This is a genomic window from Candidatus Anoxymicrobium japonicum (assembly GCA_002843005.1).
In the GTDB taxonomy this organism is placed as follows: Bacteria; Actinomycetota; Geothermincolia; order Fen-727; family Anoxymicrobiaceae; genus Anoxymicrobium; species Anoxymicrobium japonicum.
Genome location: PHEX01000002.1, coordinates 1 through 43,945 on the forward strand (window position 1 = coordinate 1; position 43,945 = coordinate 43,945).

General features: G+C 55.5%; 39 protein-coding genes and 1 tRNA gene. 21 read left to right on the forward strand and 19 right to left on the reverse strand.

Annotation, left to right across the window (positions count from 1 at the left end):
* On the forward strand, positions 1–1,996 hold a 1,996-nt coding region (locus tag CVT63_00190; GenBank protein ID PKQ28897.1), incomplete at its 5' end, for a hypothetical protein.
* 272 nt (positions 1,997–2,268) lie between these two features.
* Here the strand turns inward: CVT63_00190 and CVT63_00195 are convergent.
* Positions 2,269–2,904, reverse strand: a complete 636-nt coding sequence (locus CVT63_00195) for a hypothetical protein (protein ID PKQ28898.1) — start codon at positions 2,902–2,904, stop codon at positions 2,269–2,271.
* Positions 2,905–3,107: 203 nt separating this feature from the next.
* Here CVT63_00195 and CVT63_00200 point away from each other — a divergent pair, with 203 nt between their 5' ends.
* From CVT63_00200 to CVT63_00295, 20 genes are all read left to right on the forward strand, one after another.
* Entirely contained in the window at positions 3,108–3,695 is a 588-nt protein-coding gene (locus CVT63_00200; protein ID PKQ28899.1) for a hypothetical protein, read from the forward strand.
* 4 nt (positions 3,696–3,699) lie between these two features.
* A complete protein-coding gene (mtnA, locus tag CVT63_00205; GenBank protein PKQ28934.1) occupies positions 3,700–4,740 on the forward strand; it encodes an S-methyl-5-thioribose-1-phosphate isomerase in 1,041 nt (346 codons plus the stop codon).
* A 148-nt stretch (positions 4,741–4,888) separates the two neighbouring features.
* Positions 4,889–5,482, forward strand: coding sequence for a ComF family protein (locus CVT63_00210; protein PKQ28900.1), 594 nt, complete (start codon positions 4,889–4,891; stop codon positions 5,480–5,482).
* Between the two features lie 122 nt (positions 5,483–5,604).
* Complete coding sequence (locus CVT63_00215) at positions 5,605–5,982, forward strand: hypothetical protein (protein ID PKQ28901.1); 378 nt, start codon at positions 5,605–5,607, stop codon at positions 5,980–5,982.
* Positions 5,982–7,340 carry a tRNA (N6-isopentenyl adenosine(37)-C2)-methylthiotransferase MiaB gene (gene miaB, locus CVT63_00220; GenBank protein PKQ28902.1) on the forward strand — a complete coding sequence of 453 codons (1,359 nt, stop codon included), beginning with the start codon at positions 5,982–5,984 and terminating at the stop codon, positions 7,338–7,340. Before CVT63_00215 ends, miaB begins: the two co-directional genes overlap by 1 nt.
* Position 7,341: 1 nt before the next feature.
* Positions 7,342–8,085 carry a hypothetical protein gene (locus tag CVT63_00225; GenBank protein ID PKQ28903.1) on the forward strand — a complete coding sequence of 248 codons (744 nt, stop codon included), beginning with the start codon at positions 7,342–7,344 and terminating at the stop codon, positions 8,083–8,085.
* A gap of 42 nt (positions 8,086–8,127) precedes the next feature.
* The gene (locus tag CVT63_00230) at positions 8,128–8,388 is read left to right on the forward strand and encodes a hypothetical protein (protein PKQ28904.1); all 261 of its coding nucleotides are present in this window, start codon (positions 8,128–8,130) and stop codon (positions 8,386–8,388) included.
* Between the two features lie 163 nt (positions 8,389–8,551).
* Entirely contained in the window at positions 8,552–9,013 is a 462-nt protein-coding gene (locus tag CVT63_00235; GenBank protein ID PKQ28905.1) for a hypothetical protein, read from the forward strand.
* Positions 9,014–9,101: 88 nt separating this feature from the next.
* Entirely contained in the window at positions 9,102–9,923 is an 822-nt protein-coding gene (locus CVT63_00240; GenBank protein PKQ28906.1) for a hypothetical protein, read from the forward strand.
* A gap of 105 nt (positions 9,924–10,028) precedes the next feature.
* Positions 10,029–10,214, forward strand: a complete 186-nt coding sequence (locus CVT63_00245; GenBank protein ID PKQ28907.1) for a hypothetical protein — start codon at positions 10,029–10,031, stop codon at positions 10,212–10,214.
* Positions 10,215–10,553: 339 nt separating this feature from the next.
* A complete protein-coding gene (locus CVT63_00250) occupies positions 10,554–12,362 on the forward strand; it encodes a hypothetical protein (protein PKQ28908.1) in 1,809 nt (602 codons plus the stop codon).
* A 14-nt stretch (positions 12,363–12,376) separates the two neighbouring features.
* On the forward strand, positions 12,377–13,645 hold the full coding sequence (locus tag CVT63_00255) for an Mn transporter (protein ID PKQ28909.1): 1,269 nt from the start codon (positions 12,377–12,379) through the stop codon (positions 13,643–13,645).
* A 107-nt stretch (positions 13,646–13,752) separates the two neighbouring features.
* On the forward strand, positions 13,753–14,343 hold the full coding sequence (locus CVT63_00260; GenBank protein PKQ28910.1) for a hypothetical protein: 591 nt from the start codon (positions 13,753–13,755) through the stop codon (positions 14,341–14,343).
* 12 nt (positions 14,344–14,355) lie between these two features.
* A complete protein-coding gene (locus CVT63_00265; GenBank protein ID PKQ28911.1) occupies positions 14,356–15,675 on the forward strand; it encodes a D-alanyl-D-alanine carboxypeptidase in 1,320 nt (439 codons plus the stop codon).
* Between the two features lie 50 nt (positions 15,676–15,725).
* Positions 15,726–16,196, forward strand: a complete 471-nt coding sequence (locus CVT63_00270; protein ID PKQ28912.1) for a hypothetical protein — start codon at positions 15,726–15,728, stop codon at positions 16,194–16,196.
* 165 nt (positions 16,197–16,361) lie between these two features.
* Positions 16,362–17,291 carry a potassium channel protein gene (locus CVT63_00275; protein ID PKQ28913.1) on the forward strand — a complete coding sequence of 310 codons (930 nt, stop codon included), beginning with the start codon at positions 16,362–16,364 and terminating at the stop codon, positions 17,289–17,291.
* A 76-nt stretch (positions 17,292–17,367) separates the two neighbouring features.
* On the forward strand, positions 17,368–18,321 hold the full coding sequence (locus tag CVT63_00280; protein PKQ28935.1) for a hypothetical protein: 954 nt from the start codon (positions 17,368–17,370) through the stop codon (positions 18,319–18,321).
* A gap of 160 nt (positions 18,322–18,481) precedes the next feature.
* Positions 18,482–19,129, forward strand: coding sequence for a hypothetical protein (locus tag CVT63_00285; GenBank protein ID PKQ28914.1), 648 nt, complete (start codon positions 18,482–18,484; stop codon positions 19,127–19,129).
* Positions 19,130–19,339: 210 nt separating this feature from the next.
* The gene (locus CVT63_00290) at positions 19,340–21,730 is read left to right on the forward strand and encodes a hypothetical protein (GenBank protein PKQ28915.1); all 2,391 of its coding nucleotides are present in this window, start codon (positions 19,340–19,342) and stop codon (positions 21,728–21,730) included.
* Positions 21,731–21,953: 223 nt separating this feature from the next.
* The gene (locus CVT63_00295) at positions 21,954–23,486 is read left to right on the forward strand and encodes a hypothetical protein (GenBank protein ID PKQ28916.1); all 1,533 of its coding nucleotides are present in this window, start codon (positions 21,954–21,956) and stop codon (positions 23,484–23,486) included.
* 18 nt (positions 23,487–23,504) lie between these two features.
* On the opposite strand, the gene CVT63_00300 is transcribed toward CVT63_00295, so the two are convergent.
* The 18 genes from CVT63_00300 to CVT63_00385 form a co-directional block, all read right to left on the reverse strand.
* Entirely contained in the window at positions 23,505–24,725 is a 1,221-nt protein-coding gene (locus CVT63_00300; protein PKQ28917.1) for a hypothetical protein, read from the reverse strand.
* Between the two features lie 243 nt (positions 24,726–24,968).
* On the reverse strand, positions 24,969–25,637 hold the full coding sequence (locus CVT63_00305; protein PKQ28918.1) for a 7-cyano-7-deazaguanine synthase: 669 nt from the start codon (positions 25,635–25,637) through the stop codon (positions 24,969–24,971).
* Entirely contained in the window at positions 25,634–26,257 is a 624-nt protein-coding gene (locus CVT63_00310; protein PKQ28919.1) for a hypothetical protein, read from the reverse strand. The genes CVT63_00305 and CVT63_00310 overlap by 4 nt, the downstream gene beginning before the upstream one ends.
* Before the next feature lie 28 nt (positions 26,258–26,285).
* Positions 26,286–26,729 carry a dUTP diphosphatase gene (locus CVT63_00315; protein ID PKQ28920.1) on the reverse strand — a complete coding sequence of 148 codons (444 nt, stop codon included), beginning with the start codon at positions 26,727–26,729 and terminating at the stop codon, positions 26,286–26,288.
* Between the two features lie 10 nt (positions 26,730–26,739).
* Complete coding sequence (locus tag CVT63_00320) at positions 26,740–26,982, reverse strand: hypothetical protein (GenBank protein PKQ28921.1); 243 nt, start codon at positions 26,980–26,982, stop codon at positions 26,740–26,742.
* The gene (locus tag CVT63_00325; protein ID PKQ28922.1) at positions 26,954–30,832 is read right to left on the reverse strand and encodes a hypothetical protein; all 3,879 of its coding nucleotides are present in this window, start codon (positions 30,830–30,832) and stop codon (positions 26,954–26,956) included. Before CVT63_00325 ends, CVT63_00320 begins: the two co-directional genes overlap by 29 nt.
* Positions 30,829–31,329, reverse strand: coding sequence for a transcriptional regulator NrdR (locus CVT63_00330; GenBank protein ID PKQ28923.1), 501 nt, complete (start codon positions 31,327–31,329; stop codon positions 30,829–30,831). Before CVT63_00330 ends, CVT63_00325 begins: the two co-directional genes overlap by 4 nt.
* A 385-nt stretch (positions 31,330–31,714) precedes the next feature.
* Positions 31,715–33,004: a GTPase HflX gene (hflX, locus tag CVT63_00335; GenBank protein PKQ28924.1), complete on the reverse strand. Its 1,290-nt coding sequence runs from the start codon at positions 33,002–33,004 to the stop codon at positions 31,715–31,717.
* Between the two features lie 9 nt (positions 33,005–33,013).
* Positions 33,014–34,171, reverse strand: a complete 1,158-nt coding sequence (locus CVT63_00340; GenBank protein PKQ28925.1) for an LL-diaminopimelate aminotransferase — start codon at positions 34,169–34,171, stop codon at positions 33,014–33,016.
* A complete protein-coding gene (locus CVT63_00345) occupies positions 34,172–35,017 on the reverse strand; it encodes a diaminopimelate epimerase (protein ID PKQ28926.1) in 846 nt (281 codons plus the stop codon).
* A 23-nt stretch (positions 35,018–35,040) separates the two neighbouring features.
* On the reverse strand, positions 35,041–35,970 hold the full coding sequence (locus CVT63_00350) for a tRNA (adenosine(37)-N6)-dimethylallyltransferase MiaA (protein PKQ28927.1): 930 nt from the start codon (positions 35,968–35,970) through the stop codon (positions 35,041–35,043).
* Between the two features lie 163 nt (positions 35,971–36,133).
* Positions 36,134–36,661, reverse strand: coding sequence for an AmmeMemoRadiSam system protein A (gene amrA / locus CVT63_00355; GenBank protein ID PKQ28928.1), 528 nt, complete (start codon positions 36,659–36,661; stop codon positions 36,134–36,136).
* Entirely contained in the window at positions 36,658–37,512 is an 855-nt protein-coding gene (locus CVT63_00360) for a hypothetical protein (protein PKQ28929.1), read from the reverse strand. The genes amrA and CVT63_00360 overlap by 4 nt, the downstream gene beginning before the upstream one ends.
* Entirely contained in the window at positions 37,509–38,936 is a 1,428-nt protein-coding gene (locus CVT63_00365) for a phosphoglucomutase (protein PKQ28930.1), read from the reverse strand. The genes CVT63_00360 and CVT63_00365 overlap by 4 nt, the downstream gene beginning before the upstream one ends.
* Before the next feature lie 120 nt (positions 38,937–39,056).
* Entirely contained in the window at positions 39,057–41,576 is a 2,520-nt protein-coding gene (locus CVT63_00370) for a mannose-1-phosphate guanyltransferase (protein PKQ28931.1), read from the reverse strand.
* Between the two features lie 25 nt (positions 41,577–41,601).
* Positions 41,602–42,198, reverse strand: coding sequence for a hypothetical protein (locus CVT63_00375; protein PKQ28932.1), 597 nt, complete (start codon positions 42,196–42,198; stop codon positions 41,602–41,604).
* A gap of 43 nt (positions 42,199–42,241) precedes the next feature.
* A tRNA-Pro gene (locus CVT63_00380) sits at positions 42,242–42,319 on the reverse strand.
* A gap of 226 nt (positions 42,320–42,545) precedes the next feature.
* Complete coding sequence (locus CVT63_00385) at positions 42,546–43,901, reverse strand: hypothetical protein (GenBank protein PKQ28933.1); 1,356 nt, start codon at positions 43,899–43,901, stop codon at positions 42,546–42,548.
* Positions 43,902–43,945: the final 44 nt, after the last annotated feature.

The following is a 43,945-nucleotide window of genomic DNA, read 5'->3' on the forward strand; positions in this document are numbered from 1 at the left end:
CACAAACGGAGTCTCGAACGCGAACGCCGCCACGCTCCTCGCATACAGGGCGGAGACAACCACCGTCGATGTGAGCGACGGGACGATTGATTCTACGGGGAACGCTTCATACGATCTGAATTTGACCGTCAACCCCGCCGCCTTAAGCGACTTTGTAGTTGACGCTCCGTCAAATGCCACCACCGGCCACGCCTTTTCCGCGACACTCACAGCCAGAGACGCATACCAGAACATAACCACACAGGTCTCCGGAAACACCGCGATCACAGTCAATCATGGAACCGTCACCCCCACGTCTCTTGCTCAAGGTGAATTCACGGATGACGGAACCTGGATCGGAAGCATCACGATTTCCGGCATCAAAGAAAAACCGGTTGTCACATTGAGCGCTGAGAATGGAGGAAAGACAGGAAGCGACGCGTCAACTGTTCTTGGAATTCCAGATGATCCTTCAAATATCAAGGTCACTCCTTCCGGCTCGGCGTCTTCTCCACGAATCACCGTTACATGGTTCGATAATTCGGCGGTGGAAAGCGGATACAGAGTGGAAAGAAGGCAGGGCGCGGGCTCCTGGACACAGGTGGGAGGCAATCTGCCCGCAAACACCACGAGTTACGTTGACAGTTCCGTGAAATCCGGTTCCGTCTACCAGTACAGGGTAGTGGCAATAAACGGCGCCGGCCAATCAAACGACGTCTCCTCCGACGCGGTAATCACGGACAGCGCCCGCGCGGCCTCCACCTGGTACCTCGCCGAAGGCACAACCGCCTGGGGGTTCTCCACATACATAACGATCGCGAACCCTAACAACTCAGAGTGCCACGCAAAGATCACCTACATGGATCCGCGCCCGGAAGCTGGAAGGGGAAGGGTGGCATACAGGACAGTGACTCTTCCCTCTGAGTCCCAGACAATCGTAGATCCTAAATGGGATCTGGGAGACGTGGACTTCTCGACAAAGGTGGAGTGCCTGGAAGGAAAGGCCATAGCGGTGGATCGCACCATGTTCTGGAACTACGGCGCGGGCGAGGAAGCTCACAACTCTATTGGGGTGACCTCACCCGCAAAGACATGGCACCTCCCCGAGGGCTCGAGCGCTCACAACTTCGAGACGTGGACGCTCGTGCAAAACCCTAACGCCATAGACGCCACAGTGACCCTCACTTACATGATAGAGGGCGCTTCCCCCAAAACCTTTGAGAAGAAGATACCCGCGTATTCACGCGCCACCTACCTCATGTCCACAGACATTGGGGAAGCGGACGCCTCAATCAAGGTCTCCTCTGAAACACCGGTCATAGCCGAGAGGGCCATGTACAGAAACAGCAGAAGAGAAGGCCACGACTCCATAGGAACGACAACTCCCGCAATCGACTACTACCTGGCGGAAGGCTCGAGCGCTTACGGCTTTTCCACTTACGTCCTCATACAGAACTCCAACGCCACTCCAACAGATGTAACAGTCACATACATGACGGATTCCGGCCCGAAGCCTCAAGCGCTGTTCTCCATGCCGGCAAATTCAAGAAAGACAATCAAGGTGAACGACGTACCCGGCATGGCAAACACAGACTTCTCAACGAAAGTGCACGGCTCCGCTCCCATAATCGCCGAGCGCGCCATGTACTGGGACTTTGGGACAGGTGAGGCGTGCCACGACTCTGTCGGGATGTCATCTCCCCACACCACCTTCTACCTGCCCGATGGAGAGACGCAAAACGGATACGAAACCTGGACGCTCGTACAGAACCCGAACGACAGCGCGGTGAGTATTGAAGTCTCCTACCTGAAGGCCGGTGGTGGCGCCGTGAGTCTTACCGAAACCATTCCCGCCAACTCTCGCAAGACGTACAACATGTCAGACAAAATACCAGGCGGCCGCGCCGCCATTAAAGTCACATCAAAGACCACAGGCAAGAAGATAATGGTAGAGCGCGCCATGTACTGGAACGCAAGAGGCGCGGGCACGGACACCATGGGCGGCTTCTCGGACTGACTTAACTTTTGAGGTCAGGTCTTTTTTTAAACCAAAGTTCCCCCCGGAATCTGAATAAGAAACTCTCGAAATAGCACTTGCCCATGCTTTCCACTTCCTACTTCGAGATATGGGCCGCTCCCGGATAAAATCGCAGACACTTTGATCCATGTTCTTTCAAGGGCGGCGTGAATGTGCTATTTTTGAGAGGTGCGCTGAGCGCGCGAGGTCAGGAGAAAGTGCGAAAGTCTACATACTCGAACGCTTTTTCAGACAGCATCTTTGCGTCCGTCTCAGCGGCTTTGGAAATCCGCTGTTTTCTTACCATGTTTCCCGCCTAATTCGACTCTCACTGCTTCTGCCAGAACCGTGGTGACAAAACTGTCTTTCCGCTTTTTCTTCCTTGCAAGTTCGCTTTCTGACATCAAGACCACGTTGAAGCTGGTGCGAAACCGTTTGTACGCTTCTGGGATATTCTCGCTCATTTGGTCAAGGACTTTTTCTTTATCGGCGCCGTCATCAACTATAAGCATCACATCGGTGTCGCTCTCGGGAGCGTCAGTTCCCCTCGCTACACTACCGAACAGGAATGCTCGAATGCTCTTCACCTCGAGTCCTTTTATCAGCATGCAAATGGCTTCCTCGGGCATCTCTGTTTCCTTCATGAACAGAGGCCGCAGTAACTCCTCGTACACCGCGGAATCCCTGGCAACCTCGTAGATGCTGGATCTGCCAGCCGTTTTACGTGTAACGATTCCGGTCCTGTGCAGGCTGGTCAGGGCGTTGTTGCAGGTCGCATGGTTCATGCCGAGTTCTCTTGCCAGACTTCTGCCGGTTGCTACTTCGGAAGAGTAGAGCACAAGGCGCCTCAGAATAGCCACCTTGTGTTTGTTGTCTATTATCTTGTCCAGGGGTTTAATTAAGCCCATCTAATTCCTTTGTCACATGACTGTTTTATTGTACATATGACTATGTTTATTGTCAATGGTCTTTTTCGTAGCTACCTACAGATTCTTGTGACGATCTAAATACGGTAACATACCATCAAGTAGTTTTATGTTTGAGCCGCGTCTCTAAAGGCGCTGATGTAGCGACGTTCGAATGTCGAGTTGTCTATGGGACGGAGCGCCAGATGGCCTCTATAAAGCCGAAAGAACTCGAGAGGCTCGTGGCCGCCGGAAGGCGAATGTACGAAGGCGGCCTGGTGACAGGCGCATTGGGCGCTATAGGCGTCAGGCTGTCCGGCGGCACAGTGGCCGTAACGGCCGCGGGGGCGAGGCTCGGTGATTTGAGCCAATCCGACATACTTGTAATGGACGGATCCGCGCCCGAGCCCGAGGCCGAAAACGCTCGGACGCCGGGCAAGGACGCCGGAATCATCCGGGCCGTGCTTGCGACGCAAACAGAGGCCGCTTCTGTGATACGCGTCCATTCCACTTACACCACAGCGCTTGCCCACAAAGGCGCCCGCGCTCTTCTGAAGTCGTCCGCACTCCTCGAGAATATCGGCGGCGTCGCTTTTGTGCCTTACTACCGTCCCGGGACGGCCGGGCTCGCCGGGTCGGTGGCCGAGGTCATGCGCGCCAACTGCGTGGTGATTATCGAGGCCCAGGGCGCGGTCGTGAGGGGCGCGGATGTGGACGACGCCATAGACCAGGCTGAGGCGATGGAGGCGGCCGCCAGGCTTATCTTTGTCCTGCGCGGTAGCAACTGGAGTTGAGATGATGTTCGTTCGCGCGCAGGAGGACTCGATTTTCTTCGAGGGCGGCAAGCTTCACATGATCGACCAGACGCTTCTTCCAGCCCGGACGGTGATGATCGAGCTCGAGACCCCCGGGCAGGTGGAGGAAGCCATCCGCCGCCTGGCTGTGCGTGGCGCGCCGGCGATAGGCATCGCGGGGGCGTACGGCGTGTTGCTCGGAGCGCTGGGCGCGAGCGCCACAGTCGAATCAATAATCAACGCCGCCCGCCATGCCGGAGAACTCATTGGCGCGTCGAGACCTACCGCGAGAAACCTTTTCTGGGCGCTCGAGCGCATGAGCGCCGTTCTCGAGAGTTTTGCCGGGGATCCTGCCGCGCTGATAGACAGGCTGCGCGAGGCCGCCGACGGCGTGGCGCTGGAAGTGATCGAGACAAACCAAAAGCTGATCGACGCGGGGCAGGAGGTTCTGGCGGATGGCGCGCGCGCGCTCACTCATTGCAACTCGGGCCCGCTCGCGGCGCTGCGCTACGGAACAGCCGTGGGCGTCTTCGCCGAAGCGCATCGCAGGGGCAAGAACATCCATGTCTATGTGGATGAGACACGGCCACTGCTGCAAGGCTCGCGGTTGACCGCATGGGAGCTGTCACGTCTGGGAGTTCCCTACACACTGATCACAGACAGCGCCGCGGCGCTTGTCATGCGACAGGGCGCGGTGGATCTTGTCATGACTGGAGCGGACAGGATCGCCGCAAACGGTGACAGCGCCAACAAGATCGGAACGTACGGACTCGCGGTGCTTGCGCGCGCGCACGGCATCTCGTTCTACATCGCGGCCCCCGCGTCGACGGTGGATCTGGCCTGCCGCTCCGGGCGAGACATAGTCATCGAAGAGCGCGAAGGAGAAGAGGTGCGGACGTGCGGCGGCCGACGCGCCGCGCCTGCCGACGCGCCTGTTTATAACCCGGCTTTCGATATTACCCCGGCGGAGTTTATCCACGGCATCGTAACGGATCGCGGCGTTTTGCGGCCACCTTACGAAGAAAGCCTCCTCGTCTTCGCCTGATTTCCGCCGTTGTGATAATATATATTTGCTTGCACTGGTAATCCTGACGCGCTTTTCTGGATCAAGAATGCAAAGACCAACGATAAGAGACGAACTTATCGACCTTTTTTATCCATCCGCCTGTCTGGTGTGCGGGAGATCCTGCGTTTTGCCGCTTTGCGGGAGTTGTTTCGGTGAAATTGCCGCCAGGCGCGCAAACGCCGATTCTGGCGCCGATGGGTTTCTGGCGGTGGGCGACTATGCGGGCGCGCTCAAGGACATGGTGCTGGGACTCAAGGGTTCTCAAAGGAGAATGGCGCAGCCGCTCTCCGCGTTGATGGCCGTTGCCGCCGGCAACGACCCGCGCTATCTGTTCCCGCGCGCTATCTGTTACGTCCCGTCATCCCGCGAGAAGGTGAAAGAGAGAGGCTTCAATCCCGCGGAAATTCTTGCGAGACGTGTCGCTTTCATCCTTGGGAGGCCGGTGGTTGATGCTTTGCGCGATCCGGGCGGAAGACAGGACCAGGACAGAACTCCCGGTTCAATGAGATGGCGTAACGTTCAGGGCGCTTTTTCCGTTAGACGTGGCATAATCCTGGAAGGCCCTGTTCTTCTGGTTGATGATGTCCTCACTACGGGTGCGACAGCGGACGCGTGCTCGCGCGCGCTACTGAGTGCCGGCGCGAGTTCCGTCTGCGTGCTGGTCGCGGCGAGGGCGGTGTTGCGAAAAACACAACTGGGATCCCCATTGACATTGACGTAGAGTAAAATTCAATGGTAGACCCCGTTGAACCGACTACGCTAAGGTGGACGGAGCTGTGGACGGTAGACCCCTGCTGGCCTGCTAAAATATACTGATTGCGACGCGAGACGAAAGGAAGAGAAATGGCGCTCAAAGTTTTACAGGTGGTTGGGGCCGCAGCCGTGGTGATTATCGTAATACTGCTGATCCCGGTGCTTCTACGCCTTCGGAGGACGCTCGATGAAGCGAGCATCATCATATCCGAGACGCGGCCACAGACACTCACTTTGCTCAAGAGAGTCCAGGCGACGCTGGATAGCGTCAACCAGGAGCTGTCAAGCATTGAATTTATAACGGAGGATACCAGTATGCTCGTGAGCAAGGTGGGCGATGCCTCGGCGGCCGTTGAAAAGGCCATAAAGTCTCCTATGACAAAAATAGGTTTTGTGACGGCGGGGGCGGTCGCGACCGGATTCGCGGTCAAGCGGCGCCTGTCGAGAGATCTATCCGACAAGAAATAATGTCCGGGCAAAATCACTGTTATTTCATACGTAATTTCGGTTGCCAGATGAACGTTCACGACTCCGAGCATATCGCTGGGGTTCTCGAGAACGCCGGCTACGAGCGCGCCGATTCGGTTGAGCAATCCGGCCTTTTGATTTTCAACACGTGCTGCGTTCGGCAGAGCGCGGAGGACAGAGTTTGGGGGAATCTGGGCGCGCTTAATCTGACAGAGGGCAATCGCGGCAGAATCGTGGCGGTTTGTGGATGCATGGCGCAGAGACATGGCGTGGAGATCCTGAGGCGTTCGCCTGTGGCAAATCTGGTGTTTGGCATGGACGCGCTGTCGCGCCTGCCGGAGCTCATTGAAGAAAGCCGGCGGTCTCCCGTTTGTGACCTTGGAGACGTAAGCCACGCAACAATAGATTGCCTTCCCGCCATCAGGGGCAGCAAGGCTCAGGCGTGGATCCCTGTAAGCCACGGCTGCGATAACAGGTGCGCGTACTGTGTCGTGCCGATGGTGCGTGGGGCGCAAAGAAGCCGGGCTATGTCAGACATCGTAGACGAGGTTGAACGTCTCGTCGGCCAGGGCGCGCGCGAAATTATTTTGCTCGGGCAGAACGTCAATTCATACGGACGGGATCTCGAGACCACAGTGTCGTTCGCGGGGTTGCTGGATGCCGTGGCTTCGGTAGAAGGAATCAGGCGTGTGAAATTTGAAACGTCCCATCCGCGGGACTTGACCCATGAAGTTCTGGAGGTGATGGCGCGTGAGCCACACATTTGCGAGTATCTTCATCTTCCCGTCCAATCCGGCTCAGACAGAGTGCTGGCCGCCATGAACCGCGGGTACGGGCGTGATTACTGCTTCGAACTTATCGCGCGGGCGAGGAAGACGGTTCCGGAGTTGACGGTGACCACCGATATTATCACGGGGTTTCCCGGCGAGACCGAGGATGATTTCGCGGATACGTTGGAACTCCTGCGCGAGGTGGAGTTCGATTCCGCGTATCTGTTTATTTATTCGGAGAGAGAAGGCACTCCCGCTTCACTGCTCGGAGGAAACGTTTCCATTGAGGAAAAACATCGCCGGTTCGACAAGCTCGCGAGATTGCAGGAGGGCATTACAGCCCGATCACTTGAAAAGATTGTGGGACATGATGTCGAGGTGTTGATAGAAGGATTTTCCAAAAGAGGTGGTTTTCTGGCCGGACGCGCGAGAGGTCATCAGGTAGTGCTGCTGTCCGGCGACAGGCCGAACGGTTGTCTGGCAAGAGCGAATATTCACGAGGCTGGAAAGCGCACGCTCCGAGGAAAGGTTGTCGAAGTCCTGGATGGTCAAACGGTAGACCGTCTTGAGCGTTTTGAGCCGTGCTGATATGGAGACATGGCGTTTCATAATTGATTCTTCCAGGGCGGGCGCGCTCAATATGGCTGTGGACAGGGCGCTTGCCGTCGGCGCCGCGGAAACCGAACTGACGACTCTCAGGGTCTACTCTTTCAGCCCGCCTGCCATAACGATAGGAAGGTTCCAGGCGATCGAAGAGTTCATAGATCTCGCCGTCTGTGAGAAGGAAGGCATTGATGTGGTTCGGCGGCCCACAGGCGGTCTTGCTATTCTCCACATGAACGATTTTACCTACAGCGTTACGAGCCCGGCCACAAGCTCTCACCCCATTGTCAGAGACAAGAGCTTCAAGATGCTTTCAGGGGGCATAGTCGAGGCGCTCAGATGCCTTGGACTTGCCACGGAGATCGTTTCACACGGCGTCCAGACCGGTTGCGATGGCTGGTGTTTCGGACGAGAGTTTGGTGTAGACATCGAGTGGCGCTCGAGAAAGATATGCGGAAGCGCGTCAAGAATAGCAGATGGCGCTTTACTGCAGCACGGCTCATTATTTTTCAATGACAACAGCGCGTTTCTCAGGAGAGTTTCGACGCGCGCTTCCACGGATCTGAGCGAGCATGTTCCTGTGTCGTTGCGGGAGGCCTGTGGCCGGGAGATAACGTGGCTCGAGGTGGCCGCAGCGTTCCAGGATGGGTTTAGCCGCGCGCTCGGAATAGAGTTCGAGACCGCGGAGGTGACCGTCGCGGAACTGGAGATGGCCGCACGGCGCATGTGAGTTTGTGATATCATAACTTCAAATGGCGCAAAGGGGAGAATCATGGGCGACAAAGACGTTGAGAGAAACGTAAGAACCACCAGTGAAGAAGGCGTTAAAACTCCTGGAGAGCGGTACACGCAGGGCGCCCGCGAGAAGCGCGTCAGAACATTTGGAGATAAAACAGAGTCCAGGAATGTAAAAGAAAAGCTCCTCGAAAAATTCAAGAGCAGGGAGCAGAAAAAGAAAGATTTTTCAAAGGAGAAGCGCGAGGGGGAAACCATTGGACGAGGAACTGGCGAAGGAGAAGGCGCTCAGGATTAAGGTTTGCGTAGAGTTGGGAGATCTTCCCTCGAAGCAGAGAAGCGCCGTATTTGGAATTATCAAGGATCTGGGTTTTCAGCCCGAGGAGATCAGTGAAGTTGCGGTAACGGTTCCTCCCTCAAGCGAGTGCGAAAACAACCGCCATCAGAAATGGAGGTGAGATATGATTTGTCCCTCTTGCGGAAAGAATAACCCCTCAACGAGCGCGTACTGTTGTCAGTGCGGGGAGCGCCTCGCCGAATCATCGAAAGACGAATCGACAACTATACTGACTCCGGTCGAAACTGATGCGGGAGAGGAGGTGCGGGTTATTGTTCCCGAAGTGGAGTTGGCTTGCGGGGAAGCCATGTTCGTAGTGAAAAGAGGTCCTAACGCGGGCGCCAGGTTCCTCCTGGATAAGGACGTAACAACGGCGGGCAGGCATCCGGAGAGCGATATCTTTTTAGATGACATAACTGTCTCGCGCAGACATGTTGAGATACGCAAAAGTAATGGATTTAAAGCGGTAGACATGGGAAGTTTAAACGGCACATACGTCAATAAATCAAGAGTTGAGGAAGTTGATCTCTCAAGCGGTGACGAGGTACAGATCGGCAAATTCAAACTTATTTTTTTGTGCAAATAACGCAACAGGTGTTGACATCAAGACCCTCTATCCAGCATATTAACTCTTAAGGCTTGACTTTACGTTCAGACTTCGAGTGAGGAATGTGATGGTAGCAGAGGAAAAAAAGTACGGGATAGGTGAGGTTCAGGAGATTCTGGTAAAGGAATTTCCTGACGTTACTATAAGCAAGATCCGTTTTCTCGAGAAAGAGGGGTTGATTGAACCCGAGCGGACAAAAAGCGGATACCGTAAGTACTCCAGGGGTAATATCAAGCAACTCAGTTATATACTTCGACTTCAACGTGAGGAATATCTACCTCTTTCGGTAATCAAGCGAAAAATACAGGATTTGAAATCAGGGAAGGCGGTGGCGGGCGACATGGTAGTCATGTCCGGACACTCCTCGGATCATGCGTTGACAGGCGCGGTGCCAATGTCGCACGACCTTGCGCCAGCTAAGTTGGGGATTACGGCGGAAACGATAAAAGAGCTTATAGAGTTCGGTATCGTGAACGTGCATGACGGTCCTGAAGGCAAGTACTTCCCTCCCTCGGAGGTGAAGGTTTTGAATCTCTCAAAAGAGTTCTTTCGCTTTGGGGTGGAGCCGAGGCACCTCCGGATGTTTGTTCAGTTTGTGGGGCGCGAAGCCTCCTTCATAGAACAGATCATCAAGCCGCAACTCCAGCACAAGGATCCGAATGCGAAGCGAAGCGCAATCAAGGATCTCGAGAACCTGATAGCGTTATCGCAGATGTTCACGTCGGTGTTGTTGCGCGAAGCTTTGTCCGGTTACCTGCCGCGTCCGGCCAGCCTCGAGTTTCTCGAGGAAGAAGCAACAGATAGCGCGAGTTTAACCACCGCTCCGCCGCGCGAGGAAGAGACCGAACAATCTTCACCGCCGCCCGACGAGCGGATGTTTCCTCTGTAGCAGCCAGGGGTCAGGCACCGTCTACCTTTCCGTCTACCTTTACTGCGTAGAGGGATCCAGTCTCACATGGCGCGCGGACGCGCCACCACCTAAAATGAAAATCTCATGGTAGCACAGACATTCCTGTCTGTGATGCGTCACACCCCCACCTTAATCCTCCCGCCTCGAAAGGGAGGAGATCAGAACCCCCTCGCCCCGGGGTCACCGCGCGCGAAGCGCGTGGGGTGGGAGAGGGTTGAGGTGATGGGTATAGGTAGCCTGAACGGAGTTTATTTTCGGAGCGTTGTCTGACCCCTGACGTCTACCGCTTTAGCGGTAGACGGAAAGGTAGACGGTGCCTGACCCCTAATTAGACCCCTAATTGTTGGGCGATGGCGATGGCGCTGATCATTTCTGAATAGTTACCTTCTTTTTGTTGTATGATTGTCACAGACTTGTGTTTTCCTGAGTAAGGTCAAGATGGTCGAAAGCGATAAATCAGACAAACAAATATGTTCCGGGGCCAGAATCTCTTTTACGTGTTTCTGCATGGGGGGGATCAGGCCTTGATCTGATATTTCGGAGTTGGGTGCGCAAGAAAAGCCCTCTTCCGAGGGTTTTTTTGATGCCGTTTGACAGGAGCGCGACGTGTTGTATTTGAGCGCTATGCTGGACAGAAAAATAGTGGATGAGCGTGAAGTTATGGTAGGGCGCCTTGTAGATATCGTTGCTGAGCCGGACAAGAAATTTCCTCTTGTAAAGGGAATAGTGGTAAAAATGTTGCCCCGCCATGGCAAAGAAAGCGTCTATGTGCCATGGAAACATGTGCATGAGATGAAGAATGAGCGGTTGATGATCCGATGCGTCGAGTGTGGCGTTGAGCCTGAGAAAAGTGACATGTTTCTCTATCGTGATCTGCTGGACAAGCAGATAGTTGACATGGACGGATACCGGATTGTGCGGGTCAGCGACATACTGATTGCCAGATCAGGCGGGGAGTTGCGTGTTATCGGGGTGGACGTGGGAGTGCTGGCCATTATGCGGCGCCTCGGGTTGCGTCCGCTTGCCGAGTTTCTCAAGAGCAAACAAGGCAGTGTACTCCGCGACCGGATAGTTCCATGGAACCTTGTTTCTCCAACCGGTCCTATGCCATCAGACGTGAAACTGAGCGTTCCGTACAGGGAGTTTCTCGAGATACATCCATCGGATCTGGCGGATATCGTAGAGCAGCTTCCCGAGGAACAGCGCGCGTTGGCGCTCGCGCTTGTCGGGGATCCAAAAGCGGCGGATGTCCTTATCAGGATGCTTCCGGGAATACGCTCGGAGGTTGCTGGAGCGATGGAGGATGAGAGGTTGTCCGACCTGTTGGAGATAATGCCTCCGGATAAAGCGGCGGATATTCTCGGTTCTCTTTCAAGAGAGAAAGCAGAGGCTCTTCTCTCTCTCATGGGCATCAAAGAAGCGTCTGTTGTGTCCGAGCTTTTGGGTTATGAACCTTCAACGGCCGGTGGGCGCATGACAACCAGGTTCGTCGCCGTGCCGGATAACATGAATTCCGAGGCGGCTATAGCGCATCTCCGCAAGGAGGGACGTGAAGCCGAGACCATCTATTACGTATACGTAGTGGACAGGAGCGGACATCTCTCGGGCGTACTTTCACTGAGGGATCTGCTTCGAGCCCCTCCCGACGTGATGGCGGGCGACATCATGATGCGAGACGTAATAACCGTTGACATATATGACGACCAGGAGAGTGTCGCTGGGAAGCTCGCGCGCTACAATCTACTTGCTGTGCCGGTAGTGGATGATGACCATGTGCTGAAAGGGATCGTGACGGTTGACGACGCGATCGACGTGATAAAGGAAGAGTTCTCTGAGGATTTCGCGCAACTTTCAGGAGTGCCGTTCGAGAAGGAAGGAACACCGGTTCGTGACACTCTCGACGCCCGCAGGTGGGGAGTAACCATGCTGACTTTTCTCGGCGGAATACTGGCGACCGTCCTGTTTAACCTGTTCAGATCCGGGTTTGAAGCTTCCCTTGCGCTTATTTATTTCGTGCCTCTCGTATTGCGCATGGCGCACGACGTCTCTGTGTGGTCAATGGCGGCCGCTGTCCACGACATTCGTGTGGAAACCGTTATCCCATCGAAAGTGGGTAAGTTGCTGGCGCGAGAGTACGCTTACACGCTGGCCGCAGCCGTTCTTGTCAGCGTTCTCGGTTTTTCGGTCGGAATGTTGTGGGTTAAGACGCGGACTCCAGCTATCGCGGGGGCGGTCGGATTGTTTGTCGCGGTCGCTACAACGGGAATGCTTGGCTTTGCGGCGCCGCTGTTGTTGCTCCGCGCGAGGCCAGGCCAGTCGGCAGTTCCCGGCAGGTTGGTCGGAGTGCTGGTGATGGCCGCATCCGTCCTGTCGTTCCTGGCGGTCAGCGGGTTTCTTGTCAGGGCGTGGCAAGCCTGAGTGGAGAGTGTTTTATGTCCGAGAAGAGCGCGCACAGGCTGACAAAACAGAAAATGCTCTTGCTGCTCTCGGTGCTCGGTCCAGGGATAATAGTGAGCATGGTGGACAACGACGCCGGTGGTATTGCGACATACTCTGTTTCCGGCGCGAGATACGGCTACTCGATAATCTGGATTATGATCCCCACGGCGTTGCTTCTGTATATGGTTCAGGAGATGAACGCCCGCATGGGAATAGTGACCGGTAAAGGGCTGGCGGCGCTGATAAGAGAGCAGTTCTCGTTCAGACTCACCGCGCTCATCATGATGGCGATGATACTGGCGAATTTCGCGAACACAGTATCGGATTTCGCCGGAATAGCCGCGGGCGCCGAGATGTTCCGGATTCCCTCATTTGTGGCGGTTCCCCTGGCGGCGTTTTTCATATGGTGGCTGGTTCTCAAGGGAAGTTATAAGTGGGTCGAGAAGATATTTCTTCTTATAGGCGTCGTCTTTGTCGCCTATATTGTTTCCGCGTTTTTGGCGAGGCCTGACTGGGGGCTCGTCGCAAGGGGCGCGATTGTTCCGGAAGGGCAATTAAACTACTCGTACATCGTGATGGCCATAACGATTGTGGGCACCACTATTGCCCCCTGGATGCAGTTCTACCAGCAGTCCTCGGTTGTTGACAAAAAACTGAAAATCAAGGATCTGTGGTTTGAGAAGCTGGATACTGGGATAGGCACAGTTTTTCTGATAATAGTTGCCGTGGCCATCATAGTCTGCTGTGCCGCGGCTATTTACTATAATCCTGGGGTCGCAAAAAGCGACATCCACTTTGCTGACCAGGCTGCCAGGGCGCTGGCGCCGGTGGCGGGGAGACACGCCTCACACCTGTTCGCGTTCGGGTTGCTGTTCGCGTCGATCTTCGCGGCGTCAATTCTGCCTTTGACTACGGCGTACACGGTTTGCGAGGCTTTCGGATGGGAGTACGGGATAGATCGATCATTTGGCGAGGCGCCGAAATTCTACACGGTGTACACCGTTTTCATAATTGGCGGGGCCGCTCTGATCATGATGCCAGGGCTGCCACTGATAACCGTGATGCTGTTTTCGCAGACAATAAACGGCTTGCTTCTGCCGGTAGTGCTTACCTGCATGCTCAAGATAATTCGCAACCGTGACGTGATGGGCGATTACGTCAACGGAGACACCTATAATACGATTGTCTGGATTGCGGTTGCCGTTCTGTACGCGCTCGACCTCGCTCTGGTGGTGGCGAGCATCTTCCCTGTAGGAAGATAGCGGCGCTGATGTCACGTCAACTGTGTTATGTCGTAGCAAATGTGGTTCATGCGAAGTTTGCGGTAGACGGAGAGGTAGACGGTACTTGACCCCTGGAGTGGTGTGGCATGTTGGATGACGGAGATTTAATCAATTTCAGCGACCTGGTCAAGACGCGGGTCGAGGACGCTGACGGAAGGCACGTTGGACACGTGCAGGACATGGCGCTGGGGCTCGACCTTTCATCGCCTTTCATCGACGCGCTTGGAATTCATATGTTATGGACCGACCGTGTTGGCGGAATAACGCTCGTGCGGCGCGTCGAAGACCTGGTGGCGCTCGTCGGGTGGACTCACGTTGCCAGCGTCGACGAGGATCTGGTAACAGTTCGCGGCCGACACCCCGATTTTCCCCTGTTGAGCGCCGAGGGAAAACTCCTGGTACGACGGGATATTCTGAACAAGCAGATGGTTGATCTGACGGGGAACCGCGTCCAACGAGTGGACGACGTCCTGCTGGTTGTGGATGGCGAGCGGCTGAAAATTGCCGGTCTCGACGTAAGCAAGAGTCTTCTTCTCGCGAGTTCAACATTGCGCCACTACCTCGCTGATGTCCGAAGGAAGTATGCCAGTGTGTATGATCCCGAGGTCATCCCGTGGGACGCGGTGCGGAGCATCGAGGAGGGCGCTGTGGTCATCAATCAACATGTCCGCCGTTAATGCGGTCGTATCATGAAACGTGTCTACGGCGAGAATTATCTTCATAGAAAATCCTCGCGCCGTCCAATCATGCGCGGGTCGGCAATCGTCGGTAACTCGAAATTGTTGTGGGCGCTCGGGCTCTCGCTGGCCCTGGTTGCTGTTGTTTTCATATCATGCTTGCTGACGGCCGCAGAGGCCAATATCGGCCCTTCTGTGCTCGAGGCGACACGAAAGGTCAAAGCTCCATCCGGTGTGATGCCGAATGAGCCTGGTGTATGGGCGAACGCCGCGATTCTCATCGACGCCGATAGCGGCAGGGTTCTCTACGAGAAGAACGCTCACGTCAAGCTGCCAATCGCAAGCACCACCAAGATGATGACCGCGCTCGTTGTCAGGGATCAATTGCGTTTGAACGACAAGGTGATTGTGAGTCCGGAGGCGGCTCAGGTTGGAGAGCAGGGGATCAATCTGACGCCCGGCGAAACTTTGACTGTGGAACAATTGTTAAACGCCATGCTCATACAGTCCGCAAACGATGCCGCATGCGCGCTGGCTCAGCAGACGACCGGATCTATCGAGTCGTTTGCGGCGCTCATGAACAAAAAGGCCGCGGAGATTGGCGCGACCGACACGCATTTCGCGAACCCGCACGGCCTCGATCAAGCCGGTCACTACTCCAGCGCCTACGATCTGGCGGTCATTGGCCGTAAGCTGATGCGGGATCCCGTGCTGGCCAGGATAGTTTCGACGTCAGAATACTCGATACCGTGGCCGGGACATCCCGGGCCAAGAGTGGCGCTGAATCACAACGAGATCCTGCAAAAATACGCCGGTTCGACAGGGATCAAGACGGGCTATACCGTGATGGCGGGACAGTGCCTCGTGGCGTCAGCCACCCGCGACGATAAATCCCTGATCGCGGTCGCTTTGAACAGCCAGCACAGAGTCGACGACGTTTCAGCTCTTTTTGATTATGGTTTCTCATCTACGATGAGGATCGTGTTCGTGGCGAAGGGGGAGAGGCTGGGGCGCAGCAGGGTGAGCGCGTTCCCGCGCCGTTATGTCACTGTAGTGCCCGGCGCCGAGATGACCGCTCTCGCGCTCAAGGGCGCACGCGATGTGTTTGATGTGAAGATTACGATCGCGAGCGTCACTCGATCACGCGTGAAGAGAGGAGAGGTTCTTGGCACGATAGATGTCCTGTTGAACGGCGCCTCATTCAAGAGCGAGAAGGCCGTGGCGTCGCAGTCGCGCTCGGCGTCCAATGTTTTTGGGATGACAGCGGCCTTTTTCTGGTACAGCACGTGCTGGTCTGGAAAGATAATTTTCGCCCCATTCCGCATGTTCTGACTTCATTGACCTCTTGATATGGTTAGAGTATAAAAGACTCGGTGATGAGCATGATTAAGATGTATATTGTCGGTGTGCGCGTGGAGTTGCCGACCAATCAACCCATAGTATTGCTGCATGAAGAGAACGGCGATCGTTTCCTGCCGATATGGATCGGCGCTTTCGAGGCGACCGCGATAGCGTTCGCGTTGCAGGGTGTCGAGACGGCGAGGCCGATGACACATGATCTGTTCAAGAATGTACTGGACGAGCTGAACGCAAGCGTTCAGCAGGTGGTTATCAACGATTTTGTAGACGGAACCTTTTACGCGGTGATGACGATATACACTGATGGCGAAAAGCATCTCATAAGCGCGAGGCCGTCAGATGCGATAGCGCTTGCTGTCAGGATGGAAGCCTCGATATTCGCCGACGAGAAAGTCCTTGACGAGGCGGGCATCGTTATGGAAGCGGCCGAGGAAGAAGAGATCAACAGGTTCAGGGATTTCCTCGAACATGTGGAGCCCCAGGATTTTCTTTGAGGAGTTCATCCCAGTCGCGTTGAAGATTTCTGAAAGCGCCAGGTTCGCGTTTCAATTGTCGGAGGAAAGGGGCAGGATTTGCGTAGCAGAAGAAGCCCCTACTGGCATCTTCGAACCGCGCTTTTTGCATTTCTAGCGCTCCATGCGTGCGGAACAATAGGCTACATGATTGTCGAGCGTCTTGGGTTCTGGGAATCACTGTACATGACGGTAATAACAATTTCTACCGTCGGTTACCGAGAAATGGCGGCGCCTTCTCGCGGCGGCCAGATATTCACGATAATAATAATCACATGCGGGCTCGCCACGGTCGTTTATGTCACAACCAGCGCCGTCGAGTTGCTTCTCGAAGGCAGGATACTCGAGATTATGGGGAGGCGGAGAGTCTTGCGAGAGATACAGGAACTGATCGGGCAATATATTGTTTGCGGATACGGCAGGGTTGGAAAACAGATAGCGATGGAGTGCCAGGCGAGAGGCGCCTCGGTAGTTGTCGTAGAGAAGGATTCTGCCGTGGCGGAAGCGGCGATGAATGACGGCTTTATCACTATCGAAGGGGACGCGACGGAGGAAAGCGTACTTCGGAAGGCGGGGCTCGATCGAGCATCCGGTCTGGTGACAGGGTTGTCCTCTGACGCCGACAATCTCTTCGTGATCATGACAACGAGGATATTGAGGCCGGATGTGTTTATTGTGGGTCGTTGCAACTCCGACGAGACGGAGTCCAAGCTTTACAGGGCAGGCGCGGATCGAGCGATATCCCCGCACAACATCGGGGGAAGACACATGGCGGCGCTGTTGCTGAAACCACTGGTTTGCGATTTTATCGATGTGGTAACGCACGGCCAACTCGTTGAGTTGACCCTCGATGACATATCTATCGAGCCAGGCGCCGCGCTTGCCGGCAGGTCTCTGCGCGATATTCTTGTGGGTGACATGAAGGGCATAGGCATACTCGGGCTGAAAAGGCCAAAACGAGATTTTTCCATCAATCCTCGAAGCGATACAGTACTTGAGGAAGGAGACATCCTGATCGTATCGGGAGCTCCGAACCAGTTGCGGGAACTCAAGAAGGTTTCGCAGAGCAAGCGCTGAAGCTCTACAGAAGGTGAGGTTTATACTGTTGAGGAGTGTTGGCCATCGCCTGAAACAGATCACGCCATTGCTGGTGATGATTATAGTCGGGAGTGTCTTTCTCATGTCGGCAAGCGTCGCACTGGCGCAAACACCGGCGCAGGAAAGCCTCATGACGCAAGAAGAGCGCTCGCGCTCCATAGAGAGAGAGATTGCGTCTCTCGAATCGGAGTTGTCGCGCACACAGCAGGATGCGATCAGCATCGCGCATAAGCTCTCCGATATTGAGAAGCAGGTGCTGAACTGTTATCTCGAGATAGACAGGGCCGAAAGCGCGATCAGTGACACGCGTCGAAAAATCAACAACAAGTTGAGGGCGATGTATATCGGAGGGCGCAAGGATATCCTTGCGCAACTGATGAAGAGTCGGGATGCCTTGGAGTTCCTGGTTTGCTACGACTATATGATGAAAACGATATCCAAAGATGCCGATGCTTTTGCGCGGTTCAAGAAAGAGAGAGACCATCTCCAGAAGTGCCAGGACAGACTTCTCGCTTTCAAGAAAGAAGAGGCTCGTCTTGCTCGAACAGCGGATGCTGCGGTTATAGAAGCACGGATACAGCAGAAAAAAAACGAGCTGGCTCAAGTCACGTCTCAGTTGATCTCGCAGCAGTTGCCTGGCACTTACGCGCCGGCGCCCGCGAATTTCGATCCGGCGCGTGTTTATGTGAGGCCTGACGAGAACGGTTTCACGCGTACCGGGCAAGTCATATCAGGGTACTCGAGCTGGTACGGCGGCGAGTTTCACGGGAGGCCCACCTCGAGCGGGGAAGTTTTCGATCAGTTCGCTTTCACGTGCGCTCACAAGACGCTTCCTTTCGGCACGTGGTTGCGGGTCACTTTCCGGGGACGGAATGTTGTCGTCAAGGTAAACGACAGGGGCCCGTTTATCAAAGGGCGCATGCTCGATCTTTCGCGCGGCGCGGCGGAAGCCATCGGATTGACGGGTGTGCAGTGGGTGGACTGCGAGATTGTGGTTCCAGGAAATTGATGAACGAAATTGTTTCAGGCATCTCGAACATTTTTGCCTGTGGAATGCAACGTCACAGACAAAAATGTCTGTGCTACCAGAAACAGTGTGCAAACGTCCATGAAGCGTCAGTCGGAAGAGGTGGCATAGAATACTCAAGCCGGACATAAAAGGGGGAGATGTGAAGAAGAAAGCGTACGTTTTTATCAAAGTTGCGGCGGGCAAGCTGGACGGTGTAATGCGCGTCCTCTCAGAGATGCCGCAGGTGATATCCGCCGAAGGCGTCTCGGGACACGTAGATGTTGTAGCCATCATGCGCGGTCCGGATCTCGAGACTCTCCAGAACACGATTCTTTCCACGGTAAGGGGAATCGATGGCATCGAGTCAACGGAGACATGGATTGTGATGGTTTCACAACCTGATACGTGGACGCAAGACGAACTCGAGCGCTACGCGTCGGAACTCACCGAAAACGAACTTACAGCTATCAATGTGCTGCTCGAAAAGAATCGTGGCATGATGATCCAAGAGCTTATCGACGCGATAGCCGACAAGCTGGACGATGACAACTACGATATACACGATCTCACAGTTACTCTCACCAGCATGACCAGGAAAGCTGAGGATCAGTACCGCCGGGAGAACGTCATCGAGTTTGATCAGGATATGGGATATTTCCTGAACGATCGCTACACAGAACCGCTTGCTCGGATACTCGTGAGCCGAGGAGTAAAACTGGATATGAATGTTGCGCCAGATGGCAGGGAAGAGGAATCTGGCGGCATAGAAGAAAACGATGTTTACGGTGATGACAAGACGCCCCTGTGACACGCGCAAGACCTCAATCTGTTGTTAAAAACCAGGAAAGAACCGAAGTTATTTCGCCAAGTTTACATAATATCTATTATAGGACACAAAACGCATAATGGGGTCAAACCAAAATATGCGTTTTGCAACAGATAAATGGGAGCGCGCATAAAAACGCATATTTTGGTTTGACCCCATTATGCGTTTTGGCAATTGCGTTATCATATTCAGATGAATATCAAAAAACCTGAGATCAACTCGATGCGCATGAAGCTTGTGCGCGAGATACTTGGAGCAAAGGTTCGATTCATCGCAATAACGCTTGTCGTAGTAATTGGCGTGATGATATTCGTAGGGTCATCGATGTCATACCGCAACTTGAAGGCTTCATACGAGTATACGTACGACAAACTCAACTTCGCGGACTTCTCGATAAAGTCCAAGAGAATTCCTCCTTACGTGATTGACAAGCTGTCACGCGTCAAAGGCGTAACCATGGTAACGGCTCGCGTAAAAGAGGACACCTCGATAGAAATGCCAGGGGGCAAAAGGCTCATCGGGAGGGTCACGGGAATCCCAGTCGGAAAGGCTCTTGTTGACGACCTCCTGATCAAAAAAGGGCGTTCGTTCAAAAAGGGCGACAAAATGGTGTGCGTCGCGGAGTCGCACTTCGCTAAATTCTACGGGCTGAAAATCGGTGACACCTTGCGGTACCTGAAAAATGGCGTAAGCGTTCCCGTGGAAGTTGTCGGAATCGCGGGCAGCCCCGAGTATATAGTCCTCGCGGGAGAAAAGGACGATTTCAGCCCGATGCTTTCTTCCAGCATGATGGCCATCCTCTTTGTGCCACTTGACGTAGGGCAGTGGATGGCGGATATCGGCGGAGCGTACAACCAGGTTCTGTTTAAGGTGGAGGATTACTCAAAAGTAGACAGGCAGATCGCAAGTGTCGAGAGAATCATGAAGGATATCGGCGTCAAGGAGGTCGTAACCAAAGACGAGCACAATGGCAACCGCATGCTCAAGATGGATCTCGATGGAATGAAAAAATTCGCCCTCTTCTTTCCTGTTCTGTTCCTCGGCATCGCGTGCTTCAGCATCTACATCCTCTTGAGCCGGCTGGTTTACACACAGAGGCCGTTTATCGGCATCATGAGGGCCATGGGTTACAGCAGGAGACAGATACTCCGCCACTACCTCGGGTTTGCTCTGATAATAGGGATATCGGGAGCTTTTTTCGGTATCATCGCCGGGTACGGCCTTTCGTGGATTGTTACAGGGATGTATGTCGAGACGCTTGGGATACCACTGGTCAAAATCAGAATCTACTGGAGCGTGTTGCTTCAAGGAGCGACTCTTTCTCTCCTCTTTTGCGTTTTTGCGGGTTTTGTGCCGGCGGTAAAATCCGCCAGGCTTGATCCGTCCAAGGCGATGAGAGGCGAAATGCTCGAGCGCGTTTTCAGCCGTCCGCTTTTCGAGAGAATCTTCACTTCTTTCGCGAAATTCCCCATGTTCATCAAAGTGCCGACAAGAAACATGTTTCGAAACAAGCGACGAACGGTCTTTACGTTGTTGGGCCTCATGTTTTCAGTCATGATCGTTCTCGTTTTTCTGGCTGTTCTGGATACGTCAAACGACGCTTTCAATCGAGGCTTTAATTTGAACAACAAGTTCGATATGGTGGCGGTATTTCTAGGGGGACGAGACGCGGCTGTGGCCAATCGCATACAGCGCCTCGACGGAGTTGAAGCCGTGGAAGCTACGACCGGGTACAACTGCAAAATTTCGTGGAACGGTGATGAATCTGACAAGACGGTGCTGATGGGCATCGATCCGAACAGTGAGATGAAGAAATTCTACACGAGCGACCACGAGGAAGTAAAAATTACGGAGAATCATGTGATTCTCAATCAGTTTTTTCACATGAAGAAGGGAGTTCAGGTCGGACAGTGGGTGACGATCACGACGCCCTGGAAAGCCAGGCGATTCATCGTCTCCCGATTTATTGACGAACCCATGGGAAATATTCTGTACATCTCTCGCGATGAAGCCCGGGAACTACTGGCTTACGGATTGGCGAGCAGGGGAAGTTTTTACGTCAAGGTGCGCCCGGGATGCAGGGCGCAGGTGCGCGGAGGTCTTCAGAGAATGTCGGGAATGGCCGCGATAGTAGATCTCGCCGAGCTCAAAAATGAGATTGCTCATTACATGGAGCTTATGCGCATAATCATCAATGTGATGCTCATATTCGCGCTTGTCATGGCTTTCACGCTTACTTTTAACACTATAACCATCAACATTCTCGAGCGTGAGCGCGAGATCGCCACCATCAGAACGATAGGCACTGAGCCGTGGAAAATTTCAGCCATGACGACACTCGAGAATGTGATTTTCGGCTTGCTGTCGATCACTCCCGGCCTTGTTCTTGGTGTTGTGGTAGGCCGTTTCGCCATGTCATTGCAACAGACCGAATTCATGACTCTCACATTTGTGGTTCATCCAATGAGCTACATCCTGGTATCCGTTGGGATAATGGCGATGTTGCTTCTCTGTCAGATTCCTTCACTGCGTTACGTAAAAAAAGTAGATCTCGCGATTGCCACAAAAGAGCGAGGCGGGTGAACGGTTCCGCCCCCTCCCCTTTCGCGTGAGTGACAGTGCGCCACAATGTGTTCTGTTATACTCGAGTTGAAACGGCTCTTGTGAGGTGTTATCTGTGATTCTTGCGCTGTCAAGAAATAAGAAGTTGTACGCATGCGTTGTCGTGTGCCTGTTCTGGATGCTCGCCCTCTCCCCCGTCCTTGCGCCTGCTCGTACTACCACATCGCAAAGAGTGAAGTTTACCTTGAAGGCGGATGATGCGGACAGTAGCGCAATCAATGTGAAGGTGAGCTTTACGATGAGGAATGGCATGAAAGCGGTTTTCAGGCCTTCCGAGCAGAACAAGCAGCGCATGGTAAATTGGCCCGTTCCGACATTTGCGCTTCAGTCGCAATCGAACTCCGCATTCACGGTTGAACCTGCGGGGGAATCCGATGAAGGCTGGATTGTGACTTCCGCGTTGGACGGGGTTGTTCAGTTCGCGTACAAGGTGAAATTCGCGAACCCCGGGGGCGCATACGGTGTGATCACTGGAGAGGCGCCTCTAACGGCTGGCGCTCCCAGAGCTATAGCCAGTATGGACCTCAAGGCATTTGTGGCTTCAGACGCGCTCATGGCGCCTGAAAACGAGTATGGTGAGTATCTCTCGAACCAGTTCTCGGTCAAAGTGCTTACAACCGAAGGCCAAACGGCGCTCGCGCCGTGGAAGATTGGCGATGATGGCGACTTCGAGGTCGGATCCACGAGTGAACTGTTTTCAAATATCCTTGCCTGGGGGAAGATCAAAAAAATCAAACTGCGGTCGAGCGCTCCGGTCATCACAGTTGGATTCGCCGGAGATTGTAATCGTCTGAGCGGCTCACAACGCGCTTCATATGGCGACGCGCTGACGAAAATCTACAATGAGCTCAGGAACGTGATGGGCGCTCGCCCCCGCCAATCGACGGTTACGGCACTCGTTGTGGGCGCCGAACGGTACGGGTTGAAAGAGCCGGCGTCCGGGTCACAGCGCGATTCGTTCGTTCTGTTTCACGGTGGAAAATTGCTGGCGGGGCCTGCGGCGGCGGCCGCGGCCCGGGCATGGTTCGAGCTCTGGAACCGCTGGTCGCTCGTGCCATCCAGGGGCGGGGACGCCATGTGGATGCAGGAGGGGCTGCCGTGGTTCTTCGGCTATCGCACCGCCGCCCGGCTTGGACTGATGGACGCCAGCAGCGCCTATCGCGGATTCTGCAAAATCTACAGCGATTATCTGGCGGATCCGAAAGCCGCCACCGTCAGCCTGGCCGACGCCGAGTCCAACAGTGAAAGCCACCGGCTCCTCGAGACCAAAGGAGCGGTTCTCACAGCGGCGATGTCGGTGAAACTGTCAAACGGGGCGGCCGGTGGCGCAAAAGATATGGAGTGGCTTCTCGGGCGGATGGCCAGGAAATTCAATCACTTCGAGAAAAAAGAGTACTCCCTCGTGGACGTGAGCGAAATACTGGAGAAAGGCGCGTCTCCGAGCTGGGACAGGTTTTTCGCGTGTCGCGCTCGCGGTACCGATACGATACTTGCCTCGGAGTTTTCCACGACGGACACTTTCGGGAGCGGTTGCGTGGCTGGCGGATCAAAACGACTGTCAGGTAAAAGTTCCACGAAGAACTGGGCATATCTCGTGGTGGCGATACTAATTGTCTTCGCCATACCGTTAATCTTCAGCGCCTACATACGCCGGTCGATCAAACTCGACATGACCATGCCAAACATCTTCTCCGACTTCGACGATGAAGATTCTTGATGGCGGCCGCGCCTCGATTCAAGACAGCAGTGCGCTAATGGGAACAGCCCACAATCTGTCCCCGAGTTTCGCTATTTCGGTTCCGTTGAACGCGAGGAACGCAGCCTTACACCTCGGTTCCGCCTTCAAGAACGCGTTAAGTCCGGCCAGGTCACCGGGGTTCCATCTCGTGGCGGCCTTTACCTCGATCGCGATGATGTCCTCGCCCGCTTCGATGATGAAGTCCACCTCGTAACGGCCCTGAATTCGCCAGAAATACATCCGGGCGTTTGACGCATGCGCCTCAAGGATAGACTGAAGATTCTGTGCGACATACGTCTCGAACAGGTGCCCGCGGAATGAGTCTCCAGAGAGACTGCGTACCCCAACCATGTGCGCCGCCAGCCCGGAATCCGTGACAAACACCTTTGGCGTCTTGATTAATCGGGTGGTTCTGCTGCTTAGATACGGGGGAATAATGGTAGTCACAAAGGAGGTTTCCAGAAGGCTCAGGTATTTCCTTGCTGTCGGCACACTTGTTCCAGCATCGCTCGCGAGTTGGCTGATGTTTAGCAACTGGCCGGTTCTGTTGGCGACCAGTCGCAGCATCCTGCGAAATGATATCAGGTCACCGATATTTGCGAGATTCCTGACATCTTTCTCCACGTAGGTTTCTTCGTATCCCTCAAACCATCTTTCCTTTTGCCTGACCTGTCCCGTACAGACGGATGGGAGTCCTCCATCGATTATCTCGGCATCCTTGATCGGAGAAGCTCCTGACACTCGCTTTGGTTCGCCTTCGTTCAGAACCTTCGAGATAAACGGTTCTTTGTTGATACTGCACTGGCGCTCTCTTCGGTTCATGGGACGCAGATGCAAGTAAAGCGCTCTTCCGGCAAGACTTTCCGAGACCTTTTCCATCAAGAGAAAATTGGCCGACCCTGAAAGGAGAAAACGCCCGGGTTCCCTTTTCTCATCAACCAACTTCTTGATCGCAATGAGCATGTCCGGAGCTCGTTGTGCTTCGTCAATTGTAATAAGCTCGAGCTGCCCGAGCATTGCTTCCGGGCTTTCCCTCGCTTCTATCAGTGACGCGAAATCATCAAGGTTAACATATGTCCTGCCGGCAAGGAACGGCTCATTGAGGAGCAAAGTGCTTTTTCCTGCCTGCCGCATCCCGGCAATCACAACTACCGGAAAGTCCTCGAGAACCTCTTTCAACGGCCTCGAGATTTCCCTGTTCAGGTACATCATAATCATAAACTCCACATTGTCATTATGGCTATATAGCGTTTATGATTATGACAAGGAATTCCGGATTTGTCAAACGGGACGGATATTTCCTGCACAGAAAGCGCCGCGCCTGAAAGACGCGGCTCAAGTGGAATCCGTCAATGACTCCCTTGCCTCGGGGTCACCGCGCGCGAAGCGCGTGTGGTGGGAGAGGGTTGGGGCAGAACCCCCCTAGTCCCCCTTGTCAGGGGGGTACCTCGCCCCCCCACCTTAATCCTCCCCGTCTGCGGGGGAGGAAAAATGTTTGAGGACGTCTGCTCTCAGTACGCAGGCGTCGCACCGCTTGCACGGCGCGCCATCAACTGGCGAGTAGCACGAGAAAGTCATGTCCCAGGGTACTCCAAGCGCGTTGCCCACGCGAACGATATCCAATTTGGACATGTGAATAACGGGCAACACTAGGGCAATTTCTCTCTCGAGTCCGCAACGGCACGCGACCTCGAGGTTTCGCAGGCACTTCTCGCGGCAATCCGGATAGCCGGCGGCGTCATCGGCGTTTGGGCCGAAGGATATCTCCGAGTGTCCGCGTGAGGAGGCCAGACCGAAGGCATGTGCGAGCATCACCAGGTTGCGCCCAGGGAAGAAAGCCGCAGAGATTCCAGGGGTCTGCATTTCGGATGGCGACCGGTCAATCTGAAGGGCAATGCTCTGATCCGTGAGCGGTCCTCGGTACGGAAAGTCGAGCGTTACCACCAGGGGCTCATCGACGCCGGTTTCACGACAAATCGCCCGCGCCGCGGCCAGTTCTTCTTTGAGCGCGCGCTGGCCCCAGTCAAAAAACAGCGCATCAACAGCTTGTTGTCCATGCTCTGCCACCGCGAGATACAGGCACAGTCCTGAGTCCATCCCGCCCGATACGAGAACGAGCGCTTTCTTCAACTTCCCTCCCCCGTCGGCAACTTGACAATCATCGAGGATATCTCTTGAGCGCCCATGCGCAGGTCGAACGCGTTCAGGTGGTGTGCGCTATTCGAGTCGAACAGAGCCTGCGCGCGCGCTGGGAATTCCCTGTCGTTTTGCCAGAGGATGAACGCGATATGAACTTTTGGGAAAAGAGCGAACTGTGAGGACGCGTCGCCAAAGCTTGCGTCGACGCCGCCCGCCCCCGCGCACGCCTCTAAGAAACCGGCCACGTTTTCACCGAATTGTCTGGCGATAGGGGCCTCCACACTTCTGTTGACTACGGGTTCGTAAAAGCGGCCGCCTGGAAGATCCCGGTAGGCAAGCCACTGGCCGGAGGGCGCGGCGCCGTCGGTGTTGCACAGGTAGAGAAGCGTCAGCAACTTGAGCGAAAAAGAATCGAGGCCGCGCGGCGCTTCGATGTGAACTTCGGGAAATCGCACGCGCACTTCGCCTGATAACACGGGCAGTACGACATCTCCCACCGCGGACTCCCACCGCGCGCCGGCTTTGCGCGCCACTTCTTCAGGGTTCGATTCGCGCAGTTTCATCAAAGGCTCAGTGAGCGGGCTTTCTCCCCGCTGGTTCATGGAATCCATGCCGCACCGCTTGTGACGCGAACCGGCGTTAAACGCCCGTGGATCCAAAGCCGTTCTCGCCACGAACCGTTTTGTCCAGGCGCTCGACCTCTCGAAACTCGGCGCGCTCGACTTTTTGGAAGACCAGCTGACAGATTTTATCGCCCTTGCGCACATTGAAAAGCTTTTCCCGGTCGTGGTTTATGAGGATGACCTTGATTTCGCCACGGTAGTGCGAATCTATGAGACCTGGAGTGTTTACTATGCCGATGCCGTGGCGAGCGGCAAGGCCGCTCCTGGGCTGAAGGAACCCGGCATAACCTTCGGGAATAGAGATCGCGATTCCGGTAGGAACCAATTCTCTCTTTCCTGGCCCTAAAACCAGATCGACCCTGCTCTCGAGGTCACAGCCGGCGTCGAAGTCATGGGCATAGATCGGCGCAGACGCTTCCACATCGAGCTTCTTGAACTCCACAGTAAAAGTCAGTTCGATTCGCCCGCCTTCAAGCCGCGTAGTTGGCGATCTCAGTAGGCCGCGGCACGCGACAGCGCCACGAATGAACTACGATTTCAGCATCGTCCACCAGCACCATAGACGGTGTGCACAGCACGCTATGGAACGCGGCCTCAGCCAGCCCCTCAGCTTCGTTCATGTCGAAGAGTTTGCTAAAGGGAAACTGGTTTGCCACCTCTTTCGCCGCCGGACAGTTTGGGCATTCATCTTTCACAAATACTTTCAACAACATCCTTATCCCCTTTCGTGAGCGCTGTTCTGTTTCGTTCCTTGAGTTCGCCGAGTTTGCCTTTGTTCCATGTCGAAACCTTTGAGTAATAGCCGACGATCCTCGTGATTCCGTATACGTCCTTTGAACCGCAAAGCGGGCACTCACTCGAGAGCCCGCGGGTTGTTTTCGCGCACGTCTCGCAAACGGTGAACTCGGGACTGAAGGCAACTTGCGCGGCGTTGGTGTCTGAGAACACCTTCTCCACGAACTTGCGTATCGACGCGGCGGGCGGTTCGTGCTCGCCCAGCCACACGTGGATAATCGCGCCCGCCTTGATGAGAGGATGAAAGAGGCTCTGCTTCTGGACGCGCTCCACGTAATCGATCGGAGCGTCCGTCGCCAGATGCACGCTGTTGGTGTAGTAGAACTGGTCGGTCTCGACGTCTCCCTTGAGGACACTCTTCGTCTGTGAGGGAAAATATTTCATGTCGAGCTTCGCGAGCCTGTAGCCGCTCGACTCGGCAGGCGATTCCTCGAGCACGATGTTGATGCCGAATCGCTCAGAGAGGCGATCGCAGATGAGGCTCATGTGGGCTACGACCTTGAGCCCGAACCGCAGGGCCTCCTCCGACTCATGGAGCTGATGACCCAGATGATGTTGCACCATCTCATTCAAGCCAATCAGGCCGGCAAGGTAGGTCAGCCGGTCGATGCGCAGGTAAGGGTCTCCGTCGTTCTCCATGCACAACAGCGAAACCGGCCCGTCCGCGCCCAGCGCCATCAGGCTCGACACGAACTTTTGCTTTTGAAGGTGCGCCTGTGCTACAAGTTCGAGTGTCTTTTCGATTTCACTGAACAGCATCTCGTCGCTGCCGTGCGCCAGGTACGCGATGCGTGGCAGGTTTATAGTGATGTTCTGGAGCGCGCTGAAGCGCATCTTTTCAGGCGTGAGAGCTTCTTTGATATCCTCCTCGCTGAGCTTGAGCTTTAATCTGCAGCACTGAGAAACCGTAACTTCATCACCACGATCAAACACAAAGTAAGTGATGCCCTGCTTGCCCGCCACGTCGCAGGCGATATCCAGCATTTCTTCCCACCCCTCGGTGCGGAAGAAATCGTTGTTTATGTGCAAAAGCGGCTTGGGAAAAACAAAGGTCTTGCCCATGGCGTCGCCTTTGAGATATATCTCAAAAAGGGCCTTCAGGAACGCTTGCGCTTCGGGCTCGTACTCCTTGTATGTCTTGCCGGTTGGAACGCCTCCCGGGCCTATCGCCGGAGCGTCCGCAAGGTGGCCGGGCACGTTCCAGTACAGGTTGAAATCGGTGAACACCACTTGACTGTTGTGCGCGAATATCCCGTCGGCGGTCAGGAAGTTCTCGGTACCTTCCACGCCGATATCGTACACATACTCCTTGTTGTCAATCGGCTCTATGGAATCGACCCCCGCCGGCAACAGCGCCAGGCACCGCTCCAGCGCCTCTTTGAGCCGGGACATCTTCTCGTGCTGCTTTATGGCGATCCCCAGGCCCAGCTTCAACATGTTGGGGTTGGACGGGATCTGCCTCGCATCGAAGAAAAACTGTGAATCGTTTAAGCCTTTGCGGGCTTCGATAGCTCTCGGTACGCTCAGGGAGTCGATCACCCTGTCCATCTGAAGTCCGGCGTAAGGGGAGTCATCGAGTATTCTGTCCGGCCGCATGTGGCAACTGTGAACGGGCACGGCGTCTTTCTCGAGTTGCCGCATCAGCCCGTATGCCGTCTGATAGCAGATGTCCGGGTTGCCGGTGAGATAGCGCTTGCACAGCGCGACCATATCCTCGTTGCAAAGGCGCTCGAGCTGTTCGATGTCGACGCATGCGAGCCTCCGCTCGACTTCGGAATGGAGCTCACGGATCTTTTCGGGAGTTATCTTGCCCAGTTTCTTGACCGACATCCGATCACCAAACACTTCCTTTATGAGTCCCCTCAGGTGCTCGTAGGAGTACCGCTTCTGGTCGTATTGCTTACCCGGCTTCTCGATGCTGGAAACCCTCGCGGCTTCCTTTTCGGAATGCACAAAGCGGACTTTCTCCAGTTGTGTCGAGCCAATGGTGACCACGTGTCTTTCCCGGGCGACGGCAACTTTATTTCTCTTTATCTCTACCGGGGCCACCTGGTCGGTGCGTATGCTGGGAACAGCGCCCAGCCGCGTGAAAGCAAACCAGAGGTGTGCCTTGAGTGTGAGCGAGACAGTGGAGCATCCTATCCTGTTTCCGGAGATGTAGCCGTCTCCGGACAGGTAAGCCGAGAGGAACTCCTCGACAATCTCTCTTTTGCCGAGGAGAACGATGGTGGGGATCATCTTGTTTTCGGCCTGCCGGCCGCAAAGCGCTTCGAACAGGGCGACGTGCGTCCTGCCGCCAAAGGAACACGTGCCGCCTTTGACCCGGCACGGGACACCGAAAACGGTTTCCACGCACTTCTTCACGTCCTCGAAAAGCGAATCGTGGAACACGTGCAGACTGACTTGCGAGCCGAGGCTTCCCTCGGAAACGTAGTAGCCGAGCAATCTCGCGAGTTCGGGTGTGACTGAGAGAAACTGATCCACGCCGAATTTGCGCGGCGACTTTCCGCGAATGAACACCTGGCCGCCGGTCTCCAGCGTGTCGAAGTCGCCGACGAGTTTGAGGACGTCAACGCTCTTTTGCTCATGATCGATATCTATCTGGCGAGGCACGAGCACGACTTCCGGTTCGTCTTTGGGCAGGGCGCCGATAACCTGGCCTTCCTCGTCGAACATGAACAGTGAGTGGTTGTCGGTTACCTTTACCTTCTGCCCCTGACCCGTCTTGACTTCGACGACCTGGTGGTTGTTCTCATGGCGGATGGCCGCGTATATCCTCGACAGAACGGTCTCGCCGGTCTCGTGGTCGAAGCTGACAGCGTAGTACCGATCCCCCTCGACCTTGGAGGTGGCCTCTCCCTCCACCGCAAGGCGGGAATCGACGAAAGCGCCGATTTCCACCAGATCCAGCTTGTCTGAGATACTGTCGTAGACAAAAATCCGCTCGTCGCCTCGGAGCGAACCTCTGGCGCCGGCAAGCTGATTGAATTCGAAAATCAGCATCTGCGCGAGCTGAAGCAATCGCTCGTACGGAAGGCCCACAAGCAACGGAGCGAAGAAAACGTTTACCGCTTCCCACCCGATAGCGCCGGCGTAATACGATTGAAGCGTGGACGCCATCTTGACCATGTGGCCTATCAGGACATCGGGATGTTTCGCCGGGCGCGAGGTGCTTGTGATGTTTGGGAGCCTCAGTCCATACTTCTTGACGTACTCCAGGCTGTGTCCTCCACAATACGGTCTTACGATGAAGCCAAGGTCGTGCAAGTGGATCGCGCCCTCATAGTGAGCGCGGGCTATGTCATCGGAGAAAACCTTCTCGAGCGCGTACTGCTTGAGAACCGCTTCGGCGATAGTGAGGTTGATGGATTCCGGATTGTGAGTGGTGTTGGAGTTCTCTTTGTTGGCCTGGGTGATTATGTTTTCAACGTCAAACATGGGAAGGCCAAGCTTGGTGTGGCGTTCGAGCATGTGCGACAGGCCACGCTCCATGAACTGAAGGTCGATGAGCTCACGAATAAGACTTGTTGTTACACGTATCTGATCTGACGTGACAAGAGCCTTTTCCACCTCGTCCGCTATCTCTTGCGCGAGTTCCGGGGAGGCTTTGGCCTCGAGCATGATCGAAGCCACGATCCTTTGTTTGTCCCAGAGGTTGATCTCTTCTTGCGATACCGTGCTCACCCGGAGTGCGATATCGGTGGCATCACAGGCGGCTTCGTATGTAAATCCCACGTTGTTGTCCAGAACCTGAATCTTGGGCGTCACCTACCGCTCCTTTGCGCTGTCTCGCCGTTCACGTGATTTTCCGGCAGCGTTGGCATGATATCCTCGAACTCTTTCTGAAATTCAGACACGTCTCCGAACCTCTTGTAGACGGAAGCGAAACGAAGGTACGCGATTTCATCCAGCATGCGGAGCCGCTCCATCACCATGTCGCCGATCTCGCAAGATTGGATTGTTTTTTCCTTTCGCCGCATCAAGGCGCTCTCCATCTCGTCAATGTTGTTCTCAATTATAGAAAGCGCTACGTTTCGCTTGGAAAGAGCCTTGTAAAAACCATTGGCGATCTTTGTCCTGTCATAACTTTCGAGCGCGCCATCTCTTTTGACTATCAGCGCATCAACTTTTTCTCTGCGCTCGAAAGTGGTAAACCTGTGACCGCATGACGGACAACACCTGCGCCGCCTGATCCCATCGCCTTCTTTGATGACTCGCGTGTCGATTACTTTTGTCTTATTGTTCTCGCAAAACGGGCATTTCACTTATCTAAACCAACCTTATTGTTCCACCAATTCTTCAAAACCACATCTTGTGATGAAGGCCATTTTTAACCACAAGATAGGGTGTGTCAAGACGGTTTTCGTAAATATTTTCTCTATTCGATTGGTTCACTGTTGGCAGAAGGGATAAAGCTTGATTTAAGGTTTAGTTGGTGGTCGAGCCTTGTGTAGATTAACGAGAAGACGCATGATTGCCGCACGGCTTGCGGCACGGAAGCGCATTGAGTGTGTAAACCCACGGTTCATGCGGTGCCTGACGCAAGGAGCAAGAACATCTGAATAACTCCTCTGTCTTGAGCGATGATATAGAAAAACTTTTTTCTGAACCTGTACTTGAGATTGAGTAATAACTGGCAAACAGTGGCAGTTATCGGCTATCTTTTTCCAGGTAGGTTGAATAGTTCGCGAGTTTGTCGCGCGGCAACCTGGCTGAGATAAGCATGCTATCGCCATCGATCCTGCTGCTTTGAACGGTTGCGTCGCGGTATAAACTGGCTATGATATCACCGCGATCGGCGGGGACGCGAAGGCGCGCGCTGGATAACTCCAGCCTGGCAACAGCGGCGATCGCGGAAAGTAGCTCGGGTGTCCCTTCTCCAGTCAGTGCCGATATCAGCACAGACTCAGGGAATCTTTTTTTTAAGGTAGATTTTTCCGTTGGCGATACAGCGTCGGTTTTATTGAAAACTGTTATGGCGGGAATGTCTGACGCGTCCAGTTCCGCGAGCGTTTCGATTACCGCCCGCATTCGCGACGCCATGGATTCCTGCATGGTAGCGTCGATGACGTGTATGAGAACCATTGCGTCCCGGACAACTTCGAGCGTCGAGTGAAAAGCCGCCACCAGTTCGTGTGGGAGGTTTCGAATGAACCCGACAGTATCGGATATGACAGCGGCCTGGCCGCGGGCGAACTCCAGGCGTCTGGTAGTGGAGTCCAGAGTGCTGAAGAGCTGGTTCCGGACGAGTACAGTAGAGCCTGTCAGGCGATTTAAGATAGACGACTTGCCGCTGTTTGTATAGCCGACAAGGCAGATTGAGATCAGGCCCGCCCGCCCGCGCTGCTTGCACTGAGTCTGGCGCACGGCCTCCATCTTCTCCAGATCGCGCTCCAGACGGCGCATCCTCTTGCGGATGCGACGCCGATCCACTTCGAGTTTCGTCTCGCCGGGACCTCTGGTTCCGATGCCGCCTCCCAGTCTGGAGAGCTCGATGCCGTGCCCGCGCATCCGTGGAAAAAGGTATGACAGTTGAGCGAGCTCGACCTGTGTTCTGCCTTCGGCCGTGTGGGCGTGGAGGGCAAAGATATCCAGTATCAGCGCCGCGCGATCGAGAACCCTGACGCCGAGCGCGGATGCGAGTCTGCCTTGCTGGGCCACCGACAATTCATTATCGAATATGACGAGCGACGCGTCCGCGTCCCTGACGGCGCGGGCAACCTCTTCGACTTTTCCGCGGCCAAGCACTGTCGCAGGGTCGTACCTGTCGCGCTTCTGTGTCAGCGAGCCGCGGATGCGCGCGCCGGCCGCGACAGCAAGCGCCTCGAGCTCTGATAGCGATTCGGCAACCCCGTCATCGGACATCGAGGGAAGTTGCAGCGCGACCAGCAACGCGCCCTCGACATCGCCCGACAAGTTGGGGCTATTGTCAGATGACATGACGCTCCGTCAAAGCAGTTTCTCGAGGCGCGCCATGGCTTCAATTATCCGGTCATCTTCGACTGTCAGTGAGAGCCTGACGAACCCCTCCCCGGATGAGCCATACGCGTTGCCTGGAGTAAAGAAGACGCCTGCCGCCTCGAGGACATGCGTCGAGAAGCTGACGGAGTCGAAGCCGCCTGGAACCGGCAACCATATATAGATGCTCCCTTTCGGGGGATCGACTCGCCAGCCCAGCGAAGCAAGTTCCCTGACCAAAAGATCACGTCTTCGCTTGTAGGTGGCTGTCATCCGGCTGGCGTCGGACTCGCAACTGTTCAGCGCCTCAATGCCCGCAAGCTGCACCGGATTAAAAATTCCCGAGTCGATATTTGTCTTGACAGTGCCAAGCGCGCTGATGATGTCCGCGTTGCCGCAGGCGAAACCAATGCGCCATCCCGTCATGTTGAACGTCTTGGACAGGGAATGAAACTCCAGGCCCGTCTCCTTTGCCCCCGGAACCTCGAGAACGCTGGGAGCGACAAATCCGTCGTAAGTTATTTCAGAGTAGGCGTTGTCGTGGGCAAGAATGATGTTGTGCTCAAGGCAGAACTCGACCGCGCGCTCAAAGAAGTCGATTTGCGCGACCGCGCCGGTCGGATTGTTCGGGTAGTTGATCCACAGTATTCGAGCGCGGCGTAGCACGCCCTCTGGCACGCTCTCGAGGTCGGGAAGAAAGCGGTTCTCCGGCGTCAAGGGCAGATAATGCGATTCCGCGCCCGCCAGGAGCGTCCCCATCGCATAAACAGGGTACGAGGGCTCTGGAACCAGCGCAATGTCACCGGGATCGAGCGCGGCCAGCGCCATGTGAGCTATGCCCTCCTTGGAGCCAATGAGCGGGAGTATCTCGCGTTCGGGGTCCAGTGCCACGCCGAACCTGCGCTCTATCCACCGGGCCGCGGATTCTCTGAATTCGCCAAGGCCAAAGTAAGATGGATAGCGGTGGTTTTCAGGCCGGCGCGCTTCAGAGCAAAGCCTTTCGATCACTTTGTCCGGTGTCGGCATGTCAGGGTCGCCGACGCCGAAACTGATCACGTCGACACCTTGCGCCCTTTTTTCGGCGATCTTTTTGTCTATCCCGGCGAAGAGGTATGGAGGCACTCTCTCTAACTTTTGTGAAAATCGCATCTAGTGAACCGTCTTTCCATCGAATACGTGCCTGGCGGGACCCGTGAGCAGTACCCCGTCTTCCGTCCAGTCAACTACCAGCGCCCCGCCCGGCAGGAATACGGATGCGCGTTTTGGGATGAGACCGTTGACGCTTGCCGCTACGACCGACGCGCACGCCCCGGTGCCGCACGCCAGAGTCTCCCCTACTCCGCGCTCCCAGACTCTCGCCTCGAGGTTGCCGTCGTCTAATATCTCGACAAACTCGACGTTGGTTCGCTCTGGAAAAAAACGATGTGTCTCGAGTAGAGGGCCCACGTTTTGAACCGGATATCCGTTGACGTCTTGCACAAAGACGACACAGTGGGGGTTGCCCATTGACACGCACGTGACCGTAACCGGATCGCGGCTTTCGAGGGGCAACTCGATACTTACCGCCTCTTCCGTCGGTTGCCCCTCCATTGGAATATCGGCCCTGCGATACTTCGGAACGCCCATATCAACAGAAAAACGCAACACCGGGGCCTGACCCCGGTGTTGCGTTTTTGCACGGGATACGCGCCGCGCGCCCGAGAGGGTCTCCACGGTTGCCTCATCGGAGTCCAGGACGCCACGATCCAGCGCGAAAAGAAAAAGAGCGCGCGCGCCATTGCCGCACATCTGCGCTTCGGATCCGTCGGCATTGAGAATGCGCATCTTGAGGTCACAGGAATCGGACGGGAGCATCTCGATAACGCCGTCCGCTCCCACGCCCGTTCGCCTGGCGCACAGACGTCGCGCCTCATCCGGCGTGGTCTCATTTCCACCTGAGAAGCGATCCAGCATAATGAAATCGTTACCGGCGGCTTCATACTTGAAAAATTCCATCCTGATCAATTTCCTAGATTGAGTTAAAGGTTTGCGCTCTCTTTGAGTGTGGATATTATCATATCGGCGGCATCCCGCGGTCGCTCTCCGACGTCGAACCACTTCACGCGGGGGTCGGCCTTGAACCACGTCATCTGTCTCTTCGCGTAGTTGCGGGTGCGGCGCTTGATCTCATCAACCGCCTCGTCAAGTGTCTTCTCGCCATCGAGATGCTCCAGGATTTGCCTGTACCCGAGAGCCTCGGCCGCTATCGTCCCGCGCTCGAGCCCCGTTTCTTTGAGGCGCATCACCTCGTCCACAAGCCCTTGTGCCATCATCCTGTCCACGCGTTCGTCTATCAGGCGGCGCAACAAGACGCGGTCCATCTTGAGCCCGACGACACGCGCGTCATACGGCGACTGATAGTCGCTCCAGGAGCGCTGTCTCTCCGACATCAGGCGATCACCCTGCCGCGCCACTTCGATTGCGCGAAGAACCCGTCGGCGGTTCCGCGGAGAAATTTCAAGCGCGGCGGCATGGTTCAGATTCTCGAGGAGTTTGTGAAGCTCGAGGTCGTTCATGTCATGGAACTCGTCATCATCCGCATCGACACGATGCCCGTTCGCGAAGTTAAGGTCGTCCACCACGGCGCGGTAGTACAGCCCGGAACCTCCGACCAGCAGTGGCAAACCGCCCCGTGAGGTGATGTCCAGTATCTGTTCGTCCGCAAGCTCCTTGAAGCGGGCGACTGAAAAAGATTCTTTCGGATCCACCACGTCGAGCATGTGAAACGGGACGGCTTCACGCTCTTCCTTTGTAGGCTTATTGGCGCCGATGTCCATGCCGCGATAGACCTGTATGGCGTCTATGGAGACGATCTCGGCATTGATCTCGGCGGCTACAGTGACAGCGACGGCGGTCTTGCCGATAGCGGTCGGCCCAACGATAGCGGCCATTTTTGTGCCAGGCTCCAAGTGGGATTTTCCTCCGCTCCCGGGCGAGGAAGCTTTTGGCGCATGTTCAAGATGGTGGTGTGTCACCTCTCTGTTTCTCCCTCCTCAAGCAAGGCGAGGGATGTTTTCCACCGACCGACGTCCGAGCCTGCGAGCGGAGGGCGAAAAAGACATCCCGAGCCTCTTATTTGTGCCTGGTGACCGTGAAGCGCTGAAGAGCCACCGGCTCGCCCGGGCTTATCCCGGCCTTCATCATGGCGATGCGCACCTGCTCCTCCGCCGTGTCCACACCCTCGAGATCCGGAAGCAGCAATCCCGACTTGTTGCCCGACCTGACGATGACGCCGTAAACTTTCGGATCCAGGTGGCTCATATCGGCTATGTCTTCCGCCTCGCCCAGCACGTCTACCGAGTAGGTCAGCCTGTCGAGCTCGTTCGGCCTTACCGGCCCGAAGCGAAAGTCCGACTTCGCGCTCGATATGGCGTTGTTCCTTATCTCTTCGGCGATGTCACGCGCCGCCGGCTGGATGGTTCCGATGCATCCGCGCAGCTCGCCATTCTTTTCGATGCACACGAAAACGCCTGCGCGCTTCTCCTTGAGCTCAAGCGCCACGTTCTCGACGTCCGTCAAGTCCTCGCCACGGACGCACGCCTCCACTACCTTGCGCGCCAGCTTCGCATGCTCGCTCTGTGGTTCTCCCGGGGCGGTCATGTCGTCCCATCCTTTCCCACGAGAGACAGCGTTGCATCAGGCTCGCCGGGACGCATTCGCGCGACCATGTAGCCGACCCCGAAAGGTCCCTCGTAGGAGAGCACCTCGCTTGAGCGGGCGCAACCATCCACTGTTCCCGCCATTGTCACAAGCGATCGAAGTCCGCACTCTCCCGCCTCGTCCACGAGGCGACTGTCAAGCTCAAAGAGACCTGTAAAATCGCCGCTCGACACGATGTCCACGATAAGCGCGTCAAATTCGGCGCCACGCGGGCTATACCCCGCCGGGGCCGTCGGGATAAGCCGGTGTGACATGTCTCCAGATGCGATGAACACGGCTTTTCGCCCAACGGATTCCACAGCCTTTCTTATAGCAATGCCCATCATGTAATGCGCCTCGAAGTCCAGAAGAGACAGAGACAGGCACACGAGCGGGTAAGAGCGCTTCGCGAGGAAGTACAGGGGAACCAGTATGCCGTGATCGAGATCGCCCGCGCCGCGCTCCCCCGTGGCCTCGCACGGTACCCCCATCTCTCGCGCGCGCTTCAAGACCGCCATGGCAAGTTCAATATCCGAAACGGCATCGACGCGAACCTGCGGCGCCCCGAACATGGAAAATGAGCCACCCAGCGCCGGAGCGGTTTTTACCGTGAACGCGTTCCTGCATATCGGGGTGTGTGGAGACATAATGACAAGAACGTCAGGGGCCACCTCTTCGATCTCGGAAGCGAGGGTTTCGAGAGCGGCCGCGCTCTTTTGAACATGCCTTACCTCGCCCCCCCCAACTTCTGGCACGAGAATTGGAGGGTGAGGCGCCACACAGCACAACTTCAGGTATTCCACGGGATTTATCCCTTGCCCTGATGTCCCTTGATGATTTTCAGCGCTGTCTTTCGGGCTCTGTCAAACGCTTCCTTGCCGCGCGCCTCGATATAGACGCGAACCATCGGCTCAGTCCCGGAAGCGCGAACGAGCATCCACGTGTCGGCGGCGGTAATGACTTTCACGCCGTCGCTCAAGTTTACTTTTACAACGTCTTCATCCCCCAGCGCGCGGGGAGGGTTCTCGCTTAACGAATCCATAAGGGTTTCTTTGCGGCTTTCCGGCAGTTTGACGTCAATCCGTTCGTCAAAGCACGGGCCGAACTCGTTGTAAATGTTTTCCAGAAGCTCGGACAACGGCTTCTTGAACCGCGCGGCGATCTCGATGAGGATCAGGCCGGCCATGAGACCGTCTTTCTCGGGGATATGCCCCGCGACGCTCACGCCCCCGCTCTCTTCACCGCCCAGAATAATCATCTTCTTGCGCATGAGTTCGCCGATGTACTTGAAGCCGACCGGCGTCTCCAGCACACGGCAGCCGTTGTGCTCGGCGATGGTGTCGAGCATGTGGGTGGTCGCTATCGAGCGGGCTACGGCGCCTCCCGTTGGTTTGTAGGTGAGCAGGTACCACAACATCAGCGTCAGGGCCTTGTTTGGGGTGAGGTAGACGCCTTTCGAATCCACGACACCAAATCGGTCGGCGTCTCCGTCGAGCGCGATTCCCAGGTCGGACTTGTTGACGAGCACCGCTTTTTTGCACTCCGTGAGATTGGGCTCGATTGGCTCAGGGAGCAGACCCCCGAACTCGGAGTCAAGGTGGCAGTGGAGTGGGGTCACGTGCGCGTCCATGTGCGCGAGCGCTCTCATGAAAACATTCTGACCTGACCCGTACATTGGATCGAAAAGTATTTTTACGTGAGAGCGTTCTATCATCGATCGTTCCACGAGACTCAAGAGTTGTTTGATGTATTCATTGCTGACGTCGAGCTTCTTGATGGGCGCCAGCGTCCTGTCGACAGGCGGATCGGTGTGGCCTTCCTCGAGGATCGCTCCAATTTCCCATTCGATGTCGCCGGTGATGTCGGGTGTCGCCGGTCCCCCGTAATGGGGAATGAACTTGATCCCGTTATACTCCGGAGGGTTATGGCTCGCGGTGAGCATGATCGCGCCAGCGGCGCCAATGTGCTTGACCGCGAACGCCGCTTGCGGCGTCGGGCAGAAAGTTTCCATGCGCAAAGCGGCGATTCCGTTTTTCATCAAGACGTTTGAGACCAGGTCCGCGAATCCTTCCGAGTGTGCCCTGGTATCGTAAGCGACCACGCACCCTTTTTGCGCGAGCTCTTTCTCATAGAGATAATTGCAGATCGCTTGCGTCACAATTTCGACATTTGTCCGGTTGAAGTCCGTGTTTACAGTCGAGCGCCACCCGTCTGTGCCAAATGTAATTTCAGTCATGTCGCCACTTCCCGTGTAAACAAGCCAACTTCAAAAAGTATAACACCAACGTCGCCTCAGTCAGGTCAGGGGTCAGGCACCGTCTACCGCTAAAGCGGTAGACGTTGCCTGACCCCTTCCTCAAGAATTCTTTATCTCGGCCTCGAAAGTGTCCAGTACGGCTTTGCAGTCGGCTTCGCCATCGCCTTCCGCGTAGAGGTGAAGGACCGGCTCTTGAGGATCCGGAAGCACGAGTGCCCAGCGCCTGCCGCCATCGTAAGATATTTTTATGCCGTCGGTTGAATCGATGACGTCGTCCTGATGAGTCTCGAGCAGCACCCTCATGACGGTGCCCTTGTTTTCCCACGACATCAATACCTCGCGCCGCATGAGTGTAAATCCGGGAACAGTCGCCTGCAGACTCGACAGCGGCTCGCCCGCATGCGCGAGCATTTCGAGCAGTTTCGCGAACGTCATCATAGCGTCGTAGACCGGCATGAATCCCGGAAAGACAAACCCGCCGTCACCGCTTCCCGCGAAAATGACGCCATCGGCGCGGGCGCACGTCATGATTCCAGATCGGTCGAGCCGCGTGCGCGTGATCTCGAAGCCACGACTGCCGGCGATTTCCTCTATAACCCACGGCTGGTTCACGGGAATCGCTATTTTCCCCGGAGGTTTTGTGTAACGTGTGACGAGCTCGACCATCGTGACAAGGAGATTGCTGCCGGCGAGAATGCCTCCCGCGTCTGTAACGACCGCGAGCCTTTCCGCGGCGTTGTCAAAGAAAAGACCCAGGTCGGCTTTGAACGAGAGTGTCACATCCCCGAGACGTTTCAGCGACTCCTCACGGCGCGGGCGCGCGGTGATAAGCCGCTTTTCATCCGTGTAGGCGTTGAGGCTCAGCACTTCACAGCCCAGCTTGCCAAGCAGCCCCGGCATTATGAGCGAGGCCGCGCCGTACCCGTAATCAAAGACCACCTTGAAGTTGGCGTCCTGAATCGCGCCGGTGTCGAGCTTCTCCTCCACCGCATGCGCATACGCTTCTCTCGCGCGGGCGGGGTAGTATATTTCGCCAAGCTCATCTAAAAACGCCCTGCGAAAGTTGTTTCGCGAGTAAATGCTCTCTATCTTCCTTTGGGCGTTCGGATCGAGGTCGCCTCCTTCTTCGTCGAAGAAGTTTATGTCGATCCACTGTGAATCGCGCTCGTTTGTGCGCGTGTCCACCCCGCCCTGGTCGCTGTGACTCTTGACGGTAAAACGGTTCACCGGGACAGCGCTGACTTCGAGATCCCGGCAGTGGACGCCCGACGCGTTTATCCCGGCCATGAGAGCGCGTTTGATTATGCGCGCGGATCTCGTGCCGTCGCGGCTGGTGACAACCTGGGCGTTGACCGGGAGGGTCGAGCCGTACGCCATGCCGATTTTTACCGCCATCTCCGGGGTGATGTCCACGTTCAGCAGGCCCGAGATTCCATGTTTTCCGAACATCGAGCGCATGCCGCGCGACTCCCATATGATGCTCGAGTTGATCGTGGCGCCGGAGTCCACGGTTTTGAACGGGTATATCAGGATGCCATGGTTGATGATGGCGTTGTCACCCACAAGGCAATCGTTGCCCAGCACCGCGCCTTCGTCAATGCGCACCCCCGACTTGATGTCGCAGTTGCGGGCGAGCACGCTGCCTCTTATGTGACAGGACGGCCCGATGTACGTGTTGTCCATAATTATGGAGCGGTGGAGGAAATTGTCTCGTTTGACGACGACGTTGTTGCCGATTACGGTGTACTCGCGGATTTTGCTGTCAGACTCTATCTTGACGTGATTCCCGATTAACAATGGACCGGACAGGTTGACAGAGTCGTCTATCTCGGCACCGTCTCCGAGCCAGATATTGTTCTCGAGCTTGTGCCCGGGCACTTTGATATCCACAAGGCCTTCCAGGATATCGCGATGCGCGGCATGGTACTGTTCGAGGTTGCCGATGTCTGTCCAATAGCCTTCGGCGACGTAACCAAAGAGAGGGAAGCCGTTCTCGAGCATCAACGGGAAAAGCTCTTTCGAGAAGTCGTAAGGACGGTCGTCGGGGATCATGTCCAGCGCCTCGGGTTCAATTATGTAGATGCCCGTGTTTATCGTGTCTGAGAACACCTCGCCCCATCCGGGTTTCTCGAGAAAGCGTTCGATCTTGCCGTCCGCTGAAGTCGTGACGAGCCCAAAATCAAGAGGGTTCGGCGCTTTCTTGAGGACGATAGTCGCTATGGCGCCGCGTTCTCTGTGGAAGTCGACGGCTGCGGCGAGGTCGATGTCGGTCAACGCGTCGCCCGAGATGACCAAAAACGTTCTGTCGAGCAGCGCCCGGGCGTTACGAACGCTGCCGGCCGTGCCAAGCGGACTCTCCTCTGTCACATGGCTCATGTTTACACCAAAATCGCTGCCGTCTCCAAAGTAGTTTGTGATAAGTGTCGGCAGGAACTGGAGGGTGACTACGATGTCTGTGCAGGCGTGACGTTTCAGAAGTTCGATGGTGTGCTCCATCAACGGCTTGTTGACGACGTGAACCATTGGCTTTGGCTGGTTGCCCGTCAGCGGGCGCAACCGCGTTCCCTGACCACCGGCCATGACCACCGCAAGCATATTGCGAGTTTGAGGCTCAGTCATCTTCGACCGTTCCCTTTCAGATAATCTACGCTGATTCCCTGACGGCTTCCAGCGCTCTTTTCACATATATGGCGCCCGAGTAAAGAGACCAGGCCATGCCAACAATGAAGAGCCATAGCCCGTACGTCTGCCATGAAGCGCCCGACGTGAAAGAGTAGCCACTGAATCCCGTAAGACTGCCGATGTGTGGCGCCTTTGGTAGAACCAGGCAGATAAGCGCGACAAAGAGTATCGCTGTCGCGACCTTGCCCGACCAGTGCACCGCTATCTTGTCAGGATCGATCTTGCCAAGGAACGGATAACCGGCGGCCATCAAGACGTCGCGGCCCAGCACGATTACCATGAAAGCGAGCGGAAGCATGCGCATCGCGTAAAGCGTGATGATAGTAGCGCCAATGAAAAGCCTGTCCGCGAGCGGGTCGGCGGTTTTCCCAAAGTTGGACACGCTTTCCGTGCGCCTGGCTACCTGGCCGTCCAGCCAGTCGGTAAAAGCCCCAAACGCGAATAAGGCCAGCGCCGCGTACCGGTAGCCCGGATGCGAGTTCGACATCACCATGAATATGACGAATGGCGGGGTGATCGCTATCCGCGCCAAAGTAATGATGTTCGCAAGATTTTCCATGAACAGCTCCTTTGTCTCAAACGCCGTTTTGATTCCAGGATGTTGGTCGGGACGGCCGGATTCGAACCGGCGACCCCCGGTCCCCCAGACCGGTGCGCTAACCTGGCTGCGCCACGTCCCGACATTCATCAAAGGTAATGATATCAAAACGCTTAACTTTTGGGGTCAGGTCTTTTTTAGGGGTCAGGCGCCATCTACCGCGCAGCGGTAGACGCGGCGGGGTCACGCACCGTCTACCGCTTTAGCGGTAGACGTTGCCAGACCCCTCTACGCAGTAAAGGTAGACGGCGCCTGATCCCTCTGGACGGACGATCGACTTTAAAAAAAGACCTGACCACAAAGTTAAGTCAGTCGGAGAAGCCGCCGATTGTGTTGGTACCCGCGCCTTTTTTGTTCCAGTACATGGAGCGCTCGACCATTATCTTTTTTCCGGCGTCAAGAGAGCGGACGATGGTTGTTGCCCTGCCCTTTACTCCTCTATCAGCCATGGAGTAGGTCATTCTTGACCGGGCGCCTATTGTCTCTTTAAAGACGGTGTCTTTCGCGGACGTGTTGGTGAGATAGGATATCTCGACTGTCACGGGTGCGTCGTTCGGGTTCTGTACGAGTGTATATGTCTCACGACCCTCGGATGTCTGGCCGTCAGGCAGGTAAAAGGTTTTGTGGGCCGCGCTCATGCCGATAGAGTCGTGACACGCCTCTCCGGTCCCAAAGTCCCAGTACATGGCGCGCTCGGCGATTACAGGCGCGGAGCCGTGCACGAGGGTTGAGACGTCCTTGTCTGGAATGATGCCGTTTAAGTTCAAAGTCTTGCGTGAATTGGCCGGCATCGTGAACGGATCCTGCAGAAAATTTCCTTCGGGAGTCATGCAGGTAAGGGTAACTTCACAGGCCGAGTCGTTCGGGTTCTGGATGAGAACATAAGTGGTGAACCCCCACGAGGTCGAACCTTCCGCCAGGTAATAATCCTGTGCTGGAGAGACGGCGCCGACCGAGCAGTGACCTTCGCGCCGGTTGTTCCTGTACATGGCGCGTTCCGCTATCACGGGCTGGTTGGAGGAAACTTTCACAGAAGCGTCCTTCGAGCCGATATCTTGCTCCATGGAGTATGTGGCGCGAGAGTGCGCCGGTATGACTTTTTTGAGCGTCTGTGGGGTCTCCCCCTCAATCATGTATGTGAGGTTTACGTGAGCCTGTGCTGAATTCGGATTTTGAACGAGTGTCCACGTTTCAAAGTTATGATCCGAGCTCCCCTCCGGGAGATACCACACGAGCGACGCGGATGTCGCGCCAATCGAGGAGTGGCCCTCCGGTGAGGAAGCGCCCTTCCCCGTCCAGGACATGGTGCGGTCAACCGCGATGGTCTTGCCCTCGAGGCACTCTACCTTAGTGGAGAAATCAACCGCGCCCAGTATCTCGCGGGGATCCACGGTCGTCTGGCTCATCTTTGGGAGCTTTATCTCGCGGATTGCCGCTGTTGCGCCTCCCTTTTCAGGGTTGGGATCCATGTACGTCATTCTGGCCGTCACTTCTGAATCGTTCGGGTTCTCAATCGTTATGTATGTGTCAAAGCCCCACGCGGTGGAGCCTTCCGCCAGATACCAGGTGGGGTGCAGCAAGGTAAAGTTCCTGTCCGAGTTGGAGCCCGTCCCTGTGTTTACCACAACAGCGCCGCCCGTTTCGCCTTCAGGCACTATTACCACTATCTCACCATCGGACCAGGAAACGTACTGAGTGACTTTCTTGC

Excerpts from the sequence above, each read along its gene's own strand:
- CVT63_00245 (PKQ28907.1), top strand. The coding sequence starts at position 10,029 with ATGGTAGCACAGACATTCCTGTCTGTGATGCGTCACACCCCCACCTTA.
- CVT63_00195 (PKQ28898.1), bottom strand. The coding sequence starts at position 2,904 with ATGGGCTTAATTAAACCCCTGGACAAGATAATAGACAACAAACACAAG.
- CVT63_00280 (PKQ28935.1), top strand. The coding sequence starts at position 17,368 with ATGATTATAGTCGGGAGTGTCTTTCTCATGTCGGCAAGCGTCGCACTG.
- CVT63_00375 (PKQ28932.1), bottom strand. The coding sequence starts at position 42,198 with ATGGAAAATCTTGCGAACATCATTACTTTGGCGCGGATAGCGATCACC.
- CVT63_00275 (PKQ28913.1), top strand. The coding sequence starts at position 16,362 with ATGATTGTCGAGCGTCTTGGGTTCTGGGAATCACTGTACATGACGGTA.
- CVT63_00300 (PKQ28917.1), bottom strand. The coding sequence starts at position 24,725 with ATGATTATGATGTACCTGAACAGGGAAATCTCGAGGCCGTTGAAAGAG.
- CVT63_00235 (PKQ28905.1), top strand. The coding sequence starts at position 8,552 with ATGATTTGTCCCTCTTGCGGAAAGAATAACCCCTCAACGAGCGCGTAC.
- amrA (PKQ28928.1), bottom strand. The coding sequence starts at position 36,661 with ATGACCGCCCCGGGAGAACCACAGAGCGAGCATGCGAAGCTGGCGCGC.
- CVT63_00320 (PKQ28921.1), bottom strand. The coding sequence starts at position 26,982 with ATGTTGTTGAAAGTATTTGTGAAAGATGAATGCCCAAACTGTCCGGCG.
- mtnA (PKQ28934.1), top strand. The coding sequence starts at position 3,700 with ATGTTCGTTCGCGCGCAGGAGGACTCGATTTTCTTCGAGGGCGGCAAG.
- CVT63_00260 (PKQ28910.1), top strand. The coding sequence starts at position 13,753 with ATGTTGGATGACGGAGATTTAATCAATTTCAGCGACCTGGTCAAGACG.
- CVT63_00310 (PKQ28919.1), bottom strand. The coding sequence starts at position 26,257 with ATGGATTCCATGAACCAGCGGGGAGAAAGCCCGCTCACTGAGCCTTTG.
- CVT63_00365 (PKQ28930.1), bottom strand. The coding sequence starts at position 38,936 with ATGACTGAAATTACATTTGGCACAGACGGGTGGCGCTCGACTGTAAAC.
- CVT63_00225 (PKQ28903.1), top strand. The coding sequence starts at position 7,342 with ATGGAGACATGGCGTTTCATAATTGATTCTTCCAGGGCGGGCGCGCTC.
- CVT63_00215 (PKQ28901.1), top strand. The coding sequence starts at position 5,605 with ATGGCGCTCAAAGTTTTACAGGTGGTTGGGGCCGCAGCCGTGGTGATT.
- CVT63_00270 (PKQ28912.1), top strand. The coding sequence starts at position 15,726 with ATGATTAAGATGTATATTGTCGGTGTGCGCGTGGAGTTGCCGACCAAT.
- CVT63_00290 (PKQ28915.1), top strand. The coding sequence starts at position 19,340 with ATGAATATCAAAAAACCTGAGATCAACTCGATGCGCATGAAGCTTGTG.
- CVT63_00200 (PKQ28899.1), top strand. The coding sequence starts at position 3,108 with ATGGCCTCTATAAAGCCGAAAGAACTCGAGAGGCTCGTGGCCGCCGGA.
- hflX (PKQ28924.1), bottom strand. The coding sequence starts at position 33,004 with ATGTCATCTGACAATAGCCCCAACTTGTCGGGCGATGTCGAGGGCGCG.
- CVT63_00265 (PKQ28911.1), top strand. The coding sequence starts at position 14,356 with ATGAAACGTGTCTACGGCGAGAATTATCTTCATAGAAAATCCTCGCGC.
- CVT63_00255 (PKQ28909.1), top strand. The coding sequence starts at position 12,377 with ATGTCCGAGAAGAGCGCGCACAGGCTGACAAAACAGAAAATGCTCTTG.
- CVT63_00240 (PKQ28906.1), top strand. The coding sequence starts at position 9,102 with ATGGTAGCAGAGGAAAAAAAGTACGGGATAGGTGAGGTTCAGGAGATT.
- miaB (PKQ28902.1), top strand. The coding sequence starts at position 5,982 with ATGTCCGGGCAAAATCACTGTTATTTCATACGTAATTTCGGTTGCCAG.
- CVT63_00340 (PKQ28925.1), bottom strand. The coding sequence starts at position 34,171 with ATGCGATTTTCACAAAAGTTAGAGAGAGTGCCTCCATACCTCTTCGCC.
- CVT63_00370 (PKQ28931.1), bottom strand. The coding sequence starts at position 41,576 with ATGACTGAGCCTCAAACTCGCAATATGCTTGCGGTGGTCATGGCCGGT.
- CVT63_00230 (PKQ28904.1), top strand. The coding sequence starts at position 8,128 with ATGGGCGACAAAGACGTTGAGAGAAACGTAAGAACCACCAGTGAAGAA.
- CVT63_00345 (PKQ28926.1), bottom strand. The coding sequence starts at position 35,017 with ATGGAATTTTTCAAGTATGAAGCCGCCGGTAACGATTTCATTATGCTG.